Source organism: Streptomyces sp. N35 (assembly GCF_016464295.1).
Lineage (GTDB): Bacteria > Actinomycetota > Actinomycetes > Streptomycetales > Streptomycetaceae > Streptomyces.
This window is the reverse complement of sequence record NZ_JAEIMH010000003.1, coordinates 21374-78750: the sequence shown is the minus strand read 5'-3', so window position 1 is coordinate 78750 and position 57377 is coordinate 21374. Positions and strand designations below refer to the sequence as shown.

At 71.2% G+C, this 57377-nt stretch carries 50 protein-coding genes (1 of these 50 cut by a window edge); 33 read left to right on the top strand and 17 right to left on the bottom strand.

The genetic code is table 11. The features are described 5' to 3' along the window. Positions 1–712 carry the 5' end (the start) of a penicillin acylase family protein gene (locus tag JAO81_RS02240; protein ID WP_199546008.1) on the bottom strand. It extends 1664 nt beyond the left edge of the window, so the window shows 712 of its 2376 coding nt (coding positions 1–712); its start codon is at positions 710–712; the stop codon falls past the left edge of the window. Between the two features lie 125 nt (positions 713–837). Beyond that, complete coding sequence (locus JAO81_RS02235; protein WP_233414836.1) at positions 838–1416, bottom strand: ankyrin repeat domain-containing protein; 579 nt, start codon at positions 1414–1416, stop codon at positions 838–840. A gap of 542 nt (positions 1417–1958) precedes the next feature. On the opposite strand from JAO81_RS02235, the gene JAO81_RS02230 reads away from it, so the two are divergent. The 3 genes from JAO81_RS02230 to JAO81_RS02220 all read left to right on the top strand — a co-directional run bounded on the left by JAO81_RS02230 (position 1959) and on the right by JAO81_RS02220 (position 5007). Beyond that, on the top strand, positions 1959–3212 hold the full coding sequence (locus tag JAO81_RS02230) for a DUF418 domain-containing protein (RefSeq protein WP_233414820.1): 1254 nt from the start codon (positions 1959–1961) through the stop codon (positions 3210–3212). A gap of 161 nt (positions 3213–3373) precedes the next feature. Next, positions 3374–4378, top strand: a complete 1005-nt coding sequence (locus JAO81_RS02225; RefSeq protein ID WP_199546007.1) for a LacI family DNA-binding transcriptional regulator — start codon at positions 3374–3376, stop codon at positions 4376–4378. A gap of 89 nt (positions 4379–4467) precedes the next feature. Continuing rightward, on the top strand, positions 4468–5007 hold the full coding sequence (locus JAO81_RS02220) for a 2'-5' RNA ligase family protein (RefSeq protein WP_307813112.1): 540 nt from the start codon (positions 4468–4470) through the stop codon (positions 5005–5007). A 17-nt stretch (positions 5008–5024) separates the two neighbouring features. Here JAO81_RS02220 and JAO81_RS02215 read toward each other — a convergent pair whose 3' ends face one another. Continuing rightward, positions 5025–5165 carry a hypothetical protein gene (locus tag JAO81_RS02215; RefSeq protein WP_233414819.1) on the bottom strand — a complete coding sequence of 47 codons (141 nt, stop codon included), beginning with the start codon at positions 5163–5165 and terminating at the stop codon, positions 5025–5027. Between the two features lie 149 nt (positions 5166–5314). On the opposite strand from JAO81_RS02215, the gene JAO81_RS02210 reads away from it, so the two are divergent. Continuing rightward, complete coding sequence (locus JAO81_RS02210; RefSeq protein ID WP_199546005.1) at positions 5315–6010, top strand: ribonuclease H; 696 nt, start codon at positions 5315–5317, stop codon at positions 6008–6010. A 130-nt stretch (positions 6011–6140) separates the two neighbouring features. Here the strand turns inward: JAO81_RS02210 and JAO81_RS02205 are convergent, their stop codons facing one another. Next, a complete protein-coding gene (locus JAO81_RS02205) occupies positions 6141–9392 on the bottom strand; it encodes a family 78 glycoside hydrolase catalytic domain (protein WP_199546004.1) in 3252 nt (1083 codons plus the stop codon). Between the two features lie 298 nt (positions 9393–9690). Between JAO81_RS02205 and JAO81_RS02200 the strand changes: the two genes are divergently transcribed. The 12 genes from JAO81_RS02200 (at position 9691) to JAO81_RS02145 (ending at position 19582) form a co-directional block, all read left to right on the top strand. Continuing rightward, positions 9691–10539, top strand: coding sequence for a CoA transferase subunit A (locus tag JAO81_RS02200; protein WP_199546003.1), 849 nt, complete (start codon positions 9691–9693; stop codon positions 10537–10539). Position 10540: 1 nt separating this feature from the next. Next, positions 10541–11200 carry a 3-oxoacid CoA-transferase subunit B gene (locus JAO81_RS02195; RefSeq protein ID WP_199546002.1) on the top strand — a complete coding sequence of 220 codons (660 nt, stop codon included), beginning with the start codon at positions 10541–10543 and terminating at the stop codon, positions 11198–11200. A gap of 113 nt (positions 11201–11313) precedes the next feature. Beyond that, on the top strand, positions 11314–12597 hold the full coding sequence (locus JAO81_RS02190) for a PHB depolymerase family esterase (protein WP_307813111.1): 1284 nt from the start codon (positions 11314–11316) through the stop codon (positions 12595–12597). Between the two features lie 300 nt (positions 12598–12897). Next, positions 12898–14100 (top strand): substrate-binding domain-containing protein, encoded by a 1203-nt coding sequence (locus JAO81_RS02185; RefSeq protein ID WP_199546001.1) that lies wholly within the window; start codon positions 12898–12900, stop codon positions 14098–14100. Continuing rightward, entirely contained in the window at positions 14097–14873 is a 777-nt protein-coding gene (locus JAO81_RS02180; RefSeq protein ID WP_199546000.1) for an ABC transporter ATP-binding protein, read from the top strand. The genes JAO81_RS02185 and JAO81_RS02180 overlap by 4 nt, the downstream gene beginning before the upstream one ends. Then, positions 14870–15565 (top strand): ABC transporter ATP-binding protein, encoded by a 696-nt coding sequence (locus tag JAO81_RS02175; RefSeq protein ID WP_199545999.1) that lies wholly within the window; start codon positions 14870–14872, stop codon positions 15563–15565. Before JAO81_RS02180 ends, JAO81_RS02175 begins: the two co-directional genes overlap by 4 nt. Next, positions 15562–16428 carry a branched-chain amino acid ABC transporter permease gene (locus tag JAO81_RS02170; RefSeq protein ID WP_199545998.1) on the top strand — a complete coding sequence of 289 codons (867 nt, stop codon included), beginning with the start codon at positions 15562–15564 and terminating at the stop codon, positions 16426–16428. The genes JAO81_RS02175 and JAO81_RS02170 overlap by 4 nt, the downstream gene beginning before the upstream one ends. Continuing rightward, on the top strand, positions 16425–17522 hold the full coding sequence (locus tag JAO81_RS02165) for a branched-chain amino acid ABC transporter permease (protein WP_199545997.1): 1098 nt from the start codon (positions 16425–16427) through the stop codon (positions 17520–17522). Before JAO81_RS02170 ends, JAO81_RS02165 begins: the two co-directional genes overlap by 4 nt. 64 nt (positions 17523–17586) lie before the next feature. After that, positions 17587–18030 (top strand): aspartate 1-decarboxylase, encoded by a 444-nt coding sequence (panD, locus tag JAO81_RS02160; protein ID WP_199545996.1) that lies wholly within the window; start codon positions 17587–17589, stop codon positions 18028–18030. Positions 18031–18223: 193 nt separating this feature from the next. After that, a complete protein-coding gene (locus JAO81_RS02155; RefSeq protein WP_233414818.1) occupies positions 18224–18580 on the top strand; it encodes a hypothetical protein in 357 nt (118 codons plus the stop codon). Positions 18581–18732: 152 nt separating this feature from the next. Continuing rightward, positions 18733–19077 (top strand): GNAT family N-acetyltransferase, encoded by a 345-nt coding sequence (locus JAO81_RS02150; protein ID WP_199545995.1) that lies wholly within the window; start codon positions 18733–18735, stop codon positions 19075–19077. 64 nt (positions 19078–19141) lie between these two features. After that, positions 19142–19582 (top strand): nitroreductase family deazaflavin-dependent oxidoreductase, encoded by a 441-nt coding sequence (locus tag JAO81_RS02145; protein WP_199545994.1) that lies wholly within the window; start codon positions 19142–19144, stop codon positions 19580–19582. A 578-nt stretch (positions 19583–20160) separates the two neighbouring features. Here the strand turns inward: JAO81_RS02145 and gndA are convergent. After that, a complete protein-coding gene (gene gndA, locus JAO81_RS02140) occupies positions 20161–21600 on the bottom strand; it encodes an NADP-dependent phosphogluconate dehydrogenase (protein ID WP_199545993.1) in 1440 nt (479 codons plus the stop codon). Between the two features lie 114 nt (positions 21601–21714). On the opposite strand from gndA, the gene JAO81_RS02135 reads away from it, so the two are divergent. Continuing rightward, positions 21715–22701, top strand: coding sequence for an acetylxylan esterase (locus tag JAO81_RS02135; RefSeq protein WP_199545992.1), 987 nt, complete (start codon positions 21715–21717; stop codon positions 22699–22701). A 173-nt stretch (positions 22702–22874) separates the two neighbouring features. Then, positions 22875–24182: a transglycosylase family protein gene (locus tag JAO81_RS02130; protein ID WP_199545991.1), complete on the top strand. Its 1308-nt coding sequence runs from the start codon at positions 22875–22877 to the stop codon at positions 24180–24182. A 12-nt stretch (positions 24183–24194) separates the two neighbouring features. On the opposite strand, the gene JAO81_RS02125 is transcribed toward JAO81_RS02130, so the two are convergent. Together JAO81_RS02125 and JAO81_RS02120 are read right to left on the bottom strand one after the other, a co-directional pair. Continuing rightward, positions 24195–25418 (bottom strand): DMT family transporter, encoded by a 1224-nt coding sequence (locus JAO81_RS02125; protein ID WP_199545990.1) that lies wholly within the window; start codon positions 25416–25418, stop codon positions 24195–24197. Positions 25419–25619: 201 nt separating this feature from the next. Continuing rightward, the gene (locus JAO81_RS02120; RefSeq protein WP_199545989.1) at positions 25620–26324 is read right to left on the bottom strand and encodes a carbonic anhydrase; all 705 of its coding nucleotides are present in this window, start codon (positions 26322–26324) and stop codon (positions 25620–25622) included. A 178-nt stretch (positions 26325–26502) separates the two neighbouring features. On the opposite strand from JAO81_RS02120, the gene JAO81_RS02115 reads away from it, so the two are divergent. The 3 genes from JAO81_RS02115 to glgC are packed head-to-tail and all read left to right on the top strand — an operon-like array spanning position 26503 to position 29732. Next, a complete protein-coding gene (locus JAO81_RS02115; RefSeq protein WP_233414817.1) occupies positions 26503–27261 on the top strand; it encodes a (2Fe-2S)-binding protein in 759 nt (252 codons plus the stop codon). A 60-nt stretch (positions 27262–27321) separates the two neighbouring features. Then, positions 27322–28491, top strand: coding sequence for a glycogen synthase (glgA, locus tag JAO81_RS02110; RefSeq protein WP_199545987.1), 1170 nt, complete (start codon positions 27322–27324; stop codon positions 28489–28491). Between the two features lie 23 nt (positions 28492–28514). Beyond that, positions 28515–29732 carry a glucose-1-phosphate adenylyltransferase gene (gene glgC, locus JAO81_RS02105; RefSeq protein ID WP_199546095.1) on the top strand — a complete coding sequence of 406 codons (1218 nt, stop codon included), beginning with the start codon at positions 28515–28517 and terminating at the stop codon, positions 29730–29732. A gap of 169 nt (positions 29733–29901) precedes the next feature. Here the strand turns inward: glgC and JAO81_RS02100 are convergent, their stop codons facing one another. The 5 genes from JAO81_RS02100 to JAO81_RS02080 form a co-directional block, all read right to left on the bottom strand. Beyond that, positions 29902–30924 (bottom strand): ABC transporter permease, encoded by a 1023-nt coding sequence (locus JAO81_RS02100; RefSeq protein WP_199545986.1) that lies wholly within the window; start codon positions 30922–30924, stop codon positions 29902–29904. Beyond that, positions 30921–31883: an ABC transporter permease gene (locus JAO81_RS02095; protein ID WP_199545985.1), complete on the bottom strand. Its 963-nt coding sequence runs from the start codon at positions 31881–31883 to the stop codon at positions 30921–30923. The genes JAO81_RS02100 and JAO81_RS02095 overlap by 4 nt, the downstream gene beginning before the upstream one ends. Then, positions 31880–33415 carry a sugar ABC transporter ATP-binding protein gene (locus JAO81_RS02090; protein ID WP_199545984.1) on the bottom strand — a complete coding sequence of 512 codons (1536 nt, stop codon included), beginning with the start codon at positions 33413–33415 and terminating at the stop codon, positions 31880–31882. The genes JAO81_RS02095 and JAO81_RS02090 overlap by 4 nt, the downstream gene beginning before the upstream one ends. 2 nt (positions 33416–33417) lie before the next feature. Further along, positions 33418–34512: an ABC transporter substrate-binding protein gene (locus JAO81_RS02085; RefSeq protein WP_199545983.1), complete on the bottom strand. Its 1095-nt coding sequence runs from the start codon at positions 34510–34512 to the stop codon at positions 33418–33420. A 212-nt stretch (positions 34513–34724) separates the two neighbouring features. Beyond that, positions 34725–35750, bottom strand: a complete 1026-nt coding sequence (locus JAO81_RS02080) for a LacI family DNA-binding transcriptional regulator (RefSeq protein WP_199545982.1) — start codon at positions 35748–35750, stop codon at positions 34725–34727. A gap of 277 nt (positions 35751–36027) precedes the next feature. Here JAO81_RS02080 and JAO81_RS02075 point away from each other — a divergent pair, with 277 nt between their 5' ends. The 3 genes from JAO81_RS02075 (at position 36028) to JAO81_RS02065 (ending at position 41747) form a co-directional block, all read left to right on the top strand. Further along, positions 36028–38550, top strand: a complete 2523-nt coding sequence (locus tag JAO81_RS02075; RefSeq protein WP_374194247.1) for a PA14 domain-containing protein — start codon at positions 36028–36030, stop codon at positions 38548–38550. A 190-nt stretch (positions 38551–38740) separates the two neighbouring features. After that, complete coding sequence (locus tag JAO81_RS02070; RefSeq protein ID WP_199545980.1) at positions 38741–40081, top strand: wax ester/triacylglycerol synthase family O-acyltransferase; 1341 nt, start codon at positions 38741–38743, stop codon at positions 40079–40081. Between the two features lie 184 nt (positions 40082–40265). Then, complete coding sequence (locus JAO81_RS02065; protein ID WP_199545979.1) at positions 40266–41747, top strand: SDR family NAD(P)-dependent oxidoreductase; 1482 nt, start codon at positions 40266–40268, stop codon at positions 41745–41747. A gap of 288 nt (positions 41748–42035) precedes the next feature. Here the strand turns inward: JAO81_RS02065 and JAO81_RS02060 are convergent, their stop codons facing one another. Further along, positions 42036–42290, bottom strand: a complete 255-nt coding sequence (locus tag JAO81_RS02060; protein WP_199545978.1) for a hypothetical protein — start codon at positions 42288–42290, stop codon at positions 42036–42038. Between the two features lie 431 nt (positions 42291–42721). On the opposite strand from JAO81_RS02060, the gene JAO81_RS02055 reads away from it, so the two are divergent. After that, positions 42722–43333: a hypothetical protein gene (locus tag JAO81_RS02055; protein ID WP_199545977.1), complete on the top strand. Its 612-nt coding sequence runs from the start codon at positions 42722–42724 to the stop codon at positions 43331–43333. A 35-nt stretch (positions 43334–43368) separates the two neighbouring features. Here JAO81_RS02055 and JAO81_RS02050 read toward each other — a convergent pair whose 3' ends face one another. Further along, positions 43369–44220, bottom strand: a complete 852-nt coding sequence (locus JAO81_RS02050; RefSeq protein WP_199545976.1) for an SDR family oxidoreductase — start codon at positions 44218–44220, stop codon at positions 43369–43371. Between the two features lie 53 nt (positions 44221–44273). Then, entirely contained in the window at positions 44274–45026 is a 753-nt protein-coding gene (locus JAO81_RS42110; protein ID WP_374194246.1) for an inositol oxygenase family protein, read from the bottom strand. A 491-nt stretch (positions 45027–45517) separates the two neighbouring features. On the opposite strand from JAO81_RS42110, the gene JAO81_RS02040 reads away from it, so the two are divergent. Beyond that, positions 45518–45697 carry a hypothetical protein gene (locus JAO81_RS02040; RefSeq protein WP_093607003.1) on the top strand — a complete coding sequence of 60 codons (180 nt, stop codon included), beginning with the start codon at positions 45518–45520 and terminating at the stop codon, positions 45695–45697. A 91-nt stretch (positions 45698–45788) separates the two neighbouring features. Here the strand turns inward: JAO81_RS02040 and JAO81_RS02035 are convergent, their stop codons facing one another. After that, positions 45789–47129: an amidase gene (locus tag JAO81_RS02035; protein ID WP_199545975.1), complete on the bottom strand. Its 1341-nt coding sequence runs from the start codon at positions 47127–47129 to the stop codon at positions 45789–45791. Between the two features lie 306 nt (positions 47130–47435). Here JAO81_RS02035 and JAO81_RS02030 point away from each other — a divergent pair, with 306 nt between their 5' ends. The 6 genes from JAO81_RS02030 (at position 47436) to JAO81_RS02005 (ending at position 54326) form a co-directional block, all read left to right on the top strand. Next, complete coding sequence (locus JAO81_RS02030) at positions 47436–49823, top strand: alpha-L-fucosidase (protein WP_199545974.1); 2388 nt, start codon at positions 47436–47438, stop codon at positions 49821–49823. Between the two features lie 188 nt (positions 49824–50011). Then, the gene (locus JAO81_RS02025; RefSeq protein ID WP_199545973.1) at positions 50012–51382 is read left to right on the top strand and encodes an enolase C-terminal domain-like protein; all 1371 of its coding nucleotides are present in this window, start codon (positions 50012–50014) and stop codon (positions 51380–51382) included. Beyond that, on the top strand, positions 51379–52134 hold the full coding sequence (locus JAO81_RS02020) for an SDR family NAD(P)-dependent oxidoreductase (RefSeq protein WP_199545972.1): 756 nt from the start codon (positions 51379–51381) through the stop codon (positions 52132–52134). The genes JAO81_RS02025 and JAO81_RS02020 overlap by 4 nt, the downstream gene beginning before the upstream one ends. Continuing rightward, positions 52131–53132 carry an aldo/keto reductase gene (locus tag JAO81_RS02015; RefSeq protein ID WP_199545971.1) on the top strand — a complete coding sequence of 334 codons (1002 nt, stop codon included), beginning with the start codon at positions 52131–52133 and terminating at the stop codon, positions 53130–53132. The genes JAO81_RS02020 and JAO81_RS02015 overlap by 4 nt, the downstream gene beginning before the upstream one ends. Then, on the top strand, positions 53129–53443 hold the full coding sequence (locus JAO81_RS02010) for an L-rhamnose mutarotase (RefSeq protein WP_199545970.1): 315 nt from the start codon (positions 53129–53131) through the stop codon (positions 53441–53443). Before JAO81_RS02015 ends, JAO81_RS02010 begins: the two co-directional genes overlap by 4 nt. A 31-nt stretch (positions 53444–53474) precedes the next feature. Continuing rightward, positions 53475–54326, top strand: a complete 852-nt coding sequence (locus tag JAO81_RS02005) for an amidohydrolase (RefSeq protein WP_199545969.1) — start codon at positions 53475–53477, stop codon at positions 54324–54326. Here the strand turns inward: JAO81_RS02005 and JAO81_RS02000 are convergent. Then, positions 54315–55769: a lipase maturation factor family protein gene (locus JAO81_RS02000; RefSeq protein WP_199545968.1), complete on the bottom strand. Its 1455-nt coding sequence runs from the start codon at positions 55767–55769 to the stop codon at positions 54315–54317. The two genes, JAO81_RS02005 and JAO81_RS02000, sit on opposite strands and share 12 nt — an antisense overlap. 183 nt (positions 55770–55952) lie before the next feature. On the opposite strand from JAO81_RS02000, the gene JAO81_RS01995 reads away from it, so the two are divergent. Then, positions 55953–57377 (top strand): DUF6777 domain-containing protein (locus JAO81_RS01995; protein WP_199545967.1); only part of this gene is annotated, 1425 nt, incomplete at its 3' end.

Sequence of the window (57377 nt, the reverse complement as noted above, 5' to 3'; positions counted from 1 at the left end):
CGTTGCTGGCCGGCGGTGTCTTCGGTGCGGGCAGGGTGCCCGGCCGGGCCCCCGCCGCCCCCGGGGGTTTCGCATCGCCGATGGCCGCCGCGTAAGGCGCCGACCCGGACGCGGCGTTGACGTCGTACACGAGGTGCCACAGGTCCTCGGCCGTGACCGGCCCTACCCACGGCTTGCCCTTGCACCGGGCGTCGGGAATCCGGTCGACGCCGGTGTCCCGGAGATAGCGGTTGTACCCGTCGGCGTACCCCGCGACCATCTTCCTGAGCTCGTCCGCCGGCCCGAGCGGAGCCTTCCGCGCGAGCAGCTTGCGTACGGTGCCGGCCTTGCGCTGTGCCTTGTAGTACGTATCGCTCGCCAAGTTGTACGGAAGCTCCTCGCCGGGTCCGTCACCGCCCCCTGCCGGCTCACCCTGCGCGCCGAAGTACCGCGACCGTTCGCCGCGCAGCGTCAGCACCGTGTCGGCGAGCTCGCACACGTTGTCCTGGGCGAACGCGTAGCCGTATCCGTACCCCAGCGAGCCGAAGTCGCGGGCCACGATGTGCGGGACGCCGTACGCGGTCCGCCGGATCTGCACGCCGCCGGCTCCACCGTCTGCGCCGGACGCGCCCGCGGCGGGCGCGGGCAGCAGCAGCCCGGTCGCGAGCAGTCCGAACGCGGCGGCCCCGACGGCCGACCTGAACTGAAGGGATCTTGCTCCGAATAAGCGCATGGAGCCAGGCTCCCCAGGGGCCGCCGGTGCGGGCATCCGGCCCGAGGCCCGTTTCCCGGGTGTCCCGTCGGCCGGAGGGAGTAGTCCGAAGGACTACAACCGCCCGGCCCGCCGCCCCGATCCCGTCAGGCCCCGGCCGCCCGCAGCAGCTCGGCGATCTCGTCCTGGCCCTTGTCCTCGGCGTGCTGCAGCGGGGTCACCCCGTCGCCGTCCGCGAGGCCGGGGTCGGCGCCGCCGTCGAGGAGCGCCTGGACCGTCTCCTGGTGGGCCGTACCGCCGTCGCCGAGGATGACCGCTTCCAACAGGGCGGTCCAGCCGAGGTTGTTGACGTGGTCGACGTCCATGTCCGTGTTCTTCAGGACCTCGCGGATGTAGTCCGCGTGACCGTGCTCGCCCGCCGGGATCAGGGAAGTTCCGCCGTAGCGGTTCTCCAGCGCGTAGTCGGGCTCGGCGGGGATCAGCACCCGGGCCATCTTCACGCTGCCGGATACGCCCGTCACCAGCCAGGCGCTGTCGTCCTGCTCGTCCTGGGCGTCGGGGTCGGCGCCCGCTTCCACCAGGATCCGCGCGGCCACGTCATGGTCGCCGGTCGCGGCGAGCAGCAGCGGCGTACGGCCACGGTCGTCACGGACCTCGATATCGGCGCCGTCGTCGAGGGCTTCGCGTACGGCGGCGGGCTCGCCCTTCTCGGCCGCGGCGAGCAGCCGGTCCGACGCCTCGGCGTCCGTGCCCGCCGGCGACTTGGACGCGGACTCGGAGGCCGAGGAGGAAGACGAAGCCGAGGACGACGGCCGGTCGGCGGCGGCGCCCTCATCGGAGGAGCCGCATGCGGCCAGCAGCGTCACCGCGGAGAGCAGCAGCGCGGCCGGGACGAGAGTACGGCGACGGGTCCGTCGGGTCGGCTCCACGGTGGTCTCCTCACAGTCGGTGCTTCGTCTGCCGATCGTCGCCTGCCCGCCGGCCTCGGCACATCGCTCCACCGGCTGCCCCGGAGCGATACGGAAGGTCCCTTGCCGGGGATACGGACGGGCTACGGCCAAGTCCACCGATCGGTTGATGCGACCGCTCGGCGGAGGGTTCGCAAGAGGGCTGTGCTCCTAATTGGGCCGTGCTCCTAAGGAGGCTGTGCTCCTAAGGAGGCTGTGCTCCTATGGACCGGCAGGGACCGATACCCGTAGACCCATGGCCATCTCCTCTCGCCCAAAGTCGGAAGCGGGCCTGTGACCTGCGTCCATAGCGTCGCAGCATGACTCTTGACGCCACAGCGACCAGGGCGGGGACCGCGCGCCCGGCCGGGATGCGGTCCGCGGAACGGGCCCTCGCCCCCGACCTCGCCCGCGGACTGATGCTGCTGCTCATCGTGCTGTCCAACACGGCCTACCACCTGTGGCGGTCCGAGTACGGGCCGTCCGGATGGCAGCCGGTGACGGGCGGGTGGCTTGACCACGCCGTGCAGTTCGGGATGATCACGGTGCTCGATCTGCGGGTCTATCCGCTCTTCGCGTTCCTCTTCGGCTACGGGATGGTGCAGCTCTATCAGCGTCAGCGGGCCGCCGGCACCAGTGAGCGGGCGGCTGTCGGCATCCTGCGCCGGCGCAGTCTGCTGCTCGTCCTCATCGGCCTCGCCCACGCCACCCTCTTCATGGCGGGCGACATCGTCGGCTACTACGGGGTGATCGGCTTCGTCCTCGGCTGGCTCTTCCTGCGCCGCAGCGACCGCGCCCTGAACCGGTGGATCGTGATCGCCACGGTCCAGCTGCTCGTCATCTCCGCCGAACCCGTCGTATCGGCGCTGCTCCAGGGCGACTTGGGGTCGCTCGGCGAGGTGAGCGGGACGCCCGGCTACGAGGCGTACGCGAGCGAGGAGGGCGACTGGCTGACGGCGGCCGGAACCCGCCTGTCCAGCGGTCTGTTCGTCACGTTCGCCGCCGCTCCCTTGTCCCTGGTCGGCGGCGCGTACGTGATCTTCCTGCTCGGTTTCTGGGCCGCACGCCGCCGCGTCCTGGAGGAGCCGTCCCGCCATCTGCCGCTGCTGCGCCGTACGGCTGTGCTCGGCATCACGATCGGCTGGCTGGGCGCGCTGCCCTCGGCCCTTGCCCATATCGGGGCCCTGGACGTGCCCGCGCATGCGCAGAGCGAAACCGGTGTGCTGATGATCGTGCGCGAGCTGACCGGGATGGCGGCCGGGCTCGGCTATGTCGCCGCGATCGCCCTGTTCGTGGCCTGGTGGAACCGGCGTGCGACAGGACCGAACCGCGCGGTGACGGCCGTGGCCGCCGTCGGCAAGCGCTCCCTGTCCTGCTACCTCGCCCACTCCGTCCTCTTCGCCCCGCTGCTCGCGGCCTGGGGCATGGGCCTCGGCGCCCATCTGACCAGCTGGACCATGATGGTGTTCGCGACCGGGGTGTGGCTGGTGACGGTGGCGGCCGCGTACGCCTTCGAGCGGCGCGGGTGGCGCGGTCCGGTGGAGGTGGTGCTCCGCAAGGCGATGTACCGGTAGCCGATGTGCGGTGGCGGTGTGCGCCGGCAGCCGGGTTATTCGACAAGGAGAGCACCGGCCAGTACAAATTCTGAGTTACTGCTGGCAGAACCGGGCCCGGCAGAACAGAGTGACTGCCGGCAGGACCGGACCGCCGCTGCAGGACGGAGTACGCACCGCACATGGCCGGCATCAAAGATGTGGCGAAGCACGCAGGGGTGTCCGTGGGCACCGTGTCCAATGTGATCAATCACCCGGACATGGTCGCGGAGGAGACCCGCAAGCGGGTGCGCGCCGCCATAGAGCGCCTCGGCTATGTCCGCAGCGAGTCGGCGCGCCAGCTGCGCGCCGGCCGCAGCCGGATCATGGCGCTGCTCGTTCTGGACATGGGCAACCCGTTCTTCGTGGACGTGGCGCGCGGCGCCGAGCGCGCCGCGCGCAAGGCCGGACTCGGCGTGATGGTCTGCAACAGCGCGCAGAGCCCGCAGGAGGAGGCCGACTATCTCGGGCTCTTCGCCGAACAGCGGGTACGCGGTGTGCTGCTGACCCCGGCGGACGCCACCGGCCGCAACATCGAGGCCTTCCGCCGGCACAACATCCCCTTCGTGCTCGTGGACCGCGTCGCCGAGGGCGTCACCGAATGCTCCGTCTCCGTCGACGACATACAGGGCGGCGCCCTCGCCGTACGCCATCTCGTGGACGCCGGACACCGCAGCATCGCCTACGTCAGCGGCCCCGCCGACCTCAACCAGGTACGCGACCGCCGCCAAGGTGCCCTGGACGCACTCGCCGGGGCGGGCCTGCCGGCCGAGGCGCTGCGGGAGCTGCCCACCGAACACCTCGACGTCGCCGCGGGCCGCGACGCGGCCTCGCGGATCCTGGGTCTGTCCGAACGTCCCACGGCCGTGTTCTGCGCCAATGACCTCCTGGCGCTCGGGGTCCTGCAGACCATGTACGCGGCGGGCGTCCGGGTCCCCGAGGAGATGGCGATCGTCGGCTATGACGACATCGAGTTCGCGGCGGCCGCGGTCGTCCCGCTCACCTCGGTGCGCCAGCCGGCCGTGACCATGGGCGCGATGGCGGCCGAACTGCTCCTGGAGGAGACCGAGTCGGACGACCACGAGCACCGGCGCGTGGTGCTCCAGCCGGAACTGGTCGTGCGCGGCTCCAGCCTCCCGGGGCGCTGACCCGGCGTCCTCGCTCCCCGGGTGCCCCGGCGTCCGCCCGCCCCTGTCCGTGCGGCAAGCTGAGGCCCGGTCATGGGAGGGGACATACGGTGAGTTCGGGGTGGGCGCATGCCCTGGGGGAGACGGCGCTGACGATCCTGCTGCCGGAGGCCGACCCTCTGATACGCGAGGACTTCCCGGCCCATGTCTCGGTGCTCTTCCCGTTTCTGCACCGGGACCGCATCGATCCCTCGGTCCGCCGCAGGCTCGGGGAGCTCATGCGCACCCATGAGCCCTTCGGCCTCACCTTCGCGGAATTCGGCCGCTACCCGGGCGTGCTCTACCTGGACCCCTGGCCGGCCGACCCGGTGCGGGCGCTGACCAAGAGTGTCGTCGAGGCATGGCCCGCGTGCGCGCCGTATCGCGGCATCTTCGGCGAGGACGGACTGCGGCCGCATCTGACCCTCGCCAACAGCCTGGGCCCCGACGCGGCACCGGCCGTGTACGACGCTCTCGAAGCCGCACTGGCCCCCTTGCTTCCGCTGACCGTGACCGTCCGCCACGTGACCCTGGTCACCTGGGACGGCACGGCCTGGCGGGACACGGAGCGTTTCGCGCTCGGGACCGGGTCCCACGCCAAGGGACCGTGACCCGCGTCGCCGAGACTTCAGCGCATCGCCGCCGCGAGCCGCGCGGCCCGCGCTTTGAGCGTCAACTGCACGTCGTCCGCCGGGGGTTGGGCGCCCTTGGCGCCCTGGAGGTGCGGTGCGCCCCAGCCCAGGGGCCGGCGGCGGCGTGGTTTCTGCACGGTCATACCGGAGTCAACGACCGAACCCGGCTTCGGTCGCACATGTGAGGTGGAGCGCACACCTTCGACCGTCGGATGTGGAGCGCGCACATCCGGCAGCCGACGCCGCGTGTACGGCGCGCGGGCGCGGAGCTGGCATCATCGAGGGCATGTCCGACTTGATCATTGCCGCCTGTGACGGTGCCGCCAAGAAGAACCCGGGCCCCGCCGCCTGGGGCTGGGTCGTCGCGGATGCCGACGGCACCCCGCAGCGCTGGGAGGCGGGACCGCTCGGCGTCGCCACCAACAATGTGGCCGAACTGACCGCACTCGCCGAGCTGTTGGAGGCCACCGACGCCTCGGTACCGCTCGAGGTCCGGATGGACAGCACGTACGCGATGCAGGCCGTCACCACCTGGATCAAGAACTGGAAGCGCAACGGCTGGCTCACCGCCTCGAAGAAGCCGGTCGCCAACCGCGAACTCGTGATCCGTATCGACGAGCTGCTCACCGGACGCGAGGTCACCTTCCGCCATGTCGCCGCCCACCGCGCGGACGGCGACCTGCTCAACGCGATCGCCGACATCGCGGCCAGTGACGCGGCGGAGTCGCAGGAGCCCGCCGGGACGGCGCACGGCAGTACGGAGATCCCTCAGCCGCGTGCCGACCGGTTCACGGCCACACCGGCGGCCGCCCGCAAGACGGCTCCCGCCCGCAAGAGCGGGTTCGGCTCGTCCGGCAAGGCCCCTGTGATCAAGGCCAAGTTCGCCGGCCGCTGCTCGTGCGGGCAGCCCTACGCGGCGGGCGAGAAGATCACCAAGCTGGCGTCGGGCGGCTGGGGGCACGAGGCCTGCGCGAGCAGCTGAGAACCTGGTTCCGAGCACTGAGGGGGGGGGCCGGCGGCGGGGCCCCCCGCCTGGTGCCGCCGGCCCCTCCTGTGCGTTCAGGGCTGCCGCCTCTGCCGCGCGTTCAGGGACGCCGGCCCCTCCCGTGCGTTCACGGCCGCCCGCGGAACCCCCACTCCCCGTGCGGAGCCCGGAACACCACGTACCCCGGCTCGGTGCGCACATAGGCGGCGCCCCTCGGCGCCTGGGCCTTGTCCTTCGCGGCGGCGGGTACATGCACCTCGGCGGTGGCGCCCACCGGGACCCGTACCGTCAGCCGTATCTCCTGGTCGATACGCGACCACGCCACGGCCGCCCGCCCCCGCACCGTGTCCAGCTCGGTGCGCGCCCAGTCGACGCCGTCACGGGCGTCCGGCCGTACGGTGAACGTCCGGTAGCCGGCGTCACCGGGGCGCAGGCCCGCTACGTTCTCGTAGAGCCATTGCACGATGGTGCCGAGGAAATAGTGGTCGCGGGAGCGGGAGTCCGCCTGCCAGTACTCCCACATGGTGTCCGCGCCGTTCTCGAACCAGTGGCCCCAGCCCGGGTACGTCTTCTGCAGCGCCACCGCGCGCGCCACATCGGAGTGCCCGGCCGCGCTCAGCGCGCGAAGCAGCACGCTGGTGCCGAGGCAGCCGGTGTTGAGGTGGTTGCCGCGCTCGGCGATATCGGCGAGCAGTGAGTCCATGACGCTCGCCCGGGCGCCCGCGGGCACCAGACCGAAGGCGAGCGGGATGCAGTTGCTCGACTGCCGGTAGTGGGGGTCCTTGGCCGTGCGGTAATGCCCTTCGGGGCCCAGGAACGCGGAGTTGAAGGCGCTCTTCAGGTCCTCGGCGGCCTTCACGTAGCGCCCGCGCACCGCGTCCTCGCCGACAAGCTCCGCCATCTCCGCGGTGTCGCCCAGCGCCCGGTACAGATAGGCGGTCGCCGTGAGCCGGGTGTCCTCCGGCGGGATCTCGTACCCGGGCGACACCCAGTCGCCGAGCGCGGTGACCGCGAGACCGTCCTGCAGCCGGCCGAGCTCCCAGTCCAGATAGCGGGTAAGGGAGGGCAGATGGTCGCGGGCGATGCGGTCGTCTCCGTAGACCCGGTACATCTCGCGCACCAGGAACGGGTAGACCGTGGTCCACTCCGGCGCCGGTGCCAGCTCCTGGTAGCCCCAGCCGCCGCTCGGCACGATCACCGGGATCTGGCCCGCCGCGTTCTGGCTGTCCGCCAGATCGCCCAGCCACTTGGTGAAGAAGCGCTGCATGCCGAGCGCGTACATCATGATCGGCGTACCGACCTGGGCGTCCCCGGTCCAGCCGTTCTTCTCGAACATCGGCGTATCGGTCGGGATGCTGTGCAGGTTGTTCAGCACCGTACGCCGCATGGCCTGCTCGAGCTGCTCGTAGAACGGCTCCGAGCAGCGGAACGTCCCCGTGTCCTCAACCGCCGAATGCACCACGCGGCCGAGCACCTCGTCCGGTTCGGGCTTGCGCGGCAGCCCGCTGATCTGCACGTAACGGAAGCCCTTGTACGAGAACTTGGGCTCCCAGACCTCCGCGTCCCCGCCGCCCGCGCACAGGTATTCGTCGGTCTGGAAGCGCCCGGGCACATGGCCGGTCTCCGCGTGCACGCTCCCGTCGGCCTTGAGCTTCTCGCCGTGCTTGAGCCGGACGGTCGTCCCCGCTGGGGCCTTTACGGTCAGCCGCGTCCAGCCCGCCATGGTCCGGCCCATGTCCACGAGCCAGTCGTCCCCGTACGCCGTGATCTTCACGGGCCGTACGGTCCCGACGATCTCGACCGGTTCGAGCCCCTGCGCCCGCAGCGCGCCCTTCGGCGCCTCCATCCGGACGGGAGCCCGCCAGTCCTTGTCGTCGAATCCGGCGCTCGTCCAGCCGGCCGGATGCTTCCGTGCGTCGTATGTCTCGCCCGCGTACAGGGAGTTGGTGCGGGTCGGGCCGTGCGTCATCCGCCACGCGCCGTCGGTGGCGAGGGTGCCGCGCGAGCCGTCCTCGTACTCGATCTCCAACTGGCCGAGCAGCCGCGGCTCTCCGTGCCACGGGGGCTTGTGCCAGTTCCAGACATTGGGGGTCGTCATGCCGTAGAAGCCGCGGCCGAGCGTGACCCCGATGGCGTTGGCGCCGCGCCGGAGCAGTCCGGTGACGTCGTGCGTGGCGTACAGGACGGTCTCGTCGTAGTCCGTGAAGCCGGGGTCGAGGACCTGGCGCCCCACGCGCCGGCCGTTGATCTCGGCTTCGTAGTACGCGAGTCCGCTGATGTGGAGGCGGGCGCGGCGCACCGGCTTGGACACGGTGAACGCGCGGCGCAGCAGCGGCGCCGGCAGCTCGGGCGCGCTCACCGTGACATCGTTGTCCCAGGCCCCCTGTCCGTATGGCGCGACCACCACCGCCTCGGGCCACGCGGCGTCATCGAAGTCCGGCTGCTGCCAGCCGGCTTGCTCACTCTGCGCGCAGCGCCAGCCGGGACCGGTGGCCAGTTCGGTGGTGGAGCCGCCGTGCTCCACCAGGAGACGGACGAGCAGACCGCCCGGATTCACGGACGCGCCCCCGCGGTTGGTGGCCCGCACGGCGACCACCACCCGGCCGCCCGACGCGAGCGCGCCGGTCACCTCCGCGAGGTCCCCGGTGCGCCAGCTGTCGGTCTGCTCGGGCGCGTGCAGCACCTGCTCGCCCTGCACGAACAGCGTGTAGTCGTCATCCGCGGTGGCGATCACCGTAGCCTTCGACACCTGGGCGCCTTCGGGGAGTTGGAGCACACCGCGGAACCACACCGTGCCGGGCGGTGCGCCCTGCTCGGTGGCGCCGGGCGCCCAGATCCACGCGGCGCCCTCGAAGGACGGCGCCCGCGGTGCGGCCCCGGCCCCGATCCAGTGCCCCTGCCAGTCCTCGTCGCCGAGCGCGGTCTCCCACCACCGCTCGGCGCTCCACCGGGACGCCGCCCCGTCGCCGTCCCAGACCCGTACCTTCCAGGCGTATCTCGTACGGGGAGCGAGCGCGGGGCCGTCATAGGGCACGCCGACGCTGCGCGCGGAGGCGACCTTGCCGGAGTCCCAGACGGTGCGCGCTCCCGTGGTGACCTTGATCTGGTAGGCGCTCTGTTCCGCGCCCGCGCCGGAAGCGGCCAACTCCCAGGCGAGCCGGGGCTTTTCGCTGTCGGTGCCGAGCAGCGTCGGTGCGTACTCGACCGTGGTGCGCTCGATGCGCAGGCCGCCGCCGCTCCCGCCCGGTGTGCCGGTCGCGGCCAGGGCCGTTCCCTGTCCGAGGCCGGCCATGCCCGTGGCCGCCCCTGCGGCGGATGTCATGAGGAAGGCCCTGCGGTTCCAGGGCTCACCCCGCCCTGTCTCGTGTGCGTCGCTCATCGCGTGCCCCTCGGATTCTCGCGGGTTTCGATGCTTGAATCGTTTCAATCGGATGCCTTCGATCCTAGGTCTCCCGCCATGAACGCCTCAAGAGGCGTGCGGGGATTCGCTCTTGAGACGTCGGCGACCGGAGGCGGGGCGCATGGGGCGGGGCGCCATGACAGGGCCGCAATGTATGGGCCCGTGCGCCATGGCAGCAGGGCGGTGCGGCTTCCTAGCCTCGGTGGTGTCGCGACGGCTGTCCGTCATCAGCCCTCGCCCGGACGACTGCTTCCGCCTATCGAGGGGTGTACTGCGCATGGGTCTGGACAAAGTGATCGACGACGCCGTGGAGGCGGTCGCGGACCTTCCGTACGGCGCGTCGCTGGCCGTGGGAGGTTTCGGGCTCTGCGGGATACCAAGTGCCCTCATCCACGCGCTGCTCGAACGGCGTACCGGCGGACTGCGTGTGGTGTCGAACAACTGCGGCGTGGACGACTGGGGGCTCGGGCTGCTCCTTCGCGAGGGGCTGATCGCCCGGATGACCAGCTCGTACGTGGGCGAGAACAAGGAGTTCGCGCGCCAATACCTCGGCGGTGAGCTGGAGTTGGAGCTGGTACCGCAAGGCACGCTGGCCGAACGGCTGCGTGCGGGCGGCGCCGGCATCCCGGCCTTCTACACCCCCGCCGGGGTCGGCACCCGGATCGCCGAGGGCGGGATCGCCTGGCGCCACCACCCGGACGGCTCGGTGGCGGTGGCCGCACCGCGCAAGGAGACCCGGATCTTCCATGCACGCGAATACCTCCTCGAGGAGGGCATCACGACGGACTTCGCCCTCGTACGGGCCGCGGTCGGCGACCGGCACGGCAACCTCGTGTTCCACGCGTCCGCCCGGAACTTCAACCCCCTGGCCGCGATGGCCGGCCGGATCACCGTCGCCGAGGTGGAGGAGCTGGTGGAACCGGGTGCGATACCGCCCGGAGAGGTGCAGCTGCCCGGTGTGTTCGTGCAGCGGGTGGTGCCGGTGGCGGCCGACGACCCGGCGGCCGAGAAGCGGATCGAACGGCGCACGGTGCGCCCTGGAGCGGAGACCGGGCGGGCCATGGCGCGCCTCGGCACGGAAACCGAACGGCGCACCGTGCGCCCCGTAGCGGAAGGCGGTCGCTGAGATGGCACTCACCCGGGAGCGGATGGCGGCCCGCGCCGCACGGGAGCTGCCCGACGGCGCCTATGTGAACCTCGGCATCGGACTGCCCACGCTGATCCCGGGCCACCTGCCCCCGGGCGTCGAGGTGGTGCTCCAGTCCGAGAACGGAATCCTCGGCGTCGGCCCGTATCCGGCCGAGGACGAGCTGCATCCGGACCTGATCAACGCCGGCAAGGAGACCGTGACGATCGCCCCGGGCGGGTCGTACTTCGACTCCGCGCTGTCGTTCGGGATGATCCGCGGCGGCCATATCGACGTGGCCGTCCTGGGCGCCATGCAGGTGTCCGCCTTCGGTGATCTGGCGAACTGGGTGATCCCCGGAAAGATGATCAAGGGCATGGGCGGGGCGATGGATCTGGTGCACGGAGCGCGCCGGGTGCTCGTGCTGATGGAGCACGCCGCCCGGGACGGGTCGCCCAAGCTCGTGGACGAGTGCACGCTGCCGCTGACCGGCTGGGGTGTGGTGCACCGGGTGATCACCGACCTCGCCGTGCTCGACATCACCGCCGGCGGTCTGCTGCTGCGTGAACTCGCCCCGGGCGTACGGCTCGACGAGGTACGCGCGGCCACGGGCGCCGAGCTCGCGGTGGCGCCGGACCTGATCACAGCGGGCGTGGCGTGACCCGCACCCACACAACTGCCCTGGCCGAAGTGGTGAGTTGACACATTCCTCGGCGCCGAGCGCGGCCCCTACGTTCACGGAAACATTTCGGCCCCGTGAACGAGGAGTTCCCTGTGACGCTGCCCCACCACCGTCCCGCACCTCGCCGGCGACGATCCGGCTTCCTGCTGTCCGCGCTCGCCGCGGCCGCTCTGTCCTTCCTGCTCGCGGCGACCATGCTGAAGGCGGCGCCGCCCGCGCGCGCCGCGTCCATCGAGCAGGTGACCGGCTTCGGGTCCAACCCCGGCGCGCTGAAGATGTACCGGTACGTGCCCGACGGTCTGCCCGCGGGCCGGCCGCTCGTGGTGGCGATGCACGGCTGCTCGCTGAGCGGCACCGGCCTCGCCGCCGGCTTCGGCACCCGTACCGGGTGGAAGGAGCTGGCCGACCGCCATGAGTTCACGCTCGTCCTGCCGGAGACCGGCACCGCCAACAACGCCATGAACTGCTTCAACTGGTTCAAGACTGCGGACATCACCCGCGACCAGGGCGAGGCGCTGTCCATCAAGCAGATGGTGGACAAGGCGAAGGCCGACCAGTCCGCGGACCCGTCGCGGGTGTACGTCACCGGGCTCTCCGCCGGTGGTGGCATGACGTCGGTGGTGATGGCCGCCTATCCCGAGGTGTTCGCGGGCGGCGGTATCGCGGCCGGACTCCCGTACGGCTGTGCTCCGGAGACCAACGAGTGGACCTGTATGAGTCCCGGAGCCGCCAAGTCCCCCGCCCAGTGGGGTGACAAGGTGCGGGCGGCCTCGCCGGGCGGCACCTCGCGCACCGCCTGGCCGACGCTCTCCGTATGGCACGGCACCGGTGACACCACGGTGGTGCCCGCGAACCTGCAGGAACTCGTCGACCAGTGGACGAACGTGCACGGCGCGGACCAGACGGCCGACGTGTCCGACACGGTGTCCGGCGCCGCGCACAAGGTGTTCAAGAATCTGTCGGGCCGGCCCGTGGTCGAGAGTTTCACGATCAGCGGGATGGGTCACGGCCAGCCCATCGACCCCGGGACGGGCGCGGGCCAGTGCGGGCAGACCGGGGACACCTACATCCCGGACGCGAACATCTGCTCCGCCCACCACATGGCCAGGTTCTGGGGCCTGGCAGGCGACGGCGGCTCCACTCCGTCCCCGGACCCGACGACCCCGTCGCCCGGCCCGAGCACACCGGCGCCCGCCGAGTGCTTCACCTCCAGCAACTACACCCACGTGCAGCAGAGCCGCGCCCACCAGTCGGGCGGCTACGCGTACGCCGACGGCTCCAACCAGCCGATGGGCCTGTGGAACACCGCCGTGCGGGCCACGCTGAGGAAGACCGGGGACGACCACTACGAAGTCGTCGCGACCGGGTCCTGCTGAGCGGGTGTGGGCCGGTTCCGCCCTCGGTCTGTGGCCGGCGCCACCCTCGACCCGCCCGCGGTCTGTGGCCGGTGCCGCCACTGATCCGCCCTCGGTTGTGGTCCCGGCCCACATCGCTTCCGGCGCCATCCGCTCCTAGCCTTCCGGCGAGCACCAACCGCCAGGCCTCTGTCCGCAACCCCCTTGTACGGAGCGGCAGTTGAGCCATGCCCTCCGCCCCCCACCGGTATCCGCCCCCCACCGGCATCCGCCACCCCCACCACATCCGCCACCCTTACCAGCAGCAGAAGAGAGCCGACCATGCACCGAAAGCGCCCCGCGGCCCGGTGGCCCGCCGCCCTCGCCGCGGCAGCGGCGGCCGTGATCCTCACCACCTCGTGCGGCAGCCCCGGCAGCAGCGGCTCGACGGGGAACAAGGCCTCGGACCCCGTCAAGGTCGGCCTCGTGTACTCCAAGTCGGGGCCGCTGGCCACGTACGGCAAGCAGTATCTGGAAGGCTTCCGGGCCGGTCTCGACTACGCGACGAAGGGCACCGGCAAGGCCGGCGGCCGCACGATCGAGGTCCACCAGGCCGATGACGCCGGGGACCCCGCGAAGGCGGTCGCCGCCACCAAGGACCTCATCGGCCAGGGCTACGACATCATCGCCGGCGCGACCTCCTCCGGTGTTGCCACCCAGGTCAGCCCCCTCACCGAACAGAACAAGGTTTTGTTCCTGTCCGGCCCCGCGGCCACCGACGCGGTGACAGGGGCGGGCCCGTACACCTTCCGCACCGGGCGGCAGACCACCCAGGACATCAATACGGCGGCGGCCTTCGTCGGCGATATGAAGGGGAAGAAGGTCACCGTCTTCGCCCAGGACAACGCCTTCGGGCAGGCCAACGTCGCCGGTGTGAAGGCGGTGCTCGAACCGCAGGGAGCGAAGGTCGCGCCGCTGCTCGTGCCGGCCGCCGCGAACGACTTCACGCCGTTCGCGACCCAGGCCAAGAAGGCCGGCGCGGACATGATGTTCGTCGCCTGGGCCGGCACCTCCGCCAAGGCGATGTGGACGGCGCTCGGCCAGCAGGGCGTCTTCGACTCCACGAAGGTCGTCACCGGCCTGGACATCGCGGCGACCTGGCCCTCGTACGGGAAGGTGGCCCAGGAAGTCGACTTCCTCGCCCACTACTTCGCCGGTGCCGCGGGCACCGAGGCCGAGAAGGCCATGACCGAACGCGTCACCAAGGCCGGCGGCGAGGTCGGACTGTTCACCGTGGACGGTTTCACCGCCGCCCAGATGATCGTCCACGCGGCCGGACAGGGCGCCTCGGCGGACGAGATGGCCAAGGCGCTCGAAGGCTGGAGTTTCGAGGGCGTCAAGGGCAAGCTCACCGTCCGGGCCGAGGACCATGCGCTGCTCCAGCCCATGTTCCAGGCGCGGCTCAGGAACGGCACCCCGCCCACCGCCGAACTGGTCAAGAAGCTCGACGCCGACGCCGTCGCCCCCGGCGTGGTCGAGAAGTGACCGCCAACGCCCCCACCGCCGCCCGGCCGGTCCTGCGTATCCGCGGGCTCGGCTGGGCGGTCGGCGGCGCGCAGATCGTCACCGGGGTCGAATTCGACGTGGCCGAGGGCGAGTTCGTGGCCGTGATCGGACCGAACGGCGCCGGCAAGACCTCCCTGTTCAACCTGATCTCCGGTCTTGTACGCCCGACCGAGGGCAGCATCGAACTCGACCGCGCCGACATCACGGCCGACCCGCCGCACCGCCGCGCACGCCGCGGACTCGGCCGGACCTTCCAGTCCTCCAGCGTCTTCGCGGGACTGAGCGTCCTCGAGAACGTCCGGCTCGCCGCGGCCGCCCACCGAGGCTCCTGTCTGCGGCTGTGGCGGCGCGCCGCGTCCGACACCGCGGCCCGGGATGCGGCCGTGGACGCGCTCGCACGCGTCGGCCTGTCGGCCCGTGCCGCGGACGTCGCCGGATCGCTCTCCCACGGCGACAAGCGCAAGTTGGAGATCGCCATCCTCCTGGTCACCGAGCCGCGCCTGATCCTCCTCGACGAGCCCATGGCGGGTGTCGGCACCGCCGACGTGCCCGCCCTGACCGAGGTGATACGGGCCGTGCACCGCGAAGAAGGCCGCACCGTGCTGATGGTGGAACACCACATGGACGTCCTGCTCGGCCTCGCCGACCGGGTCGCCGTCATGCACCACGGACAGCTGCTCGCCCTGGACACACCGGCGAAGGTCATGGCCGACCCGCTGGTCCAGGACGCCTATCTCGGGGAGGCGCTGTGACCGCGCTGCTCGACGTGAGCGAACTCACCGTACGGATCGGCTCCTCGCAGATCCTGCACGGAGTCGGCCTCACCGTCGCCCACCAGGGCGTCACCGCGCTCCTCGGCCGCAACGGAGCCGGCAAGACCACCACGCTCAAGGCCGTGCTCGGCCTCGTGCCCCGAACGGGCCGGGTGCGTCTGGCAGATGAGGAACTCTCCGGTCTGCCCACGCACGCCATCGTCCGCCGGGGCCTCGGCTACGCACCCGAGGACCGCAACGTCTTCGCCTCCCTGACGGTCACCGAGAACCTCCAGCTCGCCGCACGCGGCAGCGGCCCCCACCACTACGACCTGGTCTACGACATGTTCCCCGAGCTCAAGACGCGCGGCAGGCAACGGGCCGGCAGTCTCTCCGGCGGGCAGCAGCAGATGGTCGCCATCGGGCGGACGCTGCTCAACGACAACCGGCTGCTGCTCGTCGACGAACCCACCAAGGGCCTCGCCCCGAAGATCGTCACCGAGGTCGCCGATGTCCTGGCGCGCGCGGCGCAGACGGTACCGATCCTCCTCGTCGAACAGAACCTCGCCCTGGTCCGCCGGATCGCCGACCACGCGGTCGTCCTCGAACAGGGCAGCGTCGTGCACACCTCGCCCGCCGCGGACCTGCTCACCGACGCCGACCTCACCCGTGAACTCCTGGGGGTGGCATGAGCACCCTCGTTCTGCTCTCCCTCACCGGCCTCGGCCTGGGAGCGCTGTACTTCCTCGTCGCCTCCGGCCTCTCGCTGATCTTCGGTCTCGCCGATGTCCTCAACTTCGCGCACGGCCTGTTCCTCTCCGTCGGCGCGTACGGCACCTGGTGGGCGGCGGACCGTCTCGACCTCGGCTTCCTGCCCGCCGCGGCCCTCGGTGTCAGCCTCGGCACCGTGGCGGCCGTCCTCGTCGAACTGCTGCTGATCCGCCCGCTGTACGCGCGCCCCATCGACCAGGTCCTCGTCACCGTAGGCCTGAGCCTCGCGGGCGTCGCGCTGCTCCAGTCCGGATTCGGCGCCGACCCCGTGACGTTCCCCAAGCCGGCCTGGGCCGAGGAGACCAGCACGGTGCTCGGCGCGACCGTGCCCAACGACCGGTTCCTGCTGATCGGGGCCGCCGTCGTGGTCCTCGGCCTGCTGCAACTGTTCCTGCACCGCACCCGGTTCGGGCTCATCGTCCGCGCCGGAGTGGAGGACCGGGCGATGGTCACGGCCCTCGGCATCAACGTACGGATCGCCTTCACGGTCGTCTTCGCCATCGGCGGTGCGGCGGCGGCCCTCGGCGGAGTCCTCGCCGGCGTTTATTACGGCGACGTCTCGCCCGGCCAGGGCACCTCGCTGCTCATCTTCGCGTTCATCGTCGTCGTCATCGGCGGCATGGGCTCGGTCGCAGGCTCGGCCCTCGCCGCCGTCGTGGTCGGCCTCGTCCAGCAGTTCACCAGCTACTACGCCGCCGCCGGCGTGGGCGAGGCCTCGGTCGTGCTCGTCCTCGCCGTCGCCCTGCTCGCCCGGCCCGGCGGCCTCACGGGGAGGACCGCATGACCAAGACAGCCGTACGCACCCCACCCGCGCGGACCGACGCACCCACCGCATCCGCCGCACCGCGCCGCCGGCTGCTGCGCCGCGCGCTGCCCTTGGCCGCGCTCGTCGTCCTCGCGATCCTGCCGTACTCCACCCTCGACCTGCCGGCGCTGCTGCCCGGCCCGGTCAACAGCCCGGGCTCGCTCCAACTGCTCGGCGTCTGCCTGGTGTTCGCCGGTCTGGCCGCCACGTACGACCTGCTTTTCGGGCACACCGGTCTGCTCTCGTTCGGTCATGCGCTGTACGTCGTGCTCGGCAGCTACACCGTCAACATCGCTGTCACCAAAGGGGAGTTCACGCTGCCCGCGGCGCTCGCGCTGACCTTGCTCGTGGGGCTGGTCGTCCCGGTCCTCCTGGGCGCCCTGGCCCTGCGCGTCCGCGGGATCGCCTTCGCCATGGTCACGCTGGCGATGGCGCAGGTCGCGGCCATCGCGGTCGCGAGCGACCCGGGGCGGCTCACCGGGGGAGAGGAGGGCCTGTCCCTGCTGCCCTCGGCCGTGCCGGACTTCCTCGCCGGTATCGACAACACGGCCAACCTCTACTGGCTCGCGCTCGGCTACCTGGTGCTCGTGGCCGTCGCGATCGCCTGGCTGGTCGACTCCGAACCCGGACGCGTCTGGGCCGCGATCCGCGAGAACGAGCAGCGCGTGGCGGTCCTCGGCCTCCACCCGTACCGCTTCCAGCTCCTCGCCTTCGTCCTCGCGTCCTTCCTGGCCGCGCTCGGCGGCATGGTCCACCTCTTCCTCATGGGCGGCTCCAGCCCGGGGATCACCACCTCCAGCTTCACCCTCGGCTTCCTTCTCATGGTCGTACTCGGCGGCGCGGGCACCCGCTGGGGCGCCGTCGTCGGCGGCGTCCTGTACGCCTACCTCGACCACCGGCTGGGCGCACTCGGCACGTCGGAGGCGGTGGCCGGCCTGCCGGGGTGGCTGCGGGGGCCGCTGTCCGAGCCGTTGTTCGTTCTCGGGGTGCTGTTCATGGTGGTGGTGTACTTCCTGCCGGGTGGGATTGCGGGGGTGGCGGGGAGGCTGCGGCGCCGCACCCCCGGGCGGTAAACTGCGGCAGAAGCACTTGACCTGCACCAACGCAGGCAGGTAGCCGACCTCCAGGAGTAGCTCCATGCTGCGCACCATGTTCAAGTCCAAGATCCATCGCGCCACGGTGACCCAGGCGGACCTGCACTACGTGGGATCCGTGACCGTCGACGCCGAGTTGATGGCGGCGGCCGATCTGCTGCCCGGTGAGCTCGTGCACATCGTCGACATCACCAACGGCGCGCGCCTCGAGACGTACGTCATCGAGGGCGAACCCGGCTCGGGCGTCATCGGCATCAACGGCGCCGCGGCCCACCTCGTCCACCCCGGCGACCTGGTCATCCTGATCAGCTACGCCCAGGTCGACGACGCGGAGGCCCGCACCCTGCGCCCGTCGGTCGTCCATGTGGACGCCGACAACCGCATCGTGGAGCTCGGCGAGGACGCCTCGGCCCCGGTGCCGGGTTCGGACCAGCTGCGCAGCCCGCAGGCGCGGGTGCCGGTGGCCGTGCCGGTGGCGCGGGGCTGAGATACGTCGACACGCGGGGGCGGGCGGTCGCTGTTCGCCCCCACGGAGAGCCGAGGCGTCCGACGGAGAGCCGAGGCCTCCCACGTAACGCCGGTGCGGCCCGCGACGAGTCCGCGCGTCCCGACGAAAACCCCGTGCCCCACGCGATGCGGCCGTGCCACGATGGCGTGCATGATCAACCAGCGAAAGGGCCATGGCGCGTAGCCGGCCACGTGCAGTCCCGGCGGCTTCCTCGCACGGAGCCACGGAGCGTGAGATCGACGGCCTGCCCCGACAGGCGATGGCCGAGATCCAGCGGCTGGAGCGCACCCGCAACTACCTGTTCCCCGGCGACGTCGTCCGAGCCGTCCTGCGGTGGCAGGAGTACTCCCGCGGGCCTGCCCGCAGACGATGGGCCTACGACAGCGGTGCGGACCTTCACGGGGACTGCTGCGGGGATCCTCTGTGCGAGCGCGAGCTGCTCGACGGCGTCGAACAGGCGCTGAGCCGCCCCGCCGCACGCGCCCTGCGGGCGGTGCTGGCCGAGGCGGATGCGCGCTGGGACCGTTGAGGCGCCCGCGCCCGGACCGGGGGAGACGGTGCGCTCGACGGGGGGAAACGGTCCGCCCGTCCTGAGGGCGGACAGCCCGCCCGTCACTGCGGGCGGACGGCCGGCCCAGCCCGGGGAGGACAGCTCGTCGCCAGGTTGGCAGACTGGGCCGCATGGCAGACACCGTGATCTTCGACGACCGGCCCAAGGGCCGGCTCGAGGCCCGCGCCGAAGGTGAACTCCTCGGCCACATCCAGTACTTCGTGCTCGACGACCCCGCGCCCGCCCTCGTGCCGGTGCACACCGTCGTGGAGCCCGCCCACGAGGGCAAGGGCGTCGCGGGCTCGCTGGCACGCGAGCTGTACGCGATCGCCGCGCGCGAAGGCTTCGCCGTGGCGCCGCTGTGCCCGTACGTGGTGCGCTGGGCGGCCAAGCACCCCGACGAGGCGCCCGCCGCGTCGCAGGAACTCCTGGACGCGGCGAAGGCGGCGGTCGAGGCCGACCCCGAGAAGTGGTGACGGGGAACATCCCTGCCCGTACGGCCCGTTGACCCCGCAGACGACCGACGACGAGGAGCAGGACATGGCGGACCAGGACGACGTGGTGATCACCCCGACCGGCTGGGTGGCCAAACAGGCCCGGACCTACGAGGAGTCGGGGGGCACCAAGGGCACGACGGTGATGGGCGTGCCCTGTCTGCTGCTCGACTACCAGGGGCGCAAGAGCGGGCTGTGGCGCCGGACCGTCCTGATCTACGGACGCGACGGGGACGACTACCTGATCGTGGCGTCCAACGGCGGCGCCGACCAGCACCCCGCGTGGTACCTGAACCTGCGGGCCAACCCCGATGTACGGCTGCGCGTGGAGACCGAGCGCTTCGACGCGACGGCCGCGACGCTCGACGCGGACGAGAAGGAGCGGGTCTGGCCCGCCCTGGTGGAGCTGTTCCCGCAGTACGCCGACTACCGGAAGAAGACGGAGCGTGACATTCCCGTCGTACGGCTGACACGCCAGGCGGACTGAGCGGGCGGGACGGAGCCGAGGCGGGGCGGGGCTGAGGCGGGGCGGGGCCAGAGCGAAGCGGACGGTCGCACCTGCCCTGCCCTGGCGTGGGTAGCACCGGCCCAGCCCCGGCGTGAGTAGCACAGGCCCCGCCCCGGCATGAGTAGCTTCGTCAGGCGCGGGCACGCGCCCCGGGAGACAGTGGACAGGAAAGGCCCTCCGTTCCCCTAGGAGGATCACCATGACCCAGCCGTACCCCGACCCCGTCGGGCCGGGGCCCACACCCGGCCCGTACCCGACGGACCCCGGCCATCCCGGACAGCCCCCGAAGCCGGGGCCGCCCGATCCCGGGCACCCCGGGCCGCCCCCGGACCCGGGCCCCCTGCCCGACCCGTTCCCGCACCCGTCGCCCGATCCGGAGCCGGCGCCCTCGCCCGTTCCGCAGCCGCCGGGCCCCGACCCTGTCCCCGAGCCGGAGCCTCAGCCGGGACCCGCGTCCTGAGCAAGGCCGCAGCGCGCGGAGGAAACCCCGCCGGTGCGCCGAGGGGCGGCAGCCGTCACGGCTGCCGCCCCTCAACTCACGCGCGAGAAGGCCCGGTTCAGGCCGAGACCTCCGACCGGTCCCCGCCCCACAGCGTGTGGAACGAGCCCTCACGGTCCGTGCGCCGGTAGGTGTGCGCACCGAAGAAGTCCCGCTGCCCCTGCGTCAGCGCCGCCGGCAGCCGCTCCGCGCGCAGCGCGTCGTAGTACGCGAGCGCCGCCGAGAAGCCCGGCGTCGGCACACCCTGCCGGGTGGCCGCGACCAGCACGGCGCGCCAGTCGTCCTGCGCCGCCCCGATCTCCTCCGCGAAGCTCTTGTCGGCAAGCAGCGACGGCAGATCGGCGCGGGTGTCGTAGGCCGCGCGGATACGGTCGAGGAACGCGGCCCGGATGATGCAGCCACCGCGCCAGATCGCGGCCACGGAGCCCAGGTCGATGTTCCAGCCGTACTCCTCGGAGCCCGCCTGGATCTCGTGGAAGCCCTGCGTGTACGAGACGATCTTGGACGCGTACAGCGCCTGCTCCACCTTGTCCGCGAAGGCCGCCTTCTCGGCGTCGCCGAGCGGCGTGACCGACGGTCCGGCCAGACCGCGCGAGGCCTCCCGCAGCTCGGTGTGGCCCGACAGCGAGCGCGCGAAGACAGCCTCGGCGATCCCCGAGACCGGTACGCCCAGGTCCAGCGCGATCTGCACGGTCCAGCGGCCCGTGCCCTTCTGCTCGGCCTGGTCCTGCACGACGTCCACGAAGGGCTTGCCGGTGGCCGCGTCCACATGGGACAGGACCTCGGCGGTGATCTCGATGAGGTAGGAGTCCAGGCGGCCCTGGTTCCAGGTGCGGAAGATGTCGGCGATCTCGGCCGGGGAGTAGCCCGCGACCTCGCGAAGCAGGTGGTACGCCTCGGCGATCAGCTGCATGTCGGCGTACTCGATGCCGTTGTGCACCATCTTCACGAAGTGCCCGGCGCCGTCAGGACCGCAGTGGCTGACGCACGGGGTGCCGTCGGCGGCCTTCGCGGAGATCTTCTCCAGCATCGGTCCGAGCGTGGCGTACGACTCGACGGAGCCGCCGGGCATGATGCTCGGGCCGAGCAGCGCGCCTTCCTCGCCGCCCGAGACGCCGGTGCCGACGAAGTGGATGCCCTGCTCGCGCAGCTCCTTCTCACGGCGGCGGGTGTCCGCGAAGTGCGCGTTGCCCCCGTCGATGATCATGTCGCCGGGCTCCAGGAGCGGCGCGAACTCACGGATCACCGCGTCCGTCGGCTCACCGGCCTTGACCATGACGACGAGGCGGCGCGGGCGCTCCAGAGCGGCGACGAACTCCTCGGCGCTCTCGGCGGCCACAAAGGTCCCCTCGTCCCCGAACTCCTCGACGAGCGAGCGGGTCTTCGCGGCGGTGCGGTTGTGCACGGCGACGGAGTAGCCGTTGCGCGCGAAATTGCGGGCGAGGTTGCGGCCCATGACCGCAAGTCCCGTGACACCGATCTGGGCTGAAGTGCTCATGCCTGTAGCTCCTGGGCCTGTTCCGGAAGTGCTGCCGTGACGTCAGTATCGCTTGTGGCACTGCGATATCTTCCCGACAGCCTGTCCGATGATCTGTTGGGGAGTGTTGTCCGTATGGCTTTGTTCGATATGTCGATCAATGAACTCCGCGCCTACCGTGCGGAATTCCCGGCCCCTGACGATTTCGATGAATTCTGGTCGAAAACCCTCGCCGAAGCCCGGGAGCACGAGCTCGACGCGCGATTCGAGCCGGTGGACACCGGGCTCAGCGGAGTCGATGTGTTCGACGTGACCTTCGCCGGTTTCGGCGGGCATGCGGTCAAGGGCTGGCTGGTCCTTCCGGCCGGTACGAGCGAGCCGGTTCCGGCGGTCGTCGAATACATCGGATACGGCGGCGGACGCGGCCTTCCCCATATGCATCTCCTGTGGGCCTCGGCCGGGTTCGCGCACTTCGTGATGGACACCCGCGGACAGGGCAGCGCGGGCTGGGCCGAAGGCGCCACCGCCGACCCGGTGGGCAGCGGACCCGCGTACCCCGGCTATATGACCCGCGGTATCGACGACCCGCACGACTACTACTACCGCCGCCTCTACACCGATGCCGTACGGGCCGTCGAAGCCGCCCGCTCCCACCCCTTGGTGGATGCCTCGCGCACCGCCGCGGTCGGCGTCAGCCAGGGCGGCGGTGTCACGATCGCGGTCGGCGGACTCGTCCCCGACCTCGCGGCGATCTCCCCTGACGTGCCGTTCCTGTGCGACTTCCCGCGGGCGGTCTCGCTCACCGACCGGATGCCGTACCGCGAGATAGGCAGCTATCTCAAGGCCCGCCGCGCCGATCCCGCGCACGCGCTGCGCACGCTCTCCTACTTCGACGGAGTGCACTTCGCGGCCAGGGGCCGGGCTCCCGCACTGTTCTCGGCCGCGCTCGAGGACCAGACCTGTCCGCCGTCGACGGTGTTCGCGGCCTTCAACGCGTATGCCGGTCAGGACAAGACGATCGAGGTGTACGACTTCAACGATCACGAGGGCGGCGGCCCCTACCAGCAGGCCGTACAACTGCGGTGGCTGCCCGGGAGGCTGAGGGCGGGCCGGGACGGCTGAGGGGTATTCGGGCGCGGTTGATCAACTGGGGCGGTTGGCGGCGTACTTGTCGGCGTGGCCGTACTTGTCGCCGTGGCCGTACTTATCGGTGAGGCGGCTGAAGACCCTCTTGTCATGGCCTGTTCGGCACCATTACGTTTGCGGGCCTTGACGCGTGTCGTTTGGGGGAGACCATGCCGGGCCGTCATCGCCGTCACCAGCCCACGAGGATCAACCGCGCCTCGCTGACCGTCACGGTCGGCGGCGCCTCGATGGCCCTGCCGCTGATCGGCAGCGGCACCGCGCACGCCGCCGACGTGGGCACCTGGAACAAGGTCGCCGCGTGCGAGTCGAGCGGCAACTGGGCGATCAACACCGGCAACGGCTATTACGGCGGGCTGCAGTTCAAGCAGTCCACCTGGGAGGCGTACGGCGGCACGCGCTATGCGCCACGCGCCGATCTCGCCACCAAGGACCAGCAGATCGCCATCGCGGAGAAAGTGCTCAAGGGGCAGGGCCCGCGTGCCTGGCCGGTCTGCTCGGTCCGTGCCGGTCTCACCCGCGGCGGAGAGTCCCCGGACATCGAGCCCGCGCAGGCCGCGGCGCCTGGGAAGACGGCGCCTCAGAAGACGGCGCCGCGCGAGAGCGCCCCGCAGAAGAGATCCGCCGACCAGGCGGACACCAAGCCCGAGACCACGCCCCAGTCCAAGGCCGGGCGCACCGAGATGTACACGGTCATGACAGGGGACAGTCTCTCCGCCATCGCCCAGGAGCGCGAAGTGCGGGGCGGCTGGCGGCAGTTGTACGAGGCGAACCGCAAGGTCGTCGGCGCGGATCCGGATCTGATCCTGCCGGGGCAGCGGCTGAACCTCGACGCACAGGCGGACCGGATTTCCACGCGGCCTCCGAAAGCCTCGCCGGACGAAGCCGAGCGGCCCGGGCAGAAGACCGAACCGCCGAAGAAGAAGGCCGAGCAGCCGGGGAAGAAGAGGACCGAGCAGCCCGCGAAGAAGGCCGAGCAGCCCGCGAAGAAGACCGAACCCGCGAAGTCCGACGCGAAGCCGGCGGACAACAAGCCCAGCGGCCAGAGCACGTCACCGCGCCGCACCGCACCCGTGGCCGCCGGCCCCAGCACCCCGTACCGCGCGGCCGGCGGCTCCTGGTCGAGCGGCTATCACACCGGCGTCGACTTCCCCGTGCCCACCGGGACCTCGGTCCAGGCGGTGGCCCGCGGCAAGGTGGTCACGGCCGGCTGGGGCGGCGCGTACGGCTACCAGGTGGTGATACGGCACGAGGACGGGCGGTACACGCAGTACGCGCACCTGTCCGCGCTGGTCGTCAAGCAGGGCCAGACCGTGAACGCGGGGCAGCGCATAGCCCGCTCCGGTTCCACCGGGAACAGCACCGGGCCCCATCTGCACTTCGAAGTGCGGACGGGGCCCGAATACGGCAGCGATGTCGACCCGCTGGGCTATCTGCGCGCGGGCGGCGTCAAGATCTGATCATGCGGTCCGTCAAGATCTGATCATGCGGTCGCAGGGTCCGTCGTGCCGGCGGGCCACGTCGTCGTGGCCGTGGTCCTGCGCGTCGTACACGGCCGCGGGCGGCTGACCGGGGATGCCGGGCAGTGCGCGTACGCTCCGGCGCTCGGACGCGGCGCCGTTCTCGTCCTCGGCGGCGATGGACCGTACGACCTCTTCGGCCGAGAGCGAGGCGGGGGAGTCCGGCACCTGGACGATGTCGGACACGTGCACGGTCTCGGGTACCTGGACGGTGTCCGGCACCAGGACGTTCTCGGGGACGAGCAGGTCGGCCGCGGCGAGATCGTCGCCGAGGCCGTCCGCGAACTCCGCGACGGGCTCCGGGGCGACATCGTCCGACGAGGCCACGATCTGCGTCGTGGACGAGGCCTGGCCGATGCGCTCGGTGGTCAGCAGGATCAGTCCGCCGGCCGCCACCACACCGCAGCCGAGGGCGAGCAGCGTGCCCGTCAGGCCGTACCGGAAGGACTCGCCGAACAGCGTCAGACCGACCGCCGCCGCGACCACCGGGTTCACGACCGTGAGCACCGCGAGCGGCGCCGCGAGGCCCGCGCCGCGGTACGAGGCCTGCGACAGGAGCAGACCGCCGACCGCGAGCACCGCGATCATGATCAGCCCGGGCAGCTCGTGCATGACGCTGCCCGGTGTGAAGTCCACCGTGACGTTCTTGGTGAACACCGAGGCCATACCGAAGGAGATACCGGAGGCGACCGCGAGCAGCACGCTGCGGATCACGGGGTGCCGGTGCACCGCGTGGGCGGCCACCGCCAGTGCGGCCAGCGCACTGAGCGTGGTCACCGCGACGAGCAGTTGCTCGGTGCCGTCCATGGCGTGCGAGTCGCTGGAGCCGGTGAGGGCCAGCATGCCCGCGAGACCGACGGTGGCCATGATCGCCCCGCGCCAGGCGGTCGAACCGGCCTTGCGGCCGACGAACAGCGCGGCCATCGGCAGAGCGAAGACGATGGTCAGCGCGCCGAGCGGCTGGACGACGCTCAGCGGGCCGTAGGCGAGGGCGACCACGTGCAGCAGTCCGCCGAGGCCGTTGAGGATGACCGCGAGCCACCAACCCGTGCTGCGCAGCGGGGCGTACGAGTGGCTGCGTCCGGTCGTGGCGACGCGCTCCTGGACGATCGCTCCACCGGCATAGGCGACGGCGGAGACGAACGACAGGAGCACGGACAACGCGAGGGCACTCATGTGTCCCTCCGGGCGTTCTCGTGCGGCAAGCGGTCGCATTTCATAACACCCACGATGACGCTTTCATTCCGCCCGGTCGTCGTCCCTGAGCACGCATTCGGAGGTACTGCCGTTGGAGTACGCGGAACTATGTGTAGTCCCCTGGGTGGGCTCCGGTGACCTGCGAGGGGAGTGCTCCGTGGGGCGCTCGCGGCTGCCGTGTCAGGTCCGCCGGAAGCGCACCCGGCCGCTGTCGAGGTCGAAACGCGCCCCCACGACCACGGCGGGACCGAGCGCCGGATCGGCCCCGACCTGGGCGACCACCCGGTCGACATGCGCCTTCACCGCGTTGTCGACCCAGTCACCCGGCCCGAAGCGGGTCGCCCGTGCGGCCGGCGCGATCGCGTCCACCACCGGCGCGAGATGTCCGGAGACCTGTCCACCGTCGCGTACCTGTGCGACCGCCGCGCTCACCGCGCCGCAGCGCTCATGCCCGAGGATGACCACAAGAGGTACGCCGAGTTCCGCAACGCCGTACTGCACACTGCCGAGCACCGCCTCGTCCAGGACGTGCCCGGCCGTCCGGATCACCAGCAGGTCCCCGAGTCCCTGGTCGAAGACCAGCTCGGGAGGGACCCGTGAATCGATGCAGCCGAGTACGACGGCGAACGGATGCTGGGCGACCGCCACCGACCGCCGCCGGCTCCGGCCCTCGTGGGGGTGGCGTGCGTGGGATTCGGCATAACGCGCGTTGCCGGTACGGAGCCGGCGCAGCGCCTGTGCCGCGGTACGGGGGACGCGCGCCCGGTCCGCCGGGCGCGGGGCGGGCAGCTGCGCGGCCAGGGGGACGGCGGCCACACCGAGCCCGAGGAAGGCGCGGCGGCCGTGGCGGTGGGGTGCCGTGGAGTCATGTCGGTGCGTGGTCATGGCGTCATGGTGGGGAGCGCGCCGGGCCGCCACACCGGGGACGGTGGAGGAACCCCACCTGTGAGTGACGTACGGCGGCGTACGGCTGCGACCGCACCCCGCTCTGTGAACGCGTCCCACCGTGCGGGCGTCCTACCCGCTCTGCGAGCGCCCGGCCCGCGCTGCGAGCATGAACGCCATGCCCGAGCCCCTGACCCCCGCCGACCTCAGCCTGGTCGCCTCTGTCGGCGGCTTCTTCCCTCTGCGCACAGATGGTGCGGATCGCGAGGGCGGCACGTTCGCCGCGCTCTTTGCGGGCCGGCGCGACCCGCTTGCCTTCCGCGTCGGCAAGGTGGCGTCGGCGATCGGCGCACAGGAGCCCCGTATCGCCGTGTCCATCGCCCAACTCGGCCTGGCCGCTCGCCTGTGGTCCATCGCGCTCGGCTCGGCCGCGCTGCACGGCCGCTTCCCGGACCTGGACCCGGCACGGCTGCACTGGGACCCCGACGCCTCTGCCCCCGACGACCTCACCCTCACCGGAACGCACTGTGCCGGCGCCGGCGCCGCCCGTCCCGGCGTCGCATCCCGCCCCGCCACCCACCTCGCCGCGACCGTCCTCGACCAGTATCTGTCCCCGCTGGCCACGGCCGTGCGCGCCGAATTCCGTGTCTCCGAGGCCCTGTTGTGGGGGAACGCGGGCTCCGCCCTGGCCGGCGCGGCCCGCGAGCTCCACCGCTGGGCCCACCGCACGGGACGTCCGCACGCCGCCGAGCGCGCCCGCGCCCTGACCGAAGTCCTCTTCGAGGACCCCCGCCTGAGCGGCACGGGAACCTTCGCCGGGGCGGCCTTCCGCCGCCGCAGCTGCTGCCTCTACTACCGGATCCCCGGCGGGGGCGTCTGCGGCGACTGTTGTTTCCGTACGCCACCGGGCCCTTCCGCAACCCGCCGAAGTGGGTGACCATGAGGAGGCGCCATCGCCGTACGAGGGACCGCCGTCGCAGGAGCCGGAGGGCTGAGGGTGAAGGTCGGACTGCTCAGCCGTGAGTATCCACCGGACGTGTACGGCGGCGCCGGGGTCCATGTGGAGTTCCTCGCGCGGGAGTTACGGGCTCTGGCCGATGTCCGGGTGCACTGCTGGGGAGAGGGGCGCGAGCCCGGCGTCACGCGGCACGCCGCCTGGCCGGAGCTCACCGACGCCAACGACGCGTTACGGACCTTCTCCGTCGATCTGTCGATGGCCGCCGCCGTCGCCGACCGCGACCTCGTGCACTCCCACACCTGGTACGCCAACCTCGCCGGACACCTGGCCAAGCTGCTGTACGGCATCCCGCACGTGATGACCTCGCACTCCCTGGAGCCCCTGCGCCCGTGGAAGGCCGAACAGCTCGGCGGCGGCTACGCGTTGTCGTGCTGGGCCGAGCGGACCGCGATCGAGACGGCCGACGCGGTGATCGCCGTGTCGCACGGGATGCGGACCGACATCCTGGAGAGCTATCCGGCGATCGACCCGGACCGTGTGCACGTCGTCCACAACGGCATCGACACCGCCCTGTACCGCCCCGCCCCCTCGCCCGACGCGCTGCTGCGGCACGGGATCGACCCCGCAAGGCCGTACGTCCTGTTCGTCGGCCGGATCACCCGCCAAAAGGGCGTGCCCCATCTGCTGCGCGCAGCAAGGCAGTTGGACCCCGACATCCAGCTGGTCCTGTGCGCGGGCGCCCCGGACACCCCCGAGATCGACCGCGAGTTCCGCGCCCTCTTCGAAGAGCTCAGGGGCACCCGCTCAGGCGTGCACTGGATCCCGGAGATGCTGCCGCGGCCCGAGGTCATCCATCTCCTCACGCACGCGGCCGTGTTCGCCTGCCCCTCGGTGTACGAGCCGCTCGGCATCGTCAACCTGGAGGCGATGGCCTGCGCGACGCCCGTGGTGGCCTCGAAGGTCGGCGGGATACCCGAGGTGGTCACGGAGGACACCGGGCTGCTCGTGCCGTACGACGAGAAGGACACGGCCGGATTCGAGTACGCGCTCGGCTTCGCGCTCAACGGCCTCGTACGGGACACCGGGCTCGCGGCCCGGATGGGCGCGGCCGGACGGCAGCGGGCCGTCGGCGAATTCGGCTGGGACGCGGTGGCGCGACGGACGGCGGAGTTGTACGAGGCGGTACTGCACGGTCGTACGAGGCAGTGAAGTCGGCGAACTTGGGGGCGGCGATGCGTGGCGGACCTTCGGTGCTCGGAATAGTCCTGGCAGGTGGGGAGGGCAAGCGGCTGATGCCGCTGACGGCCGACCGTGCGAAACCGGCGGTCACCTTCGGAGGCATGTACCGCCTCGTCGACTTCGTGCTGTCCAACCTCGTGAACGGGGACATCCTCAGGATCTGCGTGCTGACCCAGTACAAGTCGCACTCCCTGGACCGGCATGTGACGACGACCTGGCGGATGTCCAGCCTGCTCGGCAACTACGTCACTCCCGTGCCGGCCCAGCAGCGCCTCGGCCCGCGCTGGTTCTCCGGCAGCGCGGACGCCATCCTGCAGTCCCTCAACCTCGTCCATGACGAACAGCCGGACTACATCGCGGTGTTCGGCGCCGACCACGTGTACCGCATGGACCCGCGCCAGATGCTCAACCAGCACATCGAGTCCGGGGCCGGCGTCACGGTCGCGGGCATACGGGTGCCGCGCGCCGAGGCCTCGTCCTTCGGCATCATCACCCCGGCCAAGGACCGCACTCGCGTCGACCAGTTCCTGGAGAAGCCCTCGGACCCGCCCGGTCTGCCCGGCAGCCCCAACGAGGTCTTCGCCTCCATGGGCAACTACCTGTTCACCACCAAGACGCTCGTCGACGCCCTGCAGAAGGACGCCGAGGATCCCCGGTCCAAGCACGACATGGGCGGCTCGATCCTGCCCATGCTCACCGACCGCGGGGTCGCCCAGCTCTACGACTTCGACGACAACCACGTCCCCGGCGAGACCGGCCGCGACCACGGCTACTGGCGCGACGTCGGCACCCTCGACGCGTACTACGAAGCCCATATGGACCTGATTTCGGACCACCCGGTCTTCAACCTCTACAACCGCCGCTGGCCCATCTACACCCACCCCGGCCAGCTGCCGCCCGCCAAGTTCGTGGCCGGCGGGATCGCGGGGGAGTCCATCGTCAGCCCCGGCTGTGTGATCAGCGGCCAGGTCACCGGCTCGGTGCTCTCCCCGGGCGTGGTGGTGGAGGCCGGTGCGGTCGTGCAGGGTTCGGTGCTGCACGACAACGTACGGGTGGGGCGCGGCGCGGTCGTACGGGGCGCCGTACTGGACAAGAACGTGGACGTCCCGCCCGGCGCGACCATCGGCGTCAACCCCGAGCGGGACCAGGAGCTCTACACGGTCTCCAAGGGCGGGGTGATCGCCCTGGGCAAGGGCCAGCGGGTCGAATAGCCGCTTCCCGTACGGGGCTTCGGCCCTCACGGGACTCGCTGCGACGCGCCGGCATGCGCAGTTGCCGGCCACGGACCTCTCGGTCGACCAGGTGGTGAGCCGTGCGCAGAGCCCGTGTCACCCGGCACACAGCTCGCGTCCCCCGGCTCACAGCCCGGCGTCCCCCGGCTCACAGCATCCGTCGGCGCCGCCCCAGCCATGTCTGCGCGACCACGACGACCGCGAGGAACGCACCGCTGACCACCTGCTGGTAGGAGGAGTCCAGGGAGCCGATCTGGTTGATGATGTTCTTGATCACCTGGAGCAGCAGTACACCGGCGAGGGTTCCGCTGATGAAGCCGAAACCGCCGGTGAGCAGCGTGCCGCCGATCACCACCGCCGCGATCGCGTCGAGTTCCATGCCGACGCCGAGGATCGTCACACCGGACATCAGATACGCCGCGTTGAGCGCGCCCGCCAGTCCGGCGCACAAGCCGGACAGGGTGTAGACGGCGATCTTCGTACGGGCCACGGGGGCGCCCATCAGGGAGGCCGCGTCCTCGTTTCCGCCGACCGCGTACACGTACTGGCCGAAGCGGCTGCGGCGGAGCACGAGCGCGCCGGCCACGAACAGGACGGCCGTGATCCACACGAGGAGACGCACGCCCAGGAGGCTCTCCTCGCCGAGTGTCGCGAGGAACGACTTCTCCTCGACGAGGTAGGTGGTGGAGCCCTCGTCGGTGATGTTCAGCAGGACGCCGCGGGCCAGCAGCATCGCCGCGAGGGTCACGATGAACGGGGCGAGCCGTGCCTTCGCGATCAGCACTCCGTTGATCAGGCCGATCAGCCCGCAGACGGTCAGCGGAAGGAGCAGGGCGACCAGCGTGCCGTACTGCGAACCCCACGCGGCCAGGACCCCGCCGAGCGCGAACGTCGACCCCACCGAGAGGTCGATGCCGCCCGTGACGATCACGAAGGTCATACCGAGGGCGATGATCGCGAGGAAGGCCGAACCGACGGCCACATTGCCGAGGTTGTCGGAGGTCGGGAAGGACTCGAAACTCAGCGAGGCGATCACGACGGTGAGCAGCAGTGCGACCAGGGCGCCGTGCTGCTGGGCCAGCGCCGTGAGGCGTTCGCCGCGGCTCGCGCCGAGCGGCTCCTTTGCCGGCAGGGAGGCGTCCACCACGGGGCTCTTCATCTGCGTACTCATCGCCTTCCCCGCTCCCGCGCCGCGTAGACGGCAGCGATGATCACTACGGCCTGGGCGATCTGCGTCCAGGACGGCGGCAGATCGTGCTTGATGAGGGTGGCGGTCAGAAGCTGGATCAGCACCGCACCGGCCACGGTCCCGCCGATCCGTACCCGGCCGCCGCTCAGCGATGTGCCGCCGACGACCACGGCCGTGATCGCGGACAGCTCCATCAGATTGCCCAGCGAGGTCGGATCGCTGGCGGTGAGCCGGGCCGTCGCGAGCACACCGGCGATGGCGGCGAGGGCGCCCGACACCACGTACACGATGATCAGCACCCTGCGGACCGGGAGCCCCGCGAGCTTCGCCGCGGGCCGGCTGTCGCCGATGGCCAGCAGCTGGCGGCCGAAGGTGGTGCGGCGGACGGTGAACGCGACGAGCAGCGCGAGCGCGACGGCGATCAGGACGAGATACGGGATGCCCAGGACGCTGCCGCTGCCGAGCGAGGCCATCGTGGGGTCGCGCACGTCCTTGAGCTGCGGCAGGAAGACATTCGCCAAGCCCCGGCACGCCACCATCAACGCCAGGGTGGCGACGATGGGCTGGACCCCGATGAAGGCGATCAGTGAGCCGTTCGCGAGACCCACCACCATGCCGCCGATCACCGCGACCAGGATCGCGATGGCGGGCCCGTAGCCCAGATAGAGCGCGACCAGTGAGGTGGACAGGGCCATCACGGACCCCACCGACAGGTCCACGCCCTCGCTGCCGATCGCGAGCGCCATACCGAGCGCGACGATCAGGACGGGGGCTACTTGGACGGCCTGGGTACGGAAGTTCTCGGCCGAGACGAAGTGCGGGGTGAGGGCGATGTTGGCGAGCAGCAGAGCGACGACGCCCACGTACACGCCGTAGTCCTGCAGCAGACGCATCATGCGGGCGCGGTCCAACGACGCGCCGCGCAGGGCCAGTTGGGTCATCGCCGACCGCCCTCCGGGTCCTGGGGCTGCGCGGCGATCGCCGTGAGCAGCCGTTCCTCGGTCACTTCGTCGCCCGTCAGCTCGGCGACCACGGCGCCGTCCTTGAGGACCACCACCCGGTCCGAGCCCTCGATCAGCTCCTCCGTGTCGGAGGAGATCAGCAGCACTCCGAGCCCGTCCTTCGCCAACTCGTCGATCAGCTTCTGGACTTCGGCCTTCGCGCCCACGTCGATACCGCGGGTCGGCTCGTCGAGCAGCAGCACCTTGGGCTGCATGGCCAGCCAGCGCGCGAGCAGCACTTTCTGCTGGTTGCCGCCCGACAGCTCGCCGACCTTCTGGTGCGGACCGGAGGCCTTGATCCGCAGGCGCTTCATGAACGTGTCGACGATCCGGTCCACACGCTCCTCGTCGACCAGACCGAAGCGGGACAGGCCCGGCAGCGCGGCAAGGGCGATGTTCTCGCGGACCGACAGACCCGGCACGATCCCCTCGGCCTTGCGGTCCTCGGGCAGCAGGCTGATGCCCGCGCGGATGGCGGCAGGCGTCGATCCCGTACGGATCCGGGAACCCGCCACGAGGACCTCGCCCTCGTCCGGCGGCAGCGCACCGGCCACGGCCTTCGCGGTCTCGCTGCGGCCCGAGCCGAGCAGCCCGCCGAGACCCACGACCTCGCCGGGGCGGATGGCGAGGGAGACGTCGTGGAGGGTGTGCCGGATCCTCAACCCCCGTGCGCTGAGGACCGGTTCACCGCCCGCTTCGTGCTCGCCGCTGAACTTGGTGAGCCCCTCGCTCCGCACCTCACCCATCGCCCGGCCCAGCATCAGCGAGACGAGCCGCAGCCGGTCGAGCTCGGCGATCGGGCCCGTGTGCACCAGCTTTCCGTCGCGGAGCACCGTGACGGTGTCGCACACCTCGTACAGCTCCTCGAGGCGATGGCTGACATAGATCACCGCGATACCGCGGTCGCGCAGCATCCGGATCACCCGGAACAAGGTCTGCACTTCGCGCGGTTCGAGCGACGAGGTCGGCTCGTCCATCACCACGACCCGCGCGTCCACCTGGACCGCACGGGCCAGGGCCACCATCTGCTGGGCGCCGACACCGAGCGTACGCAAGGCGCGTGTGACGTCGACGCGGACACCGAGGTCGCGCAGCGCCTCGTCGGCTTCCCGGTGCATCCGCCGGAAGTCGATCAGGCCGAGGCGGTTGCGGGGTTCGCGGCCGAGGAACAGGTTGCGGGCCACGCTCATCAGGGGGACGAGATTGACCTCCTGGTAGATCGTGGAGATCCCCGCGTGCTGGGCCTCCAGGGGCGTGCCGAAGTCCACCGGCTCGCCCTGGTAGCGGACTTCTCCCTCATCCGGGTGGTAGACGCCGGTGAAGACCTTGATCAGCGTGGACTTGCCGGCCCCGTTCTCGCCGATCAGGGCGTGCACCTCGCCGGGATACGCGGCGAAGTCCACCCCGTCGAGGGCCAGCGCCCCGGGGAACCGCTTGGTGACGCCCCGAACGGACAGGGCGGGTTCGCTCATCGTCAGTACGCCTTGCCGAGCTCGGACTTGGCGTTCTCCTCGGAGTACTCGGTGTCCTTGATAACGATGTCCTGTCCGACCTCTTCACCCTTGGTGAAGCCGTCGAGCGTCTGGAACGCGAGCGGCCCGAAGCGCGGGTTGGACTCGACCACCCCGTAGATCCAGCCGTCGACGATGCCCTGCACCGCGTTGCGGGTGCCGTCGATCGTCACGATCTGGACGTCGCCGGCCTTCTTGCCGGCGCTCTTGAGCGCGTTCACGGCACCCAGACCCATCTCGTCGTTCTCGGCGTAGATCCCGGTGATGTCCGGGTTGGACTGGATCAGCTGCTCGGTGACCTGCTGGCCCTTCTCGCGGGCGAACTCGCCGGTCTGCTCGAACACCACCTCGAGGTCGGGGGCCTTCTCGGCGATGCGGTCCTTGAAGCCCTTGGTGCGCTCGGTCGTCACGTTGTTGCCGGGCGCGCCGAGCAGGATCGCCACCTCGCCCTTGCCGCCGGTCGCCTCGATCATCTGGTCGGCGGCGCGCCTGCCCTGCTCGACGAAGTCGGAGCCGATGAAGGCGACGTAGTCCTTGCAGGCCGTCGCGTTGATCTTCCGGTCGATGGTGACGATCGGGATCTTCTTCTGTGCGGCGGTCCGCAGGACCGGGCCCCAGCCGTCGGAGTTGAGAGGCGCGATCACCAGGACGTCCGCGCCCTTGGTGATCAGGTCCTGGACATCGCTGATCTGCTTGGAGAACTGCGACTGGGCGTTGGCCGTGAGCAGCTTGATCCCACGCTCCTTCGCCTCCGCCTTGATGGAGGCCGTCTCCGCGATACGGAACGGGTTGGCCTCCTTCTCGGACTGCGAGAAGCCGACCGTGGCGCCCTTCAGGTCCAGCTTCTTGCCGCCGAAGGTCTCGATGTCGCACTTCTTCTGGTCGCCGGAGGGCTCGGCGACTTCCTGTCCTGCGTTGCTGTCCTGGCCGGTGTCCTTGGCGTCGGACGGGTCGTCCTCGGACTTGGCGCAGCCTGCGGCGAGAGCCAGGCTCAGGCAGAGTCCGGCGGTGAGCAGGGTGTGAGTGGTCTTACGGCGCAGACGAACGGTCGGCTTCATGGAGTCCCCATTACGGCGCGGCCCCGCGGCGCTCAGGCTCGCGTGGGAGATCGGCTGGTGCGGTCAACTCGCGGTCCGGTGCGGATGGTTCGGCGTGCCCCGGCCGGTGGTGGACGGGGTGCGCCGAGTGGTTCCGAGGATTGTTTACATCGTTGGAAGGAGGCTGTAAACCCTTCGCGCGAGCGCCCTTCGACGCCCGTTCGATGACCGGCTCATCGGCGCCCCAGCGTGCTCTCGCGTTCCATCAGCCGGAATTCGGCGGTGAGTTCACGCCCCTGCGGCTCCCCGTTGGCCGCCGCGGCGCCGCTCAGACGGCTGATCACGGACTCGACGGCCAGGCGCGCGATGGCGTGCTTGTCGGGTGCGACGGTGGTCAGCGTGACCGCCCCGAAGCGGCCCTCGACGATGTCGTCGAAGCCCACCACCGCCACGTCCCAGGGCACCCGCAGCCCGCGTTCGTGCAGCACCCGCATGGCTCCGATGGCGACGAGGTCGTTGTACGCGAACACCGCGTCGGGCCGCATCCCCGCGTCCAGCATCCGCGCCATGGCCACCGCTCCGTCGGCGCGGTCCCAGCCGCCGACCGGTCCGACCAGGCCGTCGGGCGCTGCCTGACCCGCGGCGGTCAACTCCTCGCGCCAGCCCTGCAGGCGCAGGTGGGCAGGCCGGTTGGCGGTGTCGGTGCGGGCGCCGAGGAAGGCGATCCGGGTACGTCCCAGGCCGAGGAGATGCCGTACCGCCGCACGCGCCGCCGCCACGTTGTCGATCGCGATGTGGTCGTACGGCAGGTCGTACTCGCGCTCGCCGAGCAGCACCAGCGGGACGTCGTCGGTACGGGCGCGCAGATCGTCGGCCTCGAGCTCGAGCGGGCTGAGGATCAGGCCGTCGATGACGCGGGCGCGGAAGCCCTGGCTGACGAGGATCTCCTGTTCGCGATCGCCCCGGGTGTGGTCGAGCAGCACGGTGTAGTCGTGCTCGGCGGCCGCGTCGATCACGGCGCCGGCCAGCTCGGCGAAGTACGGGTTGCCCAGCTCGGGCACGGCGAGCGCGATGATGCCGGTACGGCCTTTGCGCAGGTGGCGGGCGGTCAGGTTGGGACGGTAGCCCAGTTCGTCGATGGCGCGCTGGACCTTCTCGCGCATCGCCGGTGTGACGTGCTGGTAGTTGTTCACGACGTTCGAGACGGTCTTGATCGAGACGCCGGCGCGTTCCGCGACGTCCTTGAGGCTCACCCTCACGTGATTCCCCTCCGGGGCGGGCGCCCCTGGCCGCTGCCTGCGACAACGCACTTCTTGCCGTTGCATCGATGTACAGGCGCGTGTACTGGCCTTTTGTCATGACCCTGGACAGCCGGTCGGTGCCGTGCTGTCATGCCAACTGCCGTTCCTTCCAACGTTGTACAGACTCATCCGACGACCCGCCACCCTTCCTCACGAACCGCTCGAGATGGAGGATCAAGTGCGAGTGAGAAGACGACTGGCGTTACTGCTCGCTGTCTTGCTGGGACTCGCGGGGATGACCGCGCTCCCCGCCGCGCAGGCCGCCGAGGACCCCGCCGAGCCGCCCGGTCTCAAGGGCGAGTACTACACGCAATCCGCCCCCGGAGCCTTCGACTTCGCGGAGCTCAGGACCACCGGGTTCGACCCGAACCTCGACTTCGACAACCTCGAATCGCGCCTCACCGCGGCGACCGGCCGCTCCGACGACGTGAGCGTGCGCTGGACCGGCAAGCTCGTCCCCGAGCGCACCGGAGTCCACACCTTCACCGTGATCGGTGACAACGGCTTCCGGCTCTGGATCGACGGCGAACTCGCGATCGACCACTGGGTCGACGACTGGGACAAGGAACAGACCTCCCAGGCCGTCGAGTTGACCGCCGGCACCGCGTACGACTTCAAGGTCGAGTACTTCGAGCACTACGGCGGCTCCAACCTGCACGTCAACTGGATCCAGCCCGGTCAGCCCAAGGAGCCGATCCCGCAGTCGGCCTTCCGGCTCCCCGACGGCTTCGACTACGACGGTGCGTACGGCGGATCCGTCCTCGCCTCCGGCCGCATGCTGCGCCTGGACTTCATCCAGGAACTGGCCGCCCCGCCCGCGGACTTCACCGAGCACCTCGACGCCGTGATCGGCGGCGCCCCATGGCCGCTCGGCACCGCCACCGTGGACCCCGCCGACCCGCGCAAGCTTCTGATCGCCCTCGACGAACCCGTCGTCGGCCAGGGCGGCCAGGTCGACGTCCGCTACGACGGCGAAGGCGGCCTGACCGCCAAGGACGGCAAGGCCGTCGGCGCCTTCTGGAGCGGCGGCACCAACGACTCCGAGTACCAGCTGACCACCCGGTGGGGCGAGGACGTCCGCCCCTCAAACGCCTGGCGCGAGTACCCCCGCCCCCAGCTCAAGCGCCCGAACTGGCAGAACCTCAACGGCACCTGGGAGTTCGCCGGCGCCACGGCCGGGGAACAGCCGCCGTTCGGCAAGCGTCTCGCTGAGCGCATCCTCGTCCCGTACCCCGTGGAGTCGAAGCTCTCGGGCATCGAGCGGCACGAGGACCGCATGTGGTACCGCCGCACCTTCACCGTGCCGAAGAACTGGTCCGACAAAGGTCAGCGCATCAAGCTGAACTTCGACGCGGTCGACTGGCAGTCCGTGGTGTACGTCAACGGCAAGAAGGTCACCGAACACAAGGGCGGCTACGACCGGTTCGGCGCGGACATCACCGATGCGCTCAAGCCCGGCAGCACCCAGGAGCTGATCGTCGGTGTCCACGACCCGACCGACGCCACCGGCGGCGAGAACCCGCCCCTGGGCAAGCAGCGCCTCGACCCGTCCGGCATCTGGTACACCTCCTCGTCCGGCATCTGGCAGACGGTCTGGCTGGAGCCGGTGGCCGCGGACCACGCCCAGGGGCTCAAGCTGATCCCCGACGTGGCCGGTGAGCGCCTCGCCGTGGACATCCAGGGCGTACGCGACGGAGTGCCCGTCACCGCGGTCGCGTACGACGGGAAGCGCGAGGTCGGACGGGCCGGCGGCAAGTCCGGCAGCACCGTCCATGTCCCCGTGCCCGACCCGCACTTGTGGTCACCCGACGACCCGCACCTCTACGACCTCAAGGTCACCGTCGGCGGCGACCGCGTGACGAGCTACTTCGGCATGCGGTCGATCGAGGTGAAATCGGTCGACGGGACACCCCGGATGCTGCTCAACGGCAAGCCGGTCTTCTCCATGGCCACCCTCGACCAGGGCTTCTGGCCCGACGGCCTCCACACCGCGCCGAGCGACGAGGCACTCGCGTACGACCTGAAGAAGCACAAGGACCTCGGCTTCAACTCGGTGCGCAAGCACATCAAGGTCGAACCGGACCGCTGGTTCCACCACGCGGACAGGATGGGGCTGCTCGTCTGGCAGGACATGCCGTCCATGACGGCGGGCCGCACGCCGGACGCGGCCTCGCGGGCGCAGTACGAGCACGAGATGAAGAAGATGATCGACCAGCATGTCTCCAGCCCGTCGGTGATCATGTGGGTCACCTTCAACGAGGGCTGGGGCCAGTACGACCAGGCGCGTATCGCCGATCAGGCCAAGTCCTGGGACCCGAGTCGGCTGGTAAATAACATGAGCGGGCTCAACTGCTGCGGCGCGGTGGACGGCGGCAACGGTGACATCGCCGACGCCCACGGCTATCCGAGCCCGCTGCTTCCGGCGCCGGACGGCAAGCGGGCGCTGGTCAGCGGCGAGTACGGCGGCCTCGGGCTCGCTGTCCCCGGTCATGCCTGGCCGGTCCGCCACACCTACGTGGGGGTGGACCGGGCGAAGTACACGGACGAGTACCTCGGGCTGCTCGACAAGGTGCGGACGCTGGCCTGTCAGGGCAGCAACGGGGCCGTGTACACCCAGATCACCGATGTGGAGGGTGAGTTGAACGGGCTGCTCACCTATGACCGCAGAGTGATGAAGGCGGACGAGCAGCGGATCAAGGCGGCGCACGAAGCGCTGATCCGCGACGCGTCGGCGCCGGGAGGCGCCCAGTGCGCCTGAGCTGAGTGTCCGAGCCGAGCCATGGCCCGCCCCTGACGTACGCGAGGGGCGGGCCGTGGTTCCTGTGGGACGGGTGAGCGATGGTGCGAGAATTGATGCGCTCGTAACGTTCCGTATTCCGGACGTGCTTGACCGTAGTCGTCAACAAGCTGTTGACTGCTGGCTCCCGTTGTCGACGCGAGAGCTGGGCATGGCTACCCTCACCGATCCGCTCGCCCCCCTCGACCTGGCCTTCTGGAACATCGAATCACCCGAACACCCCATGCATCTGGGCGCCTTGGGCGTCTTCACCTGCGACTCCTCCTCGGCGGCCCAGCACGCGGCCGAGCTCCTCACGGCCCGTGCACCCCAGGTGCCCGGACTGCGGATGCGGATCCGGGACGTGTGGTTCGGCGCCGCAGGAGCGGTGCGCGAAGCCGCCCCCGAATTCGACCCCGTCCACCACGTACAACTGGCGCCCGGGACCGGCGATTTCCACGCGGCGGCCGGCACGCTCATGGAGCGCCCCCTGGACCGCTCGCGCCCGCCGTGGGAGGCCCATGTCCTGCCGGGAGCGGACGGCAGGTCCTTCGCGGTGCTCTTCAAGTTCCACCACGCGCTCGCCGACGGCCTGCGCGCGCTGACCCTTGCCGCGGGAGTGATGGACCCGCAGGCCGTGGTGCCGCGCCCCGCGCGATCCGCGCCCGCGGAAGAGCCGGGGCGCGGTCTGCTCGGCGCGCTCGCCGCTCTGCCCGGAGCGCTGCCACGGACCCTGCGCCGCCAGGCCGGCGCCCTCGGCCAAGCCCTCGACATCGGTGCCTCGGTCGCCCGCGCGACCTGGGACGTACGGTCCTCGGGCGCCCTCACCTCCGAGGCGACCGGCACCCGGCGCACGGCCGGAGCGGTGCTCGACCTCGACGACATCCACCGCATCCGCAAGAAGGCCGGCGGCACGGTCAACGACGTCCTCATCGCCGTCGTCGCCGGAGCCCTGCGCCGCTGGCTGGCCGAGCGCGGTGAGCCGGCCGACGAAGTGCGCCCGCGCGCCCTGATACCGGTCTCGCGTCGCCGCCCCCGCGCGCACCAGCCCCAGGGCAACCGGCTCTCCGGCTATCTGATCCGCCTGCCCGTCGACGAGGCCGACCCGCTGACCCGCCTCGCCACGGTCCGCGGCGCCATGGACCGCAGCAAGGACGACGGAGCGCACCGCGGTGCCGGGGCCGTGGCCCTGCTCGCGGACCACGTTCCGCCCCTGGGGCACCGGCTCGGCGGTCCGCTCGTGGCCCAGTCGGCGCGCCTGCTCTTCGACATCCTCGTCACGAGCGTCCCGCTGCCGAGCCTCGGCCTGCGCCTGGCCGGCTGCCCCCTCACCGAGGTGTACCCCTTCGCCCCGCTCGCCCAGGGCCAGTCCCTCGCGGTCGCCGTCTCCACGTACCGGGGGCGGGTCCACTACGGACTCGTCGCGGACGGGCGGGCGGTGCCCGACCTGGAGCTGTTCGCGCAGGCCCTGCACGACGAAGTCCGGGGGCTGGGAGCGGTGGCCGGGGTCTGACGCACAGGCCGGCCGGAGAGGCGGCCCGGGTCACACGCAAACGTCACTGGGAGTGACCTTGCGGATGCGGTGGGTTCGCGAAGAGGGAAGCGGTTTGGAGAGCAACGCCTCCACTCCGTAAAATCCCCCTTTTGGAATCTTCATGGCGCCGGTGCGCCCCCACCCGTACGAGGAAGCAGCGGCGATGACCGTGACCACTGACACCCCGGACAGCCAGGACTTCGGCCCCGGCATCGATCCGGAGCGGCTCGCCATCTGCCTCGCCGTGCTCGACGAGCTCGACAAGCTCGAGGTCGACCACCCCGACGCGATCGCGGTCCGCCGGGCCACCGCCGGGATCTACCGCACCGTGAAGCAGCGCCGCCGCCAGGAGCGCCGGGCCGCGAAGACCGAGAACGACCGGAAGGTCACGCACGCCACGGCCACCGGCTCCGCCGAGCGCATCGACGACGAGACCCAGGGCCTGCTGCCCAGCTCGTCCGTGGTCAGCGAGATCGCGGGCATACTGCAGCGCCCGCGTTCCTGCTACGTCTGCAAGACGCGGTACGTCGAGGTCGACGCGTTCTACCACCAGCTCTGCCAGAAGTGCGCCGCCGAGAACCGCGCCAAGCGCGACGCCCGCGCCGATCTGACCGGCAAGCGCGCACTGCTCACCGGCGGCCGCGCGAAGATCGGCATGTACATCGCGCTGCGGCTGCTTCGCGACGGCGCGCACACCACGATCACCACACGCTTCCCCAAGGACGCCATCCGCCGCTTCAAGGCGATGGACGACTCCGCGGACTGGATCCACCGTCTCGAGGTCGTCGGCATCGACCTGCGCGACCCGGCGCAGGCGGTCTCGCTCGCCGACCAGGTCGCCGAGCAGGGTCCGCTCGACATCCTGATCAACAACGCCACCCAGACCGTACGCCGGCTGCCCTCCGCCTACGCCGCCCTGGTCGACGGCGAGAGCGCACCGCTGCCCGCCGGCGAGCTGCCCCCGTACCAGGTCATCGGCGCCTTCAACTCCGGTGCGGTGGACGGCATCCAGGCCCTGCCCGCCGGGATCTCCGGCATGGACGCGCAGCAGGTCGCCGACCTCGCGCTCGTGGGCGGCCACGCCAGCATCGAGAAGCACCGCGACGGCACCGCCATCGACGCGGGCGGACTCGTGCCCGACGTCGTGGACACCAACACCTGGGTGCAGTCCATCGAGCAGATCTCCCCGGTGGAGCTGCTCGAGACCCAGCTGTGCAACTACACCGCGCCGTTCATCCTCATCAGCAAGCTGCGTGCCTCGATGGCCGAGGCCGCGGGCAAGGCCGCATCGGGCCGTGCGTACGTCGTCAACGTCTCGGCGATGGAAGGGGTGTTCAACCGCGGCTACAAGGGTGCGGGACACCCCAATACCAACGCCGCCAAGGCCGCGATGAACATGGTGACGCGCACCAGCGCCGCCGAGATGTTCGAGACGGACCGCATCCTGATGACCTCCGTCGACACCGGCTGGATCACCGACGAGCGCCCGCACTACGACAAGCTCCGCCTCGCCGAGGAGGGCTTCCACGCCCCCCTCGACCTGGTCGACGGCGCGGCCCGCGTGTACGACCCGGTGGTCCGCGGCGAGGCGGGCGAGGACGTGTACGGGGTCTTCCTGAAGGACTACGCGCCCGGCAAGTGGTAGGCGCCGCCCGCTGAACTCTGGCCGAACGGCCGAGGCCCGCTCCCTGTAATCCGGGGCACGCTGGGGCTCGGCCGACCAGAGTTTGTGAGGGGGGAACAGCGTGACGTCCCCTTCCCGTTCGCGGGTTGCCGGCTGGGCGATGCCGGTGATCGCGTTCGTCCTGGGGGTGTGGGGCGCCGCGGGACCGGCCCCATGGACGGACGAGATCGTCACCATGGACGTCGCGCACCGGTCATGGCCGGATCTGTTCGCGCTGCTCGGGCGGGTCGACGCGGTGCACGGTCTGCACTACGTGCTGATGCACATGGTGGGGCAGGTGGCCACGGTCAGCCCGTTCACCATGCGGCTCCCTTCGGCGACGGCGGTCGCCGTCGCCGTGGCGGGAATGGTGTGGCTGGGGCGGCTGTTGGGCGGACCCCGGCTCGGCGTGTGCGCGGGGGCGGCGCTCGCGGTGGCGCCGACGGCCTCCCGGTACGCGCAGGAGGCCAGGTCGTTCGCCTTCGTGATGGCGGTCGCCGTCCTGGCCACGGGAGCGCTGGTCAAGGTGGTCCGCGAGGACGGCGACGGCGGTGATCGCGACGGTGACCGGCGCTGGCCGGTCGTGTACGCGCTGCTGCTGGCAGTGCTCGGCTGGTTCAACGTGATGGGGCTGCTGCTGCTCGCGGCGCACGCGGTGACCGTGGCGTGGGTCCGTCCCGGGCGCCGCACGACCGTGCGGGTGGTGACGGCCCAGGCGGCCGGACTGCTGGCCGTGGCACCTCTGCTGCTCCTCGGCCTCACCCAGCACTCCGCCGTGGGCGAGGCGCCACCCGTCTCCATCGGAACCGCGCCGGCTCTGTTCTCCTGGCTCCTGAGCCCCGGCCAGGACACGCTGCTGCCCTGGCTGCGCTTGCTTCTCCAGAGCTCGGCCCTGATCGCCCTGACGGCGGCGCTGGTCGTCCGGCGACAAACAACTCCCTCTCTGCTACGGGCTGTTGGCGTGCCGTGGCTCGTGGTGCCGCCGGTGTGCCTCGCTCTGGCGGCCTCGATGCAGCCCGTGTTGGCGTACCGCTATCTGCTCTTCTGCCTGCCTGCCGGCCCTGGCACTGCTGTGCGCGGGGGGTTTCCTCGCCCTGCCCCGGCCGGCCCGTACCGCGCTGGTCCTGGCCGTCGCCGCGCCCCTCGCCTTCGCCCACCGGGCGATACGCCTGGAGGAGAGCCGCACGTGGGACAGCACGGCCGCCGTCCGGATCCTGCACGACCACGGCGCGCCGGGCGACACGGTCGTGTTCACCGGCGCCCGGTGCGGCCTGATCCCGACCGCTTTCCAGAACACCGTCGCGGACTTCCCCGACATCGGCCGCTCCCGCAGCGCGGCCCAAACCGACGCGCTGGACAACGAACCCTCCGACGCGGCCACCCTCGCCCACCGCCTGGAGCGGGCGCCCCGGGTGTGGCACGTGACGTGCACGCACCTGTCGACCGGCGCCGCCAGGGCCGCCGCGCGGGCCGATGCGGCAGCGGAACAGGGGATGCGGGCCGCCGGGTTCAGGCCGTCCCGGCACTTCAGGATCCGAGGCATCGAGCTCACCCTCGAAACACGATGAGGGGCCGGCCGGGCAGAGGCGTGCCCCCGCGGGGATCAAGGGGACAGGTCCCCGCCGGCGGATCCGGTGCCCGCCGCCCGCAGTTGCTCGTGCACGGCGTACCCGGCGGCTGATCCGGACGCCGACCGCACCCGCGTACCGCCGTCCACGAGCAGGTCCGTGCCCGTCACCCAGCGCGCGGCGTCCGAGACCAGCCAGTGCACCGCCTCGGCGATGTCCTCGGGCTCGCCGATCCTGCCGAGCGGCAGCCCGTCCGCGATCCGACGCTCGGCGCCCTCCCAGGCGAAGCGGGCCATCTCGGTGCGCACCAGGCCGGGGGAGACGGTGTTCACCCGTACCCGCGGGGCGAGTTCGCCGGCGAGCTGGCGCGTGAGGTGCAGCAGGGCCGCCTTGCTCGTGCCGTACGCGCCGACATTCGGTCCGACGCCATGGGTGCCCTCGGTACCGATGTTCACGACGGCCCCGCCGTGCTCGCGCATCCAGGCCCGCCACGCCAACTGCACCAGCCGGAGCGGCGCTTCGACATTCGTGGCGAAGGCCGAGGTCCAGCGGTCGGGGTCGGCGTCCATCAGCGGCCCGTACGGCTGGTTCGTGGCGGCGTTGTTCACGAGGACGTCGAGGCGCCCGAACGCGTCGACGGTCCGGTGGACACAGGCCGCGAGATGGTCCGCGTCGGCCACGTCCCCCACGCAACCGACGGCCCGCACACCGGCCTTGTCCAGGTCATGGACGGCCCGCCGCACCCCGTCCGGATCCCGCCCCGTGACACACACGCCCGCACCCGACGCCCCGAGCCGGTGGGCGACGGCGAGGCCGATCCCACGCGTGGCACCGGTCACCAGGGCTGCCCTGCCGTCGAGTTCGCGTTCCGCTCCTTGAGATGCCATCCGCGTACGGTGACATGACGGGGCGTCAAGAGGGAGAGCCGTGCACCCGGCAGCTATGCGTACCCGGCCCTGTCACCTGTGCGTGCCCGGCCCTGTCCGCTGCCCGGCCGCACCCGCCACCAGGTCGAGCACCGGCCGCCAGTCCTCCATGACCCCGGCGTCGAGACCGACCACCTTCCCGGCGTCGTCGGCCTGCCGCAGCGTGGCGGCATCCTCCCCGTACGGGGGGGCCGCGGACGCCGCCCCCTCCTCGGGCGCCCTTCCCCCCCCCCCCGCCCCGCGCCCCCGCCCCCGCCGCGCAGGGGCGGGCCCCCCGCCCCCCCCGCTTCCTCGTGCGTCATCACCCCGCCCTGCGCCCGCAGCGTCAGCGCGCTCTGCTCGGACAGGGCGCGGCCGGGCTCGGTCGCGGCGAGGTAGCGCTTGGCGGGTACGTGCAGCCGGACCAGCTCGGCCACCCGGTCGCCGAGCAGCGGGCGCACCGCCGCGGCGGCATGGTCGGCGTGCGCCGCGTCGTCGCCCGGCCGCAGCAGATGGCCGAGGTCGTGCACGAGCCCGGCGACCTGGAGCTCCTTGTCGGCGGGGTGCGAGCGGCGCAGCAGCGCGGCGGTCTGCAGGGCGTGGTCGTGCAGATCGACCGGATCGCCGCTGCGGTCCGGGGTGTCCCAGGCGCCCCGGCAGGCGTGCAGCAGAGTCATCAGTGCGTCGACGGTGCGGATGCTCGTCAGTTCGTCGACGGTGCGGACGCTCGTCAGTTCGTCGACGGTGCGGACGCTCGTCACCGACGGCGGCTCGGTGCGCGACTCCATGGCGGCTCCTTCCGGTCCACGGCCGCGGGCGGGGTGCGCGATGCGGCGGGTGGGGTGTGCGGTGCGGCTTGTGGGGCGGGGTGTGCGGCTTGCCGGGTGTGCGTGCGGTGCCAGGAGAGCAGGCCGGGCTGACCGTGAGGCCAACAGGGGCTGAACCGTGCGCAGCCGAGAGCCTGATCCGGCCGGAACCGGGCACCCGAACCGACGTTTTGCGCCGTATCCCCAGGGTTGTACCAAGACTTTGCCTCCCCATAGAGCGGGGCCGCGCTCATTTGGTTACTCTGGTCGGGACGGACCGTCACAACGGGTTCCACCCACACCCTTGGGTCCGTCCTGGGGCAAGCCGGTCACCACGGTGAGTCCCGCAGGAGACACCGGCGCCACCGCGACCGAACTGGCCGAGACGATGCCCCTACCGGGCGGCCGCGGCGCCCCGGAGTGCGGGCGTTGCCGGTACGACCGGGGGTTACGCGACACATAAGGAGTGCGCGGTGACACCAGACAAGTCCAAGAGCGAGCAACTGGCCCCGAAGGAACGGCGCGACCGAGCCGGCCGCCGGCGCGGGGACCAGTTGGGCAGCCTCGAGGTGTGGGCGCGTTCCGCGCCGATCCGCCTCGCGGGGTACGAGGACGACCTCGCCGAGCCGCACATTCTGCCGAGCGTGGACTGAGGCAAGCACCGGGTTCTGGGCACGCACACGTTCTTGGTGTGCGCGCCCGGAATCGGTCAATGGTGTGCGCGCTCCGACCCGGCAGCCCTGCTCACGGCGTGGGCGCGTGCCGTCGCCACGGGCGCAGGGACTCCAACGTCGTGGCCAGGTCCAGGAGTTCGCCCTCCCGGTGCGGCGCCGCCACCAGCTGCACCGCACAGGGCAGCCCCGAGGACAGCACGCCGAACGGGACCGAGAGCGCGGGCCAGCCCGTGAGGTTCCAGACCGGAGTGAGCGGCGAATAGCGGGTGTTGGCGCTGACGTTGCGCAGCCAGCCCCGCTCGTGCCATGCCGCCGCGGCCGGACCTCGGCGGGCGAGTGCCGGCGTCAGCAGGATGTCGTGGTCCTCGAAGAACGGCTCGAGCAGCGTACGCAGCCGGGCCCGCCCCTCGCCGCGCTCCACACGGGCCAGTGAGCGACGGCCGAGCGCCGCATGCGTACGGGTGCGGCGGGCCAGCCGCGTACGGTCCAGGGCTCGCGCGTCCACATGTGTGCCGGCGGTCCAGTGCGCGAGGGCCGATGCGCCCAGCCACAGCGGATACGGGGGATCCGCGTCCTCGACCTGGTGGCCTGCCCCGGTCAGGGCCTTCCCCGCCTCGAGGGCCGCGGTCCGCCAGGCCTTGGTGACCGGTACGCCCGCCAGCGGACTGCGCACGGAAACCGCGATCCTGAGGCGGTCCGTGCCGGCGGCCGGCCGCTGCGGGGCACCGGAAAGAACCGAGAGCATCAGCCGGGCGTCGGCGACCGTAGTGGCGAGGGGACCGTTCTCCGAGAGCCCGAACCAGCCGCCGCCCAGCTCGCGCGGTACCACTCCGTCGCCGGGCTTGAAGCCGAGCACGCCGCAGTTCGCCGCCGGTATCCGCAGCGACCCCATCCCGTCGTTGCCGAGCGCGAGCGGCACCATCCCGGCCGCCACCGCGGCCGCGCTCCCACCGGACGAGCCGCCGGCCGTCCGTGAGGTGTCCCAGGGATTGCGGGCGGTGCCGTGCACCCCGTCCGTCGTGCCGAACACGCACAGTTCGGGGACGTTGGTGAGTCCGACCACGATCGCGCCGGCCGCTCGCAGCCGCGCCACCGTCGGATGGTCCTCGGCGGCCGGTGTGTCCGGTGTGGCTGCCGATCCGTTGCGGGTGGACTCGCCGCGTACGGGCAGATTGTCCTTCACCGCCACCGGTACGCCGGCGAGCGGGAGTCGGGCCAGATCCGGATGCGTGGCGAGGGCCTCCGCCTCCGCGAGCGCCTCGCGTGCGCGGATCCTGCGGAAGGCGCCCACGCGGGCGTCGAGCAGTTCGATCCGCGCGAGATGTTCCTCCGCGACCTCGCGCGGTGTGACGGTCTTCGCCCGTACGGCCGCGGCGATCTGTCCGGCGGTCTGCCCTGCCCAGCTGCTCACTGTCGCTCCTCGCCCCGCGCGTACGGCGCCGCCGCCCGCTGCTCGATGATCTCGGCCCTCAGGGATGATCTCGCTCCTCAGGGATGATCTCGCCCCTCAGGCCAGCACTGTGCCGCGTCCGAGGCTTCCCGTCGAGGCTGTTCGGGCCGAGTGCGTCCGCACATCCGACCTTCCGGCCCAACTTCCGTGCCCGCGCGGCCCATTGACAGGTCTCGGTCACGCCTCAATCATCAGACCTCCGATGAATGTCCGGCACGAACCATCCCGCACAAGGACACACCGTCCCCACGACAGGGAGTGCTGCACATGAACGCCTACCCGAGACGCCAGGTCATCGCCACCGCGACGGCCCTGGCCGCAGGAGCCGCGGTCACCACGGCCGGCCCGCTCGCGACCGGCGCGACGGCCGCACCGCATGAGCCCGAGGGCCGCGGCGCGTTCGAGCGTCCCGACGGGCCCCAGGGCGACGGCTGGGGCTCCGTCCCGCCCGCCGTCCCGGTGGCCCTCGAAGCCCACTACGACAACGACGGCATCGACACCGCCGCGGCGCGCGGCGGCGACTTCGACGGCTCCGGCTACACCTTTCCCGGCGAGGAACTCCCCGCCGGACGGATCGAGGTGGACGGCATCCCCTTCGCCTTCCCGTCCTCCGCCGCCGGCGCCGCGAACAACATCGTCGCCCGCGGCACCCGTATCGACCTGCCCCGGGGCCGCTACCTCTCCGCCCACTTCCTCGCCGCGGGCAGCTACGGCACCGCCTCCGGCAAGGCGACCGTCCACTATGCCGACGGCTCCACCTCGCAGGGCTCGCTCAGCGCGCCCGACTGGTACGCGGGCGGCGGTCTGCTCGGCGCCCCGTACCGCTACAAGCCGGACGGGACCAAGGACGCCCACAGCGTCGTGATCGACGCGACCGAGATCTGGCTGGACCCGGCATGCGAAGCCATCGCGCTCACACTGCCGGACCTCGGGCCCGCCGAGCCGGACAGCGCGGCGCTGCACGTGTTCGCGCTGACCCTTCAACCGGCCGCTGAGGGAAGGGCGTTGATGGTGCGCGGCGCCAAGTCCACGGTGTCGCTGCTCGAGGGGAGCCGTGCGCAGAGCGTCGAGGCGACCGTGGTCAACGCCGGAACGGTCGCCGTCCTCGCCCGCGACGCGCTGACCGTCGGAGTCGACGTCAGCGGCGCCCGTACGGTCGAAGCCGCAGACATCCGACGCCTCGACCCCGGGGACCAGGCCCGCGTCCGGACCGGCATCCGCACCCGCCCGGGAACCCCGGCCGGTACGCAGCAGGAGGGCGAGGCCGTCGCGGCCGCCTTCAGCCGCCCCGTCGCCACCGCCGGGAAGCGGCTCACGCTCGGCGTCCCCGACTACGAGCCGACGGCCGCCTCGCTCGGCACCCATCAGGCGCCGTACTGGTTCCACCGCGTGAAGTTCGGGATCTTCATCCACTGGGGTGTCTACTCGGTGCCCGCCTGGGCGCCGGTCGGCGAGCAGTACGCCGAGTGGTACTGGAACCACATGCAGCTCCCTGACAACCCGACGTACGCGCATCACAAGGCCGTGTACGGCGAGGACTTCGCGTACGACGACTTCATCCCGATGTTCCGCGCGGAGAAGTACGACCCGCGCGCCTGGGTGGAGCTGTTCCGTGACGCGGGCGCCCAGTATCACGTGCTGACGTCGAAGCACCACGAAGGCTTCGCGCTCTGGGACACCAAGCTGGCGGACCGCAACTCCGTGAAGATGGGCCCGAAGCGCGACCTCATCAAGGAACTGTTCGACGCCTCGAAGACGTACACCCCCGAACTGCACCGAGGCCTGTACTTCTCCATGCCCGAGTGGTTCAACCCGGACAACCCCTGGCGCGGGCACGCACCGCGCAACCCGTACACCCTGGAGCCCGTCCCGTACACCGGCTACACGGCGGGCAAGGACTACGTGCGGGACTATCAGGCGCCGCAGATGCTGGAGTTGATCCACGGCTACGACCCGCAGGTCCTGTGGTGCGACATCGGCGGGGTCAACGACAGCCACCACGTGATCGCCGAGTACTTCAACCACGCCAAGAACCGGCCACAGCCGTACGAGGTCGCGGTCAACAACCGTTCCGGGATCCCGTTCCACGACTTCACCACGCCCGAGTACACGACGTACGACAACACGGTCGTGGCGAAGTGGGAGTCGAGCCGCGGACTGGATCCGTTCAGCTACGGATACAACGCGGCCACGCCCGACGACCGCTACATGACGACCGAGGAGATCGTGCACAGCCTCGTCGACATCGTGTCCAAGAACGGCAACTTCCTGCTCGACATCGGACCGCGCGCCGACGGCACCATCCCCGAGATCATGGAGCGGCGGCTGCGCGAGACGGGGGAGTGGCTGAAGGTCAACGGAGAGGCGGTCTACGACACCACGTACTGGTCGAGGATGGCGCAGCTCGGTGAGGACCTGCGGTTCACCGTGCGGCAGAACAGGGCGTTCTACATCCACTCCCTCGCCGCCCCGGGAGCGCGGCTCACCGTCGAGGCTCCGGTGCCGATCCGGCAGGGCGACCGGGTGACCATGCTCGGCCACGACCGCCCCCTGACCTGGCGGACCAGCGGCGGATCGCTCGTCGTCGATGTGCCGCAGGCGGCGCGCAAGGCCGGGCGGCATGTCTGGGTGTTCAAGGTCGACTGGCGGTCCTGAACGACCCGATGAGCCAGGGTGATCCGACCTCTTCGCGAGCAAGTCACCGGATCTTGCCGGTTGCAGGGGCTTGTGCAGCTGGAGACATCCGATGAATACTCGTGCTGCCTCAGAGGTCCGATGAAAAGGGTCTGTATCGGCCCCGCGGACCTCTGAGGCCATGGACGAACCCTGACTTGGAGAGAGCCGTGACGCCAACACCCGCTCGTATCACGGCAGTCGACACCTTCGATATCCGCTTCCCGACCTCGGCCGAGCTCGACGGCTCCGACGCCATGAACCCCGACCCCGACTACTCCGCCGCCTATGTGGTGCTGCGCACCGACGCCGGCGACGGGCGGGAGGGGCACGGGTTCGCCTTCACCATCGGGCGCGGCAACGACGTCCAGGTGGCCGCCATCGAAGCCCTGCGCCCGCATGTCGTCGGCCGGCCGGTGGAGGAACTCTGCGCCGATCCGGGCTCGTTGAACCGGGACCTGATCGGCGACAGCCAGCTGCGCTGGCTCGGTCCGGAGAAGGGCGTCATGCATATGGCGGTCGGCGCGGTCGTCAACGCCGTCTGGGACCTCGCCGCCAAGCGCGCGGGACTGCCGCTGTGGCAGCTCCTGGCACGCGCCGAACCGGCCTGGCTGGTCTCGCAGATCGACTTCCGCTACATCGCCGATGTGCTCGGCCCGGACGAGGCGCTCGCCCTCCTGGAGCGCGGCCGGGTGGACGCGGACCAGCGCTCGGCGCGGCTGCGGGTGCGCGGCTACCCGGCGTACACCACCTCGCCCGGCTGGCTCGGCTACTCCGACGAGAAGCTGACCCGCCTCGCACGCGAGGCCGTCGCCGAAGGATTCACCCAGATCAAGCTGAAGGTCGGCGCCGACCTCGAGGACGACCTGCGCCGGCTGGGCGCCGCGCGGGCCGCCGTGGGCGCGGACTTCCGTATCGCCGTGGACGCCAACCAGCGCTGGAACGTGGACGAGGCGATCACCTGGACCCGGGCGCTCGCCACGCACGACCCTTACTGGATCGAGGAGCCCACCAGCCCGGACGACGTGCTCGGCCATGCCGAGATCCGGCGCTCGGTGGCGCCCGTGAAAGTCGCGACCGGTGAACACGTACAGAACCGCATCGTCTTCAAGCAGCTCCTCCAGGCCGGCGCGATCGACATCCTCCAGCTGGACGCGGCCCGCGTCGGCGGCGTGAACGAGAACCTGGCGATCCTGCTGCTCGCCGCCAAGTTCGGCATCCCCGTCTGCCCGCACGCCGGAGGCGTCGGACTGTGCGAACTCGTCCAGCATCTGGCGATGTTCGACTACGTGGCGCTCAGCGGCACCACCGACGACCGGGTGATCGAGTACGTCGACCATCTCCACGAGCACTTCCAGGACCCCGTCGTCATCCGCGACGGCCACTACGTGGCCCCGGCCGCGCCCGGTTTCTCCGCGGCCATGCACCCCGAGTCCCTGGACCGCTACCGCTATCCGGACGGTACGTACTGGGCCGAGGCCCTTCCCGCGCCGGACCCGAACCACCATGATCTCCTGCAGCGGAAGGGAGCAGCGGCATGACCGAGTTCGACGGGCTCAGGGCCCTTGTCACCGGCGGCGCCTCAGGCATCGGCCGGGCCACGGCGGAACTCCTCGCGGCACGCGGAGCACAGGTCACCGTCCTCGACCTCACCCCGGAGTCGGTGGACAAACCGCTGCTCGCCCGGCGCGCGGACGTCACGGACGACGCGTCCGTACGGGAAGCGGTGGCCGCGGCCGCCGAGGAGATGGGCGGCCTGGACATCCTGGTCAACAACGCGGGGATCGGCGCCCAGGGCACCGTCGAGGACAACGACGACGAGACGTGGCACCGCGTCCTCGACGTCAATGTGCTCGGCATGGTCCGCACCACGCGCGCCGCGCTGCCGCATCTGCGCGCCTCGCGGCACGCGGCGATCGTCAACACCTGTTCGATCGCCGCGACCGCGGGCCTGCCGCAGCGCGCGCTCTACAGCGCCTCCAAGGGAGCGGTGCTCTCCCTCCCCCTCCCCATGGCCGCGGATCACGACCGCGAAGGCATCCGCGTCACCTGCGCCAACCCCGGCACGGTCGACACCCCCTGGGTCGGCCGGCTCCTGGGAGCCGCCGGCGATCCGGCCGCCGAACGGGCCGCTCTCGAAGCGCGCCAGCCCACCGGCCGGCTCGTCACGGCCGAGGAAGTCGCCGCGGCCATCGCCTACTTGGCGAGCCCGTCCGCCGGCGCTAGCACCGGTATGGCGCTCGCGGTCGACGGCGGCATGCAGGGCCTCAGGCTCCGGCCGGTGACGTCATGATCGCCACCTCCCGCCTCGCCTCGACCGACGTCACGGTCTCCCGCCTGTCGTTCGGCGCCGCCCCGATCGCCGGACTGTTCGAGCCCGTGCCCGACCAGCAGGCGTACGAGGCGGTCACCGCCGCCTGGGACGCGGGGATCCGCACCTTCGACACCGCCCCGCACTACGGGCTCGGCGTCTCCGAGCGCCGCCTCGGCGAAGTGCTGCGCGACAAGCCCCGCCCCAGCTACACCCTGTCCACCAAGGTCGGCCGGCTGCTCGAGCCGTACGACGGCGGCGGCGACGATCTCGCGGCCGGCGGCTTCGCGGTGCCCGCGACGCACCGCAGGGTCTGGGACTTCACCGCGGACGGCGTCCGGCGCAGCATCGAGGGCAGCCTGGAACGCCTGGGCCTCGACCAGATCGACATCGTCTATCTGCACGACCCGGACGACCACGAGGAGTGGGCGTTCCGCGAGGGATACCCGGCGCTGGAGCAGCTGCGTTCCGAGGGCGTGGTGGGCGCGATCGGCGCCGGAATGAACCAGGCCGAGATGCTGACCCGCTTCATCACCGACACCGACACGGATGTGGTCCTGGCCGCGGGTCGCTACACCCTCCTCGACCAGATCGCGCTCAAGGCGCTGCTGCCCGAGGCCGAGGCCCGCGGCAGGAGCGTGATCGCCGCGGCCGTCTACAACTCGGGGATCCTCGCCGAACCGCGGCCGGGAGCCACCTACAACTACACGACCGCCCCCGACGACCTGCTGGCCCGCGCCCGGCGCATCAAGGAGCTCGCCGAACAGCACGGCACGACGCTGCGCGCGGCCGCGCTCGCCTTCCCGCTGGGGCATCCCGCAGTCGCCGGCGTACTGGTGGGGATGCGCTCGGCCGACCAAGTACGGGACACGGCACAGCAGTTCGCCACGCCGGTGCCCGCCGGATTCTGGGCCGACCTCAAGAGCGAAGGGCTGCTCGCCGAGGACGTGCCGGTGCCCGGGGCGGCGGCGGCCGGATGAGAGTCGCGCTGCACACCCGGGTCCGTGCGGACCGGATCGAGGAGTACGAGGCCGCGCATCGTGAGGTGCCCGGAGAACTCGCCGGCGCGATCCGGGCGGCGGGCGCGCACTCCTGGACGATCTGGCGCAGCGGCACCGACCTCTTCCATCTCCTCGAATGCGAGGACTACGCCGCGCTGCTCGCCGCACTGGAGAAGCTGCCGGTCAACATCGCCTGGCAGGCCCGCATGGCCGAGCTTCTCGACGTGGTCCACGACTACTCGGCGGAGGGCTCGGACGCCTCGCTGCCGGTGGTGTGGGAGCTGCCGTGACCATCGTTCGCGCCTTCGCCGGGGATCTGCCGTGACCCTCGTCGACGCGCATCACCACGTGTGGGACCTCGCGGTCCGCGACCAGGACTGGATCACCGGACCCGAACTGGCCCCGATCCGCCGCGACTTCACCCTCGCCGACCTGGAACCTGAGGCCCGGGCGGCGGGGGTCGTGGCCACCGTCCTGGTCCAGACGGTCACCGCCGCGGACGAGACCCCCGAGTTCCTGGCCCTCGCCGCGACGAGCGACCTGGTCGCGGGGGTCGTCGGCTGGACCGACCTCACCGCCCCGGATGTCGCGGACGAACTGGCCCGGCTGCGCGAACTTCCGGGCGGCGAGCACCTGGTGGGCATCCGGCACCAGGTCCAGGGCGAGCCCGACCCCGCATGGCTGCTGCGTCCGGACGTACGCAGAGGCCTGGCCGCGGTCGCCGGCGCGGGACTCGCGTACGACCTGGTGGTGAAACCGCATCAGCTGGCCGCCTGTGTGCGGGCGGCCGCGGGACTCCCCGAGCTGACCTTCGTCCTCGACCACCTCGGCAAACCGTCGATCGCGGACGACGGGCCGGAGCAGTGGGCCTGCGACATGCGGACGTTCGCCGCACTGCCCAACACCACCGCCAAGCTCTCGGGCCTGGTGACCGAGGCGGACTGGGCGCGCTGGACGGTGCGCGATCTGCGCCCGTACGTGGAGACGGCCTTGGAGGCCTTCGGGGCCGCGCGGCTGATGTTCGGCTCGGACTGGCCGGTGTGCCGGCTCGCGGCCTCGTACGGGGAAGTCCTCGACAGTGCGCGGGAGTTGACCGCCGGCCTCGGCGAGGGCGAGCGTCAGGAGATCTTCGCCGGGACGGCGAGGCGGGTGTACGGGCTCTCAGCGCTCTGAGGGATCCGGAGCCTCCGCGATGTTCCGGGGTGTGTCGAGCCGTGTCGGCGGCAGGAACTCCCGTACGTAGGTCCGCTGCCACCACGCCCCTGTCGCACGCAGCTCGTCCCAGGTCGTATAGCGGTAGCGGTACACGCGCGCCCGGACGAAGCGCGGCGGCCCGCCGGGGAACGGGTTGTGGCGCAGCAGCCGCAGCGTGTCCCGGTCGCCGTCGAGCAGCCGTTCCACGAACGGTCCGAACCAGCTGCGGGCGTACGCGGGGGAGAGCGCCGCGAACCACATCATCCAGTCGAGCCGCAGATGGTACGGGGCGAACTGCCGGGGCAGCCGGGTGAGTTCACCGGGTTTGCCGTGGAAGCCGTACTCCTTCCAGCCGGTCCCGTCCGGCAGCGGGACCGCTTCGTCGGTGCCCTCGACCGCGATCTCCTGGCGGACGCGGCCGACCGTGCCGAACGCACCGTAGGTGTTGACCAGGTGGAGCGGGTCGAAGGAGGTGTTCATGACCTGGCGGCGGGAGAGCAGATTGCGCGCCGGGCGGTAGCTCAGGACCACGACCAGCGCCGTCACGGCAAGGACGAGGATCTCGTACCAGAGAGGCGGCCGGGACAGTGCGGGCGGTGCGCCCGTCACAGGCGTGAAGTCGATCGCGGACACCGCGAGCGCGATCGTCAGCCAGTTCAGCCAGGCGAAGTTGCCGGACAGCACCAGCCACAGTTGGGTGAGGACCACGACGGCCGCCGCGTACGAGGCGACGGGCTGTGGGGTGAACAGCAGGAACGGCAGAACGAGTTGGGTGACGTGATTCGCCGCCACCTCGACCCGGTGCAAGGGTCTGGGCAGGTGGTGGAAGAACCAGCTCAGCGGGCCCGGCATCGGCTGGGTCTCGTGGTGGTAGTGCAGACAGGTCAGCTTGCGCCAGCACTCGTCCCCGCGCATTTTGATCAGCCCGGCGCCGAATTCCACCCGGAACAGCACCCAGCGCAGCAGGAACAGGACAAGGAGCGGCGGGGCCATATCGTGCGGGCCGAGGAAGACCGCGAGGAAGCCGACCTCCAGAAGCAGCGACTCCCAGCCGAAGCCGTACCAGGTCTGCCCCACATTCACGATCGAGAGATAGAGCAGCCAGGGCAGCGCCCACAGCACCATGCCCGCCCACAGGGGCAGTTCGGCGTCCAGGCCCGCCAGGAGGGCGAGCGAGCACAGGACTCCCGTCCAGGCGACGGTCGCGAACAGGCGGTCCGAGTAGCGCAGCTGGAACAGGCTCGGTGCCCGCCGGAACGGCACCCGGGCCACGAACCGGGGAATCGGCAGCATCCCGCGCTCGCCGATCAGCGCACGGAACTGCAGGGCCGCGCCGAGAAAGGCCAGCAGATACACGGCGGCGAGCACCCGCTGGAAGACGAGGCGGGCGAGCCAGTAGTCGGGCGCCGTGAACCACTCCACCTCTCCATTGTGGCGCCGGGGGCGGGCGTGGCCCTGTCGCCGGGGCTGGGTCCGGGGCTGGGTCCGGGGCTGGGTCAGGGTCCGGCATCGCCGGTCCTGGGCCCCGGCTCACGCGGTTGCGGGGCCCAAAACGCGATTCACACAATGAGGGACGTACGGCCAGAAAACAGGCGGGAGAACGGCGTGCACTCACCGACCAGGCGCTATGCCACAGCCCTCGCGATATCCGGAGCCCTGCTGGTCGCGGGCTGCTCCAGCGGCGGCGAGAACGACGCGGGCGATACGGGCAGTGACAAGGAGCTGTTCCTCCAGCCCGTCGCCGCGGCCGGCCCGGATCCCTTCACGGACTCCACCGCGAAGGTCACCGAGACTCCGCCCCCTGTCACCCGTACGCCGCAACCGTCCCCGACCCAGTCCGCTTCGCCCTCGCAGGCCGGGGTCAGGAGCTACCAGGGTTCGACGCCCGGTCTGTACGGCGGTACGCAGTCCGTCAGCAGCTGCGATGTCGAGCAGCAGGTCCGCTTCCTCACCGCCGACCAGGCCAAGGCCCGTGCGTTCGCCCAGGTCGAAGGGATTTCGCAGGGCGATGTCCCGAGCTGGCTGCGCGGCCTCACCCCCGTACAGCTGCGGGTGGACACCCGCGTCACCAATCACGGCTACAGCGGCGGACAGCCGACCAGCTTCCAGTCCGTGCTCCAGGCGGGCAGCGCGGTGCTCGTCGACAACCGGGGCCTGCCGCGCGTGCGCTGCGCCTGCGGCAATCCGCTGACACCTCCCGCCGCGCTGCACAAGGACGCGACGCACCACGGTCAGCCCTGGCAGGGCTACCACCCCGCGAACGTCATCGTGGTCAAGCCGTCCACCACCGTGATCAACAACATCACGATCATCAACATCACCAACAACACCTGGATCGAGCGGCCGATCGGCGACGACGGCGACAAGGACAAGATCGTCCCGCCGCCCACTCCCACGCCCGACCCCACGGACATCGACCCGACCGATCCGGACGACCCGACGACCGATCCGCCCACGGACGACCCGACGACCGAGCCGGACGACCGGACCACCGACCCGGACGACCCGACGACCGACCCGCCCACGGACGACCCGACGGGCACCGACCCGGCGGAGTCCGACAGCGCGACGCCCGACGGTGACGAGACCAGCGATACGCCGAGCCCGACCGACTGCCCGACGGTCTCCCCGACGCCCACGGCCCCCGGTGCGCCGACGCCGACCATCCCGGCCGGGTGCCCGGTCCCGGGCCCCCCCTGCCCTTCCCGGTGCCGGCCCCCGACCCGCCGGCGCGGCACGGCGGTGCCGTCACGCACCCGGACGGCGGCCAGGACCCGACGGACCGTACGGACATCCCGAGCCTGCCGCAGGACGAGACCGCGCCCGACGGCCCCGGTGACCAGACCGGGCCCGACACGGTCCCGGACGCCCCCGATGTCGAGCCCGGTCCTGACACCCCGTTCATCCCGACCCAGCCGGAGTCCTTCACCGGCTGACGGCCCCCGCACACCTGATTTCGTCCTTTCGGGCGGCGCCCCCCCCGCCGAGGGGGGAGGACGCCGGAAGCGGCGGGGGGGGGTGTTCGACACC

Coding starts and splice junctions, on each gene's coding strand:
- JAO81_RS02205 (WP_199546004.1), bottom strand. CDS start 9,392: ATGAGCGACGCACACGAGACAGGGCGGGGTGAGCCCTGGAACCGCAGG.
- JAO81_RS02130 (WP_199545991.1), top strand. CDS start 22,875: ATGCCGGGCCGTCATCGCCGTCACCAGCCCACGAGGATCAACCGCGCC.
- JAO81_RS02030 (WP_199545974.1), top strand. CDS start 47,436: ATGAACGCCTACCCGAGACGCCAGGTCATCGCCACCGCGACGGCCCTG.
- JAO81_RS02135 (WP_199545992.1), top strand. CDS start 21,715: ATGGCTTTGTTCGATATGTCGATCAATGAACTCCGCGCCTACCGTGCG.
- JAO81_RS02225 (WP_199546007.1), top strand. CDS start 3,374: ATGGCCGGCATCAAAGATGTGGCGAAGCACGCAGGGGTGTCCGTGGGC.
- JAO81_RS02145 (WP_199545994.1), top strand. CDS start 19,142: ATGGCGGACCAGGACGACGTGGTGATCACCCCGACCGGCTGGGTGGCC.
- JAO81_RS02075 (WP_374194247.1), top strand. CDS start 36,028: ATGACCGCGCTCCCCGCCGCGCAGGCCGCCGAGGACCCCGCCGAGCCG.
- JAO81_RS02015 (WP_199545971.1), top strand. CDS start 52,131: ATGATCGCCACCTCCCGCCTCGCCTCGACCGACGTCACGGTCTCCCGC.
- JAO81_RS02155 (WP_233414818.1), top strand. CDS start 18,224: ATGGCGCGTAGCCGGCCACGTGCAGTCCCGGCGGCTTCCTCGCACGGA.
- JAO81_RS02050 (WP_199545976.1), bottom strand. CDS start 44,220: ATGGCATCTCAAGGAGCGGAACGCGAACTCGACGGCAGGGCAGCCCTG.
- JAO81_RS02170 (WP_199545998.1), top strand. CDS start 15,562: ATGAGCACCCTCGTTCTGCTCTCCCTCACCGGCCTCGGCCTGGGAGCG.
- JAO81_RS02085 (WP_199545983.1), bottom strand. CDS start 34,512: ATGAAGCCGACCGTTCGTCTGCGCCGTAAGACCACTCACACCCTGCTC.
- JAO81_RS02100 (WP_199545986.1), bottom strand. CDS start 30,924: ATGAGTACGCAGATGAAGAGCCCCGTGGTGGACGCCTCCCTGCCGGCA.
- JAO81_RS02120 (WP_199545989.1), bottom strand. CDS start 26,324: ATGACCACGCACCGACATGACTCCACGGCACCCCACCGCCACGGCCGC.
- JAO81_RS02210 (WP_199546005.1), top strand. CDS start 5,315: ATGTCCGACTTGATCATTGCCGCCTGTGACGGTGCCGCCAAGAAGAAC.
- JAO81_RS02070 (WP_199545980.1), top strand. CDS start 38,741: ATGGCTACCCTCACCGATCCGCTCGCCCCCCTCGACCTGGCCTTCTGG.
- glgC (WP_199546095.1), top strand. CDS start 28,515: ATGCGTGGCGGACCTTCGGTGCTCGGAATAGTCCTGGCAGGTGGGGAG.
- JAO81_RS02020 (WP_199545972.1), top strand. CDS start 51,379: ATGACCGAGTTCGACGGGCTCAGGGCCCTTGTCACCGGCGGCGCCTCA.
- JAO81_RS02090 (WP_199545984.1), bottom strand. CDS start 33,415: ATGAGCGAACCCGCCCTGTCCGTTCGGGGCGTCACCAAGCGGTTCCCC.
- JAO81_RS02230 (WP_233414820.1), top strand. CDS start 1,959: ATGACTCTTGACGCCACAGCGACCAGGGCGGGGACCGCGCGCCCGGCC.
- JAO81_RS42110 (WP_374194246.1), bottom strand. CDS start 45,026: ATGGAGTCGCGCACCGAGCCGCCGTCGGTGACGAGCGTCCGCACCGTC.
- JAO81_RS02095 (WP_199545985.1), bottom strand. CDS start 31,883: ATGACCCAACTGGCCCTGCGCGGCGCGTCGTTGGACCGCGCCCGCATG.
- JAO81_RS02185 (WP_199546001.1), top strand. CDS start 12,898: ATGCACCGAAAGCGCCCCGCGGCCCGGTGGCCCGCCGCCCTCGCCGCG.
- panD (WP_199545996.1), top strand. CDS start 17,587: ATGCTGCGCACCATGTTCAAGTCCAAGATCCATCGCGCCACGGTGACC.
- JAO81_RS02195 (WP_199546002.1), top strand. CDS start 10,541: ATGGCACTCACCCGGGAGCGGATGGCGGCCCGCGCCGCACGGGAGCTG.
- JAO81_RS02010 (WP_199545970.1), top strand. CDS start 53,129: ATGAGAGTCGCGCTGCACACCCGGGTCCGTGCGGACCGGATCGAGGAG.
- JAO81_RS02165 (WP_199545997.1), top strand. CDS start 16,425: ATGACCAAGACAGCCGTACGCACCCCACCCGCGCGGACCGACGCACCC.
- JAO81_RS02115 (WP_233414817.1), top strand. CDS start 26,503: ATGCCCGAGCCCCTGACCCCCGCCGACCTCAGCCTGGTCGCCTCTGTC.
- gndA (WP_199545993.1), bottom strand. CDS start 21,600: ATGAGCACTTCAGCCCAGATCGGTGTCACGGGACTTGCGGTCATGGGC.
- JAO81_RS02200 (WP_199546003.1), top strand. CDS start 9,691: ATGGGTCTGGACAAAGTGATCGACGACGCCGTGGAGGCGGTCGCGGAC.
- JAO81_RS02065 (WP_199545979.1), top strand. CDS start 40,266: ATGACCGTGACCACTGACACCCCGGACAGCCAGGACTTCGGCCCCGGC.
- JAO81_RS02125 (WP_199545990.1), bottom strand. CDS start 25,418: ATGAGTGCCCTCGCGTTGTCCGTGCTCCTGTCGTTCGTCTCCGCCGTC.
- JAO81_RS02150 (WP_199545995.1), top strand. CDS start 18,733: ATGGCAGACACCGTGATCTTCGACGACCGGCCCAAGGGCCGGCTCGAG.